The sequence below is a fragment of the Bacteroides sp. 1_1_14 genome, from assembly GCF_000162515.1.
GTDB classification, from domain to species: Bacteria; Bacteroidota; Bacteroidia; order Bacteroidales; family Bacteroidaceae; genus Bacteroides; species Bacteroides thetaiotaomicron.
Window position 1 is genome coordinate 66,033 of record NZ_GG774706.1, and the last position, 57,671, is coordinate 123,703.

General features: G+C 45.0%; 33 protein-coding genes and 2 pseudogenes (1 of these 35 only partly in view). 11 read left to right on the plus strand and 24 right to left on the minus strand.

Translation table 11 applies throughout. The features are described 5' to 3' along the window. A pseudogene (locus HMPREF9007_RS26840) lies at window positions 1-279 on the minus strand (transposase); the annotation flags it as partial. 350 nt (window positions 280-629) lie between these two features. Here HMPREF9007_RS26840 and HMPREF9007_RS12190 point away from each other — a divergent pair. After that, complete coding sequence (locus tag HMPREF9007_RS12190) at window positions 630-1,472, plus strand: helix-turn-helix domain-containing protein (RefSeq protein ID WP_008761729.1); 843 nt, start codon at window positions 630-632, stop codon at window positions 1,470-1,472. A 233-nt stretch (window positions 1,473-1,705) separates the two neighbouring features. Further along, the gene (locus HMPREF9007_RS12185; RefSeq protein ID WP_008761730.1) at window positions 1,706-3,232 is read left to right on the plus strand and encodes a sulfatase; all 1,527 of its coding nucleotides are present in this window, start codon (window positions 1,706-1,708) and stop codon (window positions 3,230-3,232) included. A gap of 126 nt (window positions 3,233-3,358) precedes the next feature. On the opposite strand, the gene HMPREF9007_RS12180 is transcribed toward HMPREF9007_RS12185, so the two are convergent. The 5 genes from HMPREF9007_RS12180 to HMPREF9007_RS12160 all read right to left on the minus strand — a co-directional run bounded on the left by HMPREF9007_RS12180 (window position 3,359) and on the right by HMPREF9007_RS12160 (window position 10,182). Beyond that, complete coding sequence (locus HMPREF9007_RS12180; RefSeq protein WP_008761731.1) at window positions 3,359-4,114, minus strand: succinate dehydrogenase/fumarate reductase iron-sulfur subunit; 756 nt, start codon at window positions 4,112-4,114, stop codon at window positions 3,359-3,361. 36 nt (window positions 4,115-4,150) lie between these two features. After that, on the minus strand, window positions 4,151-6,130 hold the full coding sequence (locus tag HMPREF9007_RS12175) for a fumarate reductase/succinate dehydrogenase flavoprotein subunit (RefSeq protein WP_008761732.1): 1,980 nt from the start codon (window positions 6,128-6,130) through the stop codon (window positions 4,151-4,153). Between the two features lie 37 nt (window positions 6,131-6,167). Continuing rightward, a complete protein-coding gene (locus tag HMPREF9007_RS12170) occupies window positions 6,168-6,872 on the minus strand; it encodes a succinate dehydrogenase/fumarate reductase cytochrome b subunit (RefSeq protein ID WP_008761733.1) in 705 nt (234 codons plus the stop codon). A 120-nt stretch (window positions 6,873-6,992) separates the two neighbouring features. Beyond that, entirely contained in the window at window positions 6,993-7,868 is an 876-nt protein-coding gene (locus tag HMPREF9007_RS12165) for a helix-turn-helix transcriptional regulator (protein ID WP_032814147.1), read from the minus strand. A 757-nt stretch (window positions 7,869-8,625) separates the two neighbouring features. After that, window positions 8,626-10,182, minus strand: coding sequence for a sulfatase-like hydrolase/transferase (locus tag HMPREF9007_RS12160; protein ID WP_032850407.1), 1,557 nt, complete (start codon window positions 10,180-10,182; stop codon window positions 8,626-8,628). 324 nt (window positions 10,183-10,506) lie between these two features. Here HMPREF9007_RS12160 and HMPREF9007_RS12155 point away from each other — a divergent pair, with 324 nt between their 5' ends. Continuing rightward, a complete protein-coding gene (locus tag HMPREF9007_RS12155) occupies window positions 10,507-11,472 on the plus strand; it encodes a glycoside hydrolase family 18 protein (protein ID WP_008761736.1) in 966 nt (321 codons plus the stop codon). On the opposite strand, the gene HMPREF9007_RS12150 is transcribed toward HMPREF9007_RS12155, so the two are convergent. Next, window positions 11,441-15,571 carry a hybrid sensor histidine kinase/response regulator transcription factor gene (locus tag HMPREF9007_RS12150; RefSeq protein WP_008761737.1) on the minus strand — a complete coding sequence of 1,377 codons (4,131 nt, stop codon included), beginning with the start codon at window positions 15,569-15,571 and terminating at the stop codon, window positions 11,441-11,443. The genes HMPREF9007_RS12155 and HMPREF9007_RS12150 overlap by 32 nt on opposite strands. 184 nt (window positions 15,572-15,755) lie before the next feature. On the opposite strand from HMPREF9007_RS12150, the gene HMPREF9007_RS12145 reads away from it, so the two are divergent. The 7 genes from HMPREF9007_RS12145 to rhuM all read left to right on the plus strand — a co-directional run bounded on the left by HMPREF9007_RS12145 (window position 15,756) and on the right by rhuM (window position 28,987). After that, window positions 15,756-18,443 carry a hypothetical protein gene (locus HMPREF9007_RS12145; RefSeq protein WP_008761738.1) on the plus strand — a complete coding sequence of 896 codons (2,688 nt, stop codon included), beginning with the start codon at window positions 15,756-15,758 and terminating at the stop codon, window positions 18,441-18,443. Between the two features lie 354 nt (window positions 18,444-18,797). Next, window positions 18,798-20,096, plus strand: coding sequence for an IPT/TIG domain-containing protein (locus tag HMPREF9007_RS12140; protein WP_008761739.1), 1,299 nt, complete (start codon window positions 18,798-18,800; stop codon window positions 20,094-20,096). Between the two features lie 22 nt (window positions 20,097-20,118). Then, on the plus strand, window positions 20,119-23,214 hold the full coding sequence (locus tag HMPREF9007_RS12135; protein WP_032850408.1) for a TonB-dependent receptor: 3,096 nt from the start codon (window positions 20,119-20,121) through the stop codon (window positions 23,212-23,214). 39 nt (window positions 23,215-23,253) lie between these two features. Next, the gene (locus HMPREF9007_RS12130) at window positions 23,254-25,236 is read left to right on the plus strand and encodes a RagB/SusD family nutrient uptake outer membrane protein (RefSeq protein WP_008761741.1); all 1,983 of its coding nucleotides are present in this window, start codon (window positions 23,254-23,256) and stop codon (window positions 25,234-25,236) included. Between the two features lie 48 nt (window positions 25,237-25,284). Further along, a complete protein-coding gene (locus HMPREF9007_RS12125) occupies window positions 25,285-26,172 on the plus strand; it encodes a DUF4361 domain-containing protein (RefSeq protein ID WP_008761742.1) in 888 nt (295 codons plus the stop codon). A gap of 251 nt (window positions 26,173-26,423) precedes the next feature. Next, window positions 26,424-28,010 (plus strand): glycoside hydrolase family 30 protein, encoded by a 1,587-nt coding sequence (locus tag HMPREF9007_RS12120; RefSeq protein WP_008761743.1) that lies wholly within the window; start codon window positions 26,424-26,426, stop codon window positions 28,008-28,010. 143 nt (window positions 28,011-28,153) lie between these two features. Then, window positions 28,154-28,987: a RhuM family protein gene (gene rhuM, locus HMPREF9007_RS12115; RefSeq protein ID WP_008761744.1), complete on the plus strand. Its 834-nt coding sequence runs from the start codon at window positions 28,154-28,156 to the stop codon at window positions 28,985-28,987. Here the strand turns inward: rhuM and HMPREF9007_RS12110 are convergent. Then, complete coding sequence (locus HMPREF9007_RS12110; protein ID WP_008761745.1) at window positions 28,908-29,546, minus strand: HU family DNA-binding protein; 639 nt, start codon at window positions 29,544-29,546, stop codon at window positions 28,908-28,910. The genes rhuM and HMPREF9007_RS12110 overlap by 80 nt on opposite strands. Window positions 29,547-30,452: 906 nt before the next feature. Here HMPREF9007_RS12110 and HMPREF9007_RS12105 point away from each other — a divergent pair. After that, a complete protein-coding gene (locus tag HMPREF9007_RS12105) occupies window positions 30,453-30,908 on the plus strand; it encodes a hypothetical protein (protein ID WP_008761746.1) in 456 nt (151 codons plus the stop codon). A gap of 97 nt (window positions 30,909-31,005) precedes the next feature. Here the strand turns inward: HMPREF9007_RS12105 and HMPREF9007_RS12100 are convergent, their stop codons facing one another. From HMPREF9007_RS12100 to HMPREF9007_RS12025, 16 genes and pseudogenes are all read right to left on the minus strand, one after another. Next, window positions 31,006-32,139, minus strand: a complete 1,134-nt coding sequence (locus tag HMPREF9007_RS12100; protein WP_008761747.1) for a FecR family protein — start codon at window positions 32,137-32,139, stop codon at window positions 31,006-31,008. Between the two features lie 16 nt (window positions 32,140-32,155). Continuing rightward, the gene (locus HMPREF9007_RS12095; RefSeq protein WP_008761748.1) at window positions 32,156-32,665 is read right to left on the minus strand and encodes an RNA polymerase sigma-70 factor; all 510 of its coding nucleotides are present in this window, start codon (window positions 32,663-32,665) and stop codon (window positions 32,156-32,158) included. Between the two features lie 242 nt (window positions 32,666-32,907). Continuing rightward, complete coding sequence (locus HMPREF9007_RS12090) at window positions 32,908-35,490, minus strand: outer membrane beta-barrel family protein (protein WP_008761749.1); 2,583 nt, start codon at window positions 35,488-35,490, stop codon at window positions 32,908-32,910. An 80-nt stretch (window positions 35,491-35,570) separates the two neighbouring features. Continuing rightward, the gene (locus tag HMPREF9007_RS12085) at window positions 35,571-37,154 is read right to left on the minus strand and encodes a S41 family peptidase (protein ID WP_032850459.1); all 1,584 of its coding nucleotides are present in this window, start codon (window positions 37,152-37,154) and stop codon (window positions 35,571-35,573) included. A gap of 111 nt (window positions 37,155-37,265) precedes the next feature. Continuing rightward, window positions 37,266-37,721 carry a pantetheine-phosphate adenylyltransferase gene (gene coaD / locus HMPREF9007_RS12080; RefSeq protein WP_008761751.1) on the minus strand — a complete coding sequence of 152 codons (456 nt, stop codon included), beginning with the start codon at window positions 37,719-37,721 and terminating at the stop codon, window positions 37,266-37,268. After that, the gene (locus HMPREF9007_RS12075; protein ID WP_008761752.1) at window positions 37,718-39,595 is read right to left on the minus strand and encodes a DNA topoisomerase IV subunit B; all 1,878 of its coding nucleotides are present in this window, start codon (window positions 39,593-39,595) and stop codon (window positions 37,718-37,720) included. The genes coaD and HMPREF9007_RS12075 overlap by 4 nt, the downstream gene beginning before the upstream one ends. Window positions 39,596-39,600: 5 nt before the next feature. Next, window positions 39,601-40,737: a GNAT family N-acetyltransferase gene (locus HMPREF9007_RS12070; RefSeq protein WP_008761753.1), complete on the minus strand. Its 1,137-nt coding sequence runs from the start codon at window positions 40,735-40,737 to the stop codon at window positions 39,601-39,603. A gap of 92 nt (window positions 40,738-40,829) precedes the next feature. Continuing rightward, window positions 40,830-43,316 carry a PQQ-binding-like beta-propeller repeat protein gene (locus HMPREF9007_RS12065; protein WP_032850409.1) on the minus strand — a complete coding sequence of 829 codons (2,487 nt, stop codon included), beginning with the start codon at window positions 43,314-43,316 and terminating at the stop codon, window positions 40,830-40,832. Between the two features lie 130 nt (window positions 43,317-43,446). Next, window positions 43,447-45,324, minus strand: coding sequence for a sodium:solute symporter family protein (locus HMPREF9007_RS12060; RefSeq protein WP_008761755.1), 1,878 nt, complete (start codon window positions 45,322-45,324; stop codon window positions 43,447-43,449). Window positions 45,325-45,574: 250 nt separating this feature from the next. Continuing rightward, window positions 45,575-46,764, minus strand: a pseudogene (locus HMPREF9007_RS12055) (glycoside hydrolase family 130 protein). 189 nt (window positions 46,765-46,953) lie between these two features. Next, window positions 46,954-48,132: a hypothetical protein gene (locus tag HMPREF9007_RS12050; RefSeq protein WP_016269078.1), complete on the minus strand. Its 1,179-nt coding sequence runs from the start codon at window positions 48,130-48,132 to the stop codon at window positions 46,954-46,956. Between the two features lie 25 nt (window positions 48,133-48,157). Continuing rightward, window positions 48,158-49,720, minus strand: a complete 1,563-nt coding sequence (locus tag HMPREF9007_RS12045) for a glycoside hydrolase (RefSeq protein WP_016269077.1) — start codon at window positions 49,718-49,720, stop codon at window positions 48,158-48,160. 35 nt (window positions 49,721-49,755) lie between these two features. Next, complete coding sequence (locus HMPREF9007_RS12040; RefSeq protein ID WP_008767302.1) at window positions 49,756-51,381, minus strand: RagB/SusD family nutrient uptake outer membrane protein; 1,626 nt, start codon at window positions 51,379-51,381, stop codon at window positions 49,756-49,758. 39 nt (window positions 51,382-51,420) lie between these two features. Then, entirely contained in the window at window positions 51,421-54,486 is a 3,066-nt protein-coding gene (locus tag HMPREF9007_RS12035) for a TonB-dependent receptor (protein ID WP_008761759.1), read from the minus strand. Between the two features lie 495 nt (window positions 54,487-54,981). Beyond that, complete coding sequence (locus HMPREF9007_RS12030; RefSeq protein WP_008761760.1) at window positions 54,982-56,169, minus strand: glycosidase; 1,188 nt, start codon at window positions 56,167-56,169, stop codon at window positions 54,982-54,984. A 95-nt stretch (window positions 56,170-56,264) separates the two neighbouring features. Next, window positions 56,265-57,671 carry the 3' portion of a glycoside hydrolase family 30 beta sandwich domain-containing protein gene (locus HMPREF9007_RS12025; protein ID WP_032850410.1) on the minus strand. Its footprint extends 144 nt past the window's final position, so 1,407 of the gene's 1,551 nt are visible here — the last part of the coding sequence; the start codon falls outside the window, past its right edge; it ends in the stop codon at window positions 56,265-56,267.

Below are 57,671 nucleotides of genomic sequence, written 5' to 3' on the forward strand. Positions count from 1 at the left end.
GCCAGATATAATGAATATCACGTAGGAGAAGCTTCTCTATTTGCGGCACGAATAGATATTGTTCATGTAGGCGTAGATAATCACCTTAAGCATCATTTTAGGATGATAAGGACAACGACCGGTTGCTTTATAAAGCTTCTTGAAATTGTCAAGATTGAGATTATCAACAACAGTATTAACTATGCGAACCGGATCGTTCGCTGCTATGTTTTCATCAATTCTTCCGGGAAAAAGAACTGTTTGGTTGGGAATGTAAGGACGAAAATGTAACTTTGCCATAACGAAAAACTTTATGCCTAAAGATACAAAAACTTTGGGTAATAACAAAGCCCGGGCTTGTGAAAGTCTGGGCTTTGTGCATAAAAAAAGGTTGTGCCAGCGTTTTGACACAACCTCTTCTCTATCTTAAGATATATGTATTATACGTAATTCAAGATTTATATTATTTCCTCAGTATTTATATCTTATTGTTTTATTAATTTTGAAAGTTTTTCATCTTGATAAATAAGCTTTAAATATTCTTTTCGAATCATCTCTTTTGCACTTTTCTCCTCCTTTTCTATTGCCATGTAAAAGATTTCATATATTTTTGTTGCCAACAGGAACAAATCAAACACCAACACAAATATATGTCATCTATCTGTCAAGGTACTTGGGATTGTCAGAACTGCCCGAAAGCCGTAGACAATGCTATTGCTCACATTATTCATCCAAGAGGCTATCACCAACCAGCCCGGAAATGTGAGGAAAACTTCATCCTTTTTTTGATAAGAGGTGAGGTATTGGTTAATAGTCAAGAATATGCAGGTACGATGCTGAGAGCAGGTGAATTTATTCTTCAGGCTATCGGTTCAAAATTTGAGATGCTTGCCATGACTGAGTGCGAATGTATTTATTATCGTTTCATTCAGCCGGAACTATTCTGTGACTTCCGTTTCAATCATATTATGAAGGAGGTGTCTTCACCATTAATCTATTCACCATTAAAGATAATCCCTGAATTGAAATATTTTTTGGATGGCTCTAAATCCTATTTGAGTGAAAGTAAAGTTTGTCGGGACTTGCTGTCGTTAAAGCGCAAGGAACTGGCATTTGTATTGGGGTACTATTATTCAGACTATGATTTGGCAAGCTTGGTACATCCACTCTCTAAATACACTTCCACTTTCCAGTACTTCATCCTTCAAAACTATAAGAAAGTAAAAACAGTGGAAGAACTTGCCCAACTTGGCGGCTATACTGTCAGTACCCTGCGGCGTATCTTCAATAATGTATTCCACGAACCGGTATACGAATGGATGCAGGCGCGACGTAAGGAAGGTATTTTGGACGAGTTGCTTAATACAAACAACAGTATCTCTGAAATATGCTATAAATATGGCTTTGAATCTCTGCCACACTTCTCCAATTTCTGTAAGAAATTCTTTGGTGCTTCTCCACGCATGCTAAGAACAAACAAAAAGGCCATCTGATAATTTTTCAGAGAGAACGTCAAATAATCTTTTTTTCTTTGTGAGCATAGTGCATTTGTTGTATATTGCTGCTGTTTCCCTTAAAATCAGTCTAATACATCTTTATTATAGAGTCGGATCACTTCAAATAAAGCCATGACAAGGCGGATACGGAAATTAAACTTTTTATTTCAGTAAATTTAAATCTATTATGGCACGTACAATACTAGGATATAAATCATAAATACTATGTAATGAGAACAAAACGAGCTTTTAAGGAATTTTGTGTATTGGGTGGTTTGGCATCTTCCGTTTGCGGGGTGGCTCAGGAACGCCCGAATATTATTGTCTTCCTTGTAGATGACATGGGACTTATGGATACGTCGGTTCCTTTTATCGCAGATGAGAGTGGTCAGCCGGTGCGTCATCCGCTGAATGACTGGTATCATACTCCGAATATGGAGAGACTAGCTAAACAGGGTATTTGTTTCTCTACTTTTTACGCACAGAGCGTGAGTTCCCCTTCCAGAGCTTCCATCATGACCGGACAGAATGCGACCAGGCATGGAGTCACTAACTGGATTAATGCTGAGAGCAACAACCGGAATCCTTTCGGACCGCCCCAATGGAACTGGAAAGGTCTCAGAAAAGATATGCCTACCATGCCGAGAGTCCTGCAACAAGCCGGATATAAAACTATTCATGTAGGAAAGGCACATTTCGGCTGTATGGGAAGCGAAGGAGAGAATCCGCTGAATATCGGCTTTGATGTAAATATCGCAGGTTCCGGCATTGGACATCCCGGCAGCTATTATGGCGAATGGGGATACGGGCATATCAAGGGACAGAAGATTAGAGCAGTTCCTGACCTGGAGAAATATCACGGTACAGATACCTTCCTGAGTGAAGCGCTGACTATAGAAGCGAATCGGGAGATCACCAAAGCCGTAGAAGAAAAACGACCTTTCTATCTGAATATGGCCCATTACGCAGTTCATTCACCTTTCCAGGCAGACAAACGTTTCTTGTCACGCTACACCGACCCGGATAAGAACGAGCAGGCAAGAGCTTTTGCTACATTGATAGAAGGCATGGATAAATCATTAGGCGACATCATGGACCAACTCGAAAAGCTGGGAATTGCTGAGAATACGCTGATTCTCTTTTTAGGAGATAACGGTGGTGATGCTCCATTGGGAGATGAACGTGGCTATGGTTCTTCCGCTCCGCTGAGAGGTAAAAAGGGGACGGAGTTTGAAGGTGGTATGCGTGTTCCTTTCATCGCAGCTTGGGCAAAGCCTGAGAAGAAGAGCAAAGTACAGAAGAACTTGCCTATTGAAGTAGGAAGTATGCAGACACAGTTGGGTACAATCATGGATATCTATCCGACGGTTCTGTCTGTGGCAGGATGTGAAGTTCCCCAAAACTACGTGATAGACGGGTTCGATCTGAAAAAGCAACTGAGCGGTAAGGTGGACAAGAAGCGTCCCGAGTCTTTCCTGATGCACTTCCCTCATGCACACCGCGGCAGCTACTTCACCACCTATCGCATGGGCGACTGGAAACTGATTTATTATTATCTTCCCGAGACTCCGAAGCAACCCAAAGCTTTGCTTTACAATCTGAAAGATGATCCGGAAGAAAGAAATGAACTTTCCTCCGCACATCCGGATAAATGCAGGGAGATGATTCAGGAAATGTCTGCTCAATTAGAGAAGGAAGGAGCTCTTTATCCGGTGGATAAACAAGGAAATGAGTTGAAACCTTTTGTTTACTTTTGATAAATGTCGATTTAGGTCGGAATGAATAATAACAGTTAATCCATTAGTAATTGGTCAGTAAAAAGAAATCCCCCGCCAGCTAACGCCGACGGGGGATTTATGCTATTAATCAAATCAAGCTCACGCTTAGTCTTTCAGTTTAGCGATGATGAAGTCGCGGTTCAGGCGGGCGATGTTGCTGATAGAGATGTTCTTCGGACATTCAGCCTCGCAAGCGCGGGTGTTGGTACAGTTACCGAATCCGAGTTCGTCCATCTTGGACAACATAGCTTTCGCACGGCGCAGAGCTTCCGGTTTACCTTGCGGAAGCAAGTTCAACTGGCTGACCTTTGCCGAAACGAACAACATGGCAGAACCATTCTTACAAGCAGCTACACAAGCACCGCAACCGATACAAGAAGCGGCATCCATAGCTTCGTCAGCAATGGGCTTCGGGATCAGGATAGCGTTGGCATCCTGCGGAGCACCTGTACGAACGCTTACGTAACCACCGGCCTGCATGATCTTGTCATAAGCAGTACGGTCTACCATCAAGTCCTTGATGACAGGGAAACCGGCCGAACGCCAAGGCTCAACAGTGATGGTGTCACCATCGTTGAAACGACGCATGTAAATCTGGCAAGTAGTAGCACCTGTTGCAGGACCGTGCGGATGTCCGTTGATGTAAAGAGAACACATACCGCAAATACCTTCGCGGCAGTCGTGGTCGAATACAACCGGTTCTTTTCTTTCGCTGATCAGCTGTTCGTTCAGAATATCCAGCATTTCGAGGAAGGAAGTATCACCGGGGATATCTTTCATTTGGTAGGTTTCAAAAGCGCCTTTAGCCTTCGGGCCTGCTTGACGCCATACCTTCAGTGTAAATGATATATTTTTATCCATTTTCGTCTAATTCTTTTAAATGTTTAACTTCACCGATTAGCTCTTGTAGTTACGGGTCTGAACCTTGATAGCTTCGTATACCAGCGGTTCTTTGATCAATACAGGAGCCTTTTCATCGTCACCCTGATATTCCCAGCAAGCTACGTAGAAGAAGTTTTCGTCATCACGTTTTGCTTCTCCTTCTTCAGTCTGGTATTCTTCACGGAAGTGACCACCACAACTTTCGTTACGGTTCAATGCGTCGTAAGCAACGAGCTCGCCCATAGTGATGAAGTCATACAGACGGATAGCCTTGTCGAGCTCAACGTTCATACCTTCCTTAGAACCGGGGATAAACAGATTGGTTTCGAATTCCTTGCGGACTGCTTTCAGTTCGGCGATACCTTTCTTCAGGCCTTCTGCCGTACGTCCCATACCTACGTATTCCCACATGATGTGACCCAGTTTCTTGTGGATAGAATCAACTGATTCTTTACCCTGGATGCTCATGAACTTGTCGATCTTAGCCTGAACTGCCTTTTCTGCTTCGGCAAATTCCGGAAGGTCGGTAGAGAAACGAGGAACAGTAATCTGATCTGCCAGATAGTTCTGGATAGTGTAAGGCAATACGAAGTAACCGTCGGCCAGACCTTGCATCAATGCGGAAGCACCGAGGCGGTTTGCACCGTGGTCGGAGAAGTTACATTCACCGATAGCGAATAGACCCTTGATGGTAGTCTGCAGTTCGTAGTCTACCCAGATACCACCCATTGTGTAGTGGATAGCCGGATAAATCATCATCGGATTATAATATTTCACACCACTGATTTCTTTTGCCAGTTCGCCCGGATTAACGTCAGTGATTTCTTCATACATATCGAAGAGGTTACCATAACGCTGAAGCACTACATCGATGCCCAGGCGGTTGATAGCTTCAGAGAAATCGAGGAATACGGCCAGACCTGTGTTGTTCACACCGAAACCTGCGTCGCAACGTTCTTTAGCTGCACGGCTGGCAACGTCACGCGGAACCAGGTTACCGAATGCCGGATAACGGCGTTCCAGGTAGTAGTCGCGGTCTTCTTCAGGAATATCGCTTCCCTTGATTTCGCCTTTCTGCAATTTGATAGCGTCTTCTTTCTTCTTCGGAACCCAGATACGACCGTCGTTACGCAGAGATTCGGACATCAGAGTCAGTTTGGACTGCTTGTCACCGTGTACCGGGATACAAGTCGGGTGAATCTGAACGTATGCGGGGTTAGCGAATACAGCACCCTTGCGGTAGCAAGAGATAGCAGCTGTACAGTTACAACCCATAGCGTTGGTAGACAGGAAGTAAGCGTTACCGTAACCACCGGTAGCGATTACTACGGCGTGAGCAGCGAAACGTTCCAGTTCGCCGGTGATTAAGTTCTTGGCGATGATACCGCGAGCACGTCCGTCGATGATCACAACGTCCTGCATTTCATAACGGGTGAACAGCTTCACCGTACCTACGTTTACCTGACGGCTTAGTGCGGAGTAAGCACCCAGCAACAGCTGCTGACCGGTCTGGCCTTTAGCGTAGAATGTACGTGATACCTGTGCACCACCGAAAGAACGGTTGTCCAGTGTACCGCCGTATTCGCGTGCAAAAGGAACACCCTGGGCTACGCATTGGTCGATGATAGCGTTGGATACTTCGGCCAGACGGTAAACGTTGGCTTCACGTGCACGATAGTCACCACCTTTTACTGTATCGTAAAACAGACGGTAAACGGAGTCACCATCATTCTGATAATTCTTTGCAGCATTGATACCACCCTGTGCAGCGATAGAGTGTGCACGGCGCGGAGAGTCCTGAATACAGAAGTTGAATACTCTGAAACCCATTTCACCGAGGGATGCAGCAGCAGAAGCACCTGCCAGACCCGTACCCACAACGATGATATCCAAACGGCGTTTATTAGCGGGGTTCACCAATTTCTGGTGAGCTTTATAGTTGGTCCATTTCTCAGCCACCGGGCCTTCTGGAATTTTTGAATCTATCTTGATCATAATATTATTTACAATTTAATCATTTACAATTTACTATTTAGCAAGCACCGCCACAAAGGAGTGATTTCACAAAGAATACCACTACTACGAGTGCGAAACCGAGTACTACAATCGTAGAATAGATGTTAGAAATACATTTCCAACGATTGATCCATACCTTGTTGTTCCATCCCAGTGATTGCATGGAGCTCCAGAAACCGTGAGTCAGGTGGAACCACAAAGCAAACAGCCAAATGAGGTAGAGCACTACATAAACCGGACAAGAGAATGTCTGCTGGATGTGATATGCACCGTTTGCCGCATAAGCCAGCGTCAGTGTATCAGCGTGCATGTCCAGGTTGTGCATCAGTTCCGGCAACTGCATTTTTGCCCAGAAGTTGAAGAGGTGCAAACCGAGGCCTACGATAACGATAATGCCTAACACCAACATGTTTTGAGAAGCCCACTCTACAGTTTTCGGTTTGTCGACTACTGCATAGCGTTCGCTACCGCGCGCTGTGCGATTCTGCATTGTCAGCCAGAACGCGTAGATGATGTGAATAATGAAAAGAGCAGCCAGTGCTGCGGTAGCTACCAGCGCATACCAGTTTGCTCCAAGGAATTCACAAATCATGTTGTAACCATCAGCCGAGATGATTGCAACTAAGTTCATCGCCATGTGAAATGTTAGAAACAGGACAAGGGCGATACCGGTAACGCTCATCACCACTTTCCTTCCTACAGATGAATTACTTAACCACATAAATGATTGAATTTAAATTATTTAATTGTTAGAACTAAAATTTCGACGTTTTACACCTCTTACAGACTGCAAAAATAGGGGAAATAGATTGATTGACCAAAGAATTAAAGAAATAATTCCTTAATCGGTGATCTTTCCGATTTTTTCGCCATTGGCCGCTTTCTTGCGCAAGGCGCGCGGGGTGTCTCCGAAGGAGTCTTTGCAGAAGTGTGCAAGGTGGGACAGCGAGTCGAAACCATACCGGTTGCAAATCTCTGTAATCCGCATATTAGAGTGCTGTAGGTCTTCGAGGATGCCTTCCCGTTTTTTCTCCAGCATCCATTCGTAGACGGGCACGCCGTATAAGTTTCGGAAGAGACGGCGGAAGGTGGTGGTGTTATAGCCTCCCAGATGTGCGAATTCTTCGACGTTCTTCGCTTTGCTGTAATTCTGCATGACAAAGTATTGGAAACTTTCCGTATAGGTGCTGATCGGGTAGAAGAAAGCCCTCAACTGGGGCAGGGGATAGTAATTGGTGATCATATACACCATCTCCTGACATTTCAGGTCGATATATTTGCCGCAGGCGGGTGTCGATTCGTCAAGGTATGCGGCTACGTCGTTGATGAGATAGAACAGGCGCGGGTTCATCACCATTGGGGTGTAGGTCAGCGGGCCTTCTGCCTGGTCGATGATTTCACGGTAGCGGTTTTCGCATAGCAACGGCAGTTCGTTGAACCAGAAAAGGATGTATGATACGTCCGTCAGTGCCAGTATCTCGTATTTTGAGCCGATGGCTTGCAGGATAAACTGTTTCTCGTGTAGTGTCGTTCCGGGATGTTCGTCACTGTTGATCAGCAATTCGCCCTCGATCATAAAGAGCATGCAGTTTTGCGTGCACTTATCCTTCGGAATATGCTGCCCTCTGAGCAGATTTCTGTGAATAAGAGTACTTTCCATCGCTTTGGGGCATCCTGAGCAATCTGTATGTTGAGCACAAAGTGAGTCTTTTGACATGGGTTTTATCCGTGAATCGTTGTCTACAGGGACAAAGATAGTCGTTTTTGTGAAAATAAAATTCTTTCTTCTATTATGTTTTAGTAGAAACGGGGATATGATTGTCTTTATTGGTTTTGTTTGCACAACTTTGAAGTTTCACGGACTCCTGAATGGCGTTCTTTAATACATTAATACATTTTTATCTGCCATCTGCAGCATTTTCTTCATCCCTTTACATGATATATTCAGAACAAGTAGTTTCATCATTAGTTCCACCTGTTGAAACCAAGTGTTTCAAGGCATGAAACAAACTGTTTCAAGTAATGAAACTTCTTGGAACAACTGTCGATTTCGTTCATATGACAGCTCGATTCAACTCACTTGACCGCATAAGTTGCTCTGATTGACCTGTCCGTTCGAAAGGTATTATTTCATTTTTCAGTCAATAATGGATGACTTCTCAGCTGTTAATACCTGATTTCTCAATTATTAATAGCTGACATGACAATCGTTAATAGCTGACGCGTCAGATGTTAATACCCAGTAAATCAAAGTATAATGTAGGATAAACGACCTATATGCCGTGGTGGCAGAGTGAGAGCAAACCCTTGCTCTCACTCTGCCACCATACTTGCTGTAATGCTTGAAATGCCGATGAATAAAGGGATACACGCGAATAATGAGAGCGTTAGGGCAAAACTGCTATCTTTTTCACTTGTAGCAGCTGCCTAAGTTCAAGTTATAAATGCGACAGTTCAGTTTCCGTACCAGTCACTTACTTATTATAGTATTTTTCAAGCAGTTTCTGCATTTCCGGATATTTCTCGTCCGTATCTCCGGTTTCTTTGCGAAGTCTCAATAAGTCTTTCTTCATCTGTTTGATGACAGGTGCATATTTCGGATCGTTGTATGCATTATGATTCTCGTGCGGATCATTCTGTAAGTCATAGAAGTCCCATGACGGAGTAAAGTCAAAGTTCTCCGTATCAGTCATGTCTAGATTTCGGGCATAATAGAAGATCAGCTTGTAACGGTCTGACCGGATGGCGAAGTGCGCGGGACGAATAGCATGATTGGTCCAGTAGCGATGGTAGATTTCTTTTCGCCAGTCGGTCGGCGTGTTGCCTTCCAGGTTGCTGACGAAGCTGTCTCCTTGCACATTCTCCATCTTTACTCCGGCAAATTCTGCCAGCGTCGGTGCGAAATCGACATTCAGTATCAGATCGTCCAGACGTTTTCCTGCGGGTACCTTCTTCGGATAACGGATAACGAAAGGCATACGAGCCGATTCTTCATAAAACATCCGTTTGTCGAAGAAGCCGTGTTCGCCTAGGAAATAGCCTTGGTCGGAGACGTAGATGACGATGGTATTGTCGGCGATATTCATTTCGTCCAGAGCGTTTAGGAGTTTGCCGATGTTGTCGTCGACGGTAGCGCCGCAACGGAGGTAGTCACGGATAAACTTTTGGTAGGAAGCACGTCTGGCGGCCGTCCGTTGCATCCCTTCGGTGCTGAACGGCAGTCCGGGGTAGCGACACCACCACTTGTCGGGGTCCTGTGATGCGATGCGCCAGCGACGTTCCAGCTCTTCCAGTGTCTGTCCTTTGAAAGAACGGCCGTTGGTTTCCGGTCCCCAGTCCAGCAGGTTTTCGGGTTCGGGGAAGGTGACGCCGTCGTAGAGATGCTCCATGCGTATCGGGTAGTCGTAGGGTTCGTGCGTTGCTTTGAAATGGCAGCACATCAGGAAGGGCTGGTTGCCGTCCTGCTCTTTCATCCATCGGATGGCTTTCTCGGTGACGAGGTCGGTGGAGAAGCCGAGCACCCGTTCGCCGAACCGGCGGTTGCCGGGCCACGGGTCGGTGCTCTCTATGAAAGTCGGGTCACGGTATTCGCCTTGATCGTAGAAGATGGAGTAGTAGTCGAATCCTTGCGGTTGCGACTGGATATGCCATTTGCCGACGAGTCCGGTGTGGTATCCGTTGGCTTGTAGCAGGGTGGCAAGGGTGGGGATGGAGGTGTCCAGTGAGTCCGCAAGGGTGTACAGTCTGTTCCGGTGACTGTATAGACCGGTGAGGATACTGGCACGGCTGGGTGCTGAGATAGAGTTGGTGCAGAAACAGTTGTCGAGCACTACCCCTTCTTTTGCCAGCCGGCGGATGTTGGCGTTGTGGGCATATTCTGCCAGTACTCCGCCATAGATGCCCCAGGCTTGGGAGGTGTGGTCGTCACTCAGGATAAAAAGGATGTTGGGGCGTTGTCCGGCAGGTTGAGCGCCTTGCAGGTGCGTCATGGTTCCGGCTGCCAGCAGACCGGTAAGTACGAGTTTATTCATATACGTATAGATGTTGCATTTCTTCAAAAGTCAGTCTAAGTTAGACGGTTGCTTTCATGTAGATAAATGATCATATGAACTGATTTTATGCCTAAAGATAGTGATTGTTATTCACTTTGTATTATAATCCGGAAAACTTTTGCGATTTAATGTAATTGATTCCGGTAAAACACTTAATTCCCTTTTTAAAAGGATGTTTTTGTTTTACATCTCTCAATAAGAAACTTTATGTTGATTTTTGGAAGTATTATAGTGATTTTTGAACATTTGTTTTCTTTGCCTGTACCTACTTTTGCGATCAAAACCCATTAATTATCAATTATTATGCTACTACCAAGAAAAATTGTATTTTTCCTTCTCTTGTTTGTCGGATTATCGTTGTATGCACAACAAAACTGCTTCATCAGCTCGTATGTACGGGGTAATTTCTACAATCGCGGACGTATTTCTGCCGAGAGTTTAAGGGCGAGTGATGATCTGATTTTTCTGAACGTCCGTCCCAATAAAGACGGGTCGCTTTCGTTTGAAAATCCCCGTATCTTTGAGAATGGGAAAGGAGTGACTAGCTGGGAGGAATTGATAAAGTCTGTCCGTGCGGATGTGAAAGGAACAAAGACAAAACTTCGTCTGGGCGCTGCCAGTGGCGAGTGGAAAGCGATGGTTGCAGATGAGGCGGCCCGTGTTGCATTTGCCAAAAACATAAAGAAGATACTGGAAAAGAATAAGCTCGATGGCATCGATCTGGATTTTGAATGGGCGGAGACTGAAAAAGAGTATGAAGATTACAGTCTGGCTATTCTGAAGATGAGAGAGGTATTGGGAGATAAATATGTGTTCAGCGTATCCCTGCATCCTGTGTGTTATAAGATTAGTAAAGAGGCGATTGCTGTGGTCGATTTCATTTCTTATCAGTGTTACGGTCCTTCGCCGGTTCGCTTCCCGATGGAGAAATACTGTTCGGATATACAGATGGCGTTGGCTTATGGCATTCCAAAGGAAAAGCTGGTGGCAGGCGTTCCTTTCTATGGCGTGACAAAAGATGGCTCAAAGAAGACTGAGGCTTACTTCAGTTTTGTGCAGGACGGGCTGATTACGGGGCCGGCACAAAACGAAGTAACCTATAAAGGAGACGTGTATGTCTTTGACGGGCAAAATAATATCCGTGCCAAGACACGTTATGCGATGGACCAGCAGCTCAAAGGAATGATGAGCTGGGACTTGGCTACGGATATGCCGCTGAATGACAGCAGATCGTTGTTTAAGACGATGGTGGAGGAGTTGGGGAGGTGAACTGCTTCAGATAATCTGAAGGAGAGACACCAAACTCATCCTTAAAACATTGACGGAAGTAGCCTGTACTGTTCATTCCTATTTTATAGGCTATTTCCGAGATATTATATTTTCCTTCGAGGAGTAACCGTTCCGCATTCTGCATTTTTACTTTCCGGATGTATTCGTTCGTAGAAAGTCCGGTCAGCGCTTTCATCTTCCGGTAGAGCGTAGAGCCGCTCATACACATCTTGTCGGACAGGTAAGTGATATCGATCTTTTCCGAAGAAAGGTTATCCTCAACCAGTTGTGTGATTTTCTCAATGAATTCGTTATCCAGTTTGCTGAGCGCCTCGGTGATTATGGAACGCTTTTCATCCAAATGAGAATTGGGGTTATGACTCGTTCCGGTCTGCTGGAATTGAGCAATCAGTTTCTTTCTCGAATCGAGCAGATTGTTGATGCGGCTTCGCAGCAGTGAAGCACTGAAAGGCTTGGTCAGATAAGAATCCGCTCCCACTTCGTATCCTTCTTCTTTATCCTGCAATGAATCTTTGGCCGTTAGCAGGATGACAGGGATGTGGCTGGTACGCACATCCTCTTTTAGTTGACGGCATAGCGTGATGCCATCCATTACCGGCATCATGATATCGCTTACTATAATATCGGGAATACGGTTGAGAGCCTGCTGTTTCCCTTCCTCGCCGTTGCTGCCTGTGATTACTTCGAAAGAGTCAGAGAAAGATTCGGCGATGTATTTCTGTATATCTTCATTGTCTTCTACAATCAGCAGGATAGGTTTGCTCGTTTCCGGTTCCGTATTTTGAGAATCTTCCGGAACAGCTTCTGATATCATTTCCTCCTCTGTTTGCTTCGTAGAGTCTCCATGCAAAGCGTTGGGGTAGATATTGTCTGTTAATAAGCTGATATAGAAAGTACTTCCTTCGTTCTGTATGCTTTCCACCCGGATTTCGCCTTCGTGCAGTTCTACAAGATTTCGGACTAAAGCCAGTCCGATACCTGTGCCGGATGCCTGATGCTTGCCGCTTTCCTGATAGTAACGGTCGAAAACATGAGGCAAGGCTTCCGCAGAGATTCCGTATCCCGTATCACTGACTTTAATCTCCGTATAAGTGACCCCGTTTCGTGTGGTGGGATACAAGCTCAAGGTTATTTTTCCCTGTTCCGTATATTTGATGGCATTGGAAATCAGATTATCGAGGATAATGGTGATGATTTCTTTGTCAAAGAACAGAAGCATCTCTTCTTTTTCTATTTGAATCTGAAAGTCGATCGCTTTCTTTTGATTGAGTTCTTTGTATTTGAGTCCGATTTCATGAACGAGGGGCGCGATGTTGCTTTTGCAAACACATAGCTTTTTGTTCTGCGTTTCCGTTTTCCGGAACTCAAGAATCTGATTGATCAGGTTGAGCAGCCGGAGGGCACTCTGGTGGATGACAGAAAGTTTCTGCGCCTGTCTGGTCGGCAGTGACGTGTCTTTCTGCATATCTTCCAGCGGACCGAGGATCAGGGTCAGTGGTGTGCGCAGCTCATGAGTGATGTTGGTATAGAATCGCAAACGCTCCTGATTCAATTCTTGCTCTTGTTCGTGGTTTTTCTTTTCCAGCGTATAGAGACTTTCGAGGTCTATTTTCTTCTTATAGGCATGGATAATAGTATAAATAATGCTGATAGTGATCAGAATATAAATAAGTTTTGCCCACCATGTCAGCCAGAGAGGAGGGTTAATATGTATCCTGAGAGATGTCGTGTCCTCCGACCAGTCCTGATTGTGCAGGCGGGCTTTTACCAGAAACTCATACTTGCCGGGAGGAATATTGCGGAAGGTGACGCTGTTTTGCTCGTTGATCGTATACCATGAGTTTTCAAGTCCTTTCAGCATATAGGCATATTCCACCTGGTTGGCCAGTGAATAGTCCTGTACGTTGAAAGTAAGATTAAAACTATTTTGTTCATGAGTCAATTCTATCTCTCCTTCGGAGATGGGAATAGCGGTTTCGTTCTTCTCCCGACTTGTGAGTCGTCCGGGAATTCTCACTTTAGTGATAACCACAGGAGGAATCTGCGGACTGTTTATGGCAATATCGGGGTTGAAGAAACACAATCCGTTGATAGAGCCGAAATAGATGAGCCCGTTATGATCTTTGGTAACGCATCCGCTGATGAAACTTCCTTGTGGGATGTTGTTGGAGTGATCGTAGGTATAGAAACATTTTTTAGAGGTGATATAGCAACTGATGCCGGTATTGGTACTTGCCCAGATGTTGCCGTTCTTATCTTCACTGATAGCTCTTATATGTGTATTGGGCAGTCCTTCTTTTCTTTGAAAAACCTGATAGTCAAAATTACGGACTGAAGGAAAACATACCAGTCCCTCACCGGTGGCAAGCCACATCTGGCCTTTACTGCTCCGGTATATCTGATTAATCGTATTGGAACAAAAACCTTCGTATTGGTTGAACTTCCTGACCAGTTGCATATCCGGCGTATATATCCCGACTCCTCCTCCGAAAGTTCCTATCCAGAAACGTCCTTCACTGTCTTGGGCAATGCTGCGTACAAAGTTTTCCAGCAACTGGCTGTTGGAAGTGTCATAATGATGAATCACCTTCTTGCTGGCAAGGTCTACAACGAACACCCCTGCGTGAGTTCCTATCCATATCTTTTTATTCTTGTCTTCATAGAAGACGCGTACGTCGAGAAGCTGATTCTTTTCCAGTTCGATGATCTGAAACTTCTTCAGTCTTGTATTGTAATAGCTGATGTTGCCCAGATAGGTGCCGAACCATAGGTTGCCTTCCGAGTCTTTCAGCGAACAAAGCACCGAGTTGGACAGGAGTTCTCTGTTTTCTTTATTGTAAATGGCCACCCGTTTTCCGTTTTCGAATACGTTAATACCTCCTCCGTCAGTTCCTATCCACAATTTTCCTTGTCCGTCATCGCAGACGCTGCTAACGACTTTGTTGCTCAGCGAACTTTCATTCATTTGGGTGGGTGAATAGCTCCATGTATGGAATGCGGGAGGAGCATTGCTGATAAAGTTGATTCCTCCTCCCCAAGTCCCTATCCAGATATTATTAAAAGAGTCTTGAAAGATATACCGTGCGCTGGCGTTGGACAAACTGTAGTTATTGTCTCCTTCGCGGATAAACTCAAAGCGTATTTGTTCGGGCAGCAGAAACTGATTTTGCTGTAAGTCCAGTATCATGATCCCGTTCAGTTCTGTTGCAATCCAGAGTTTGTTGTCTTTGAGCTGCTTGATGGAGAAGATATAGCTTGACAATGCTCCGTGATTATTCCCCGGATTGTTATGAAAGTTGGTAAATGTATCTGTATTGGCATTGAACAGAGCCAGACCTTTGCTGGTTCCGATCCATATATTTCCGTTGGTATCTTTATAGATACAACGCACATCGTTCCCCGGAAGGCTGTTCGGGTTTTGAGGATCATGGACGAAGTGCTTCACGGATTTGTCATTCAGGGAGAGGATGCTCAACCCGCCTTCTACGTGTCCGATGTATAGTTTGCCATCCTCAGCCTCCGTGGCTGTCCAGGTCTGCTCAGAGGGAAGGGCGGGTACTGTACTTTTGTTATAATGAGTGAATTTCCCGGTAGCGATGTCCAGATACTCTATACCTCTGTAATAAGTACATACCCATAACCCTTTGCCGGCTTGTACGGATGAGGTAATGTGAGTGACATCGTTCGTAATCAGACTTTGCGGGTCTTCCGGATTATATTGGTAGACGCTGAAACTTTGTGTCTCGTAATTATAAGCGTTGAGTCCTGCCCGCTGGGTGGCTATCCAGATAACAGGCTGCACGGGATCGGCGTACACTTCATTGAGTTCGTTGCCGGTAATGCTTTGAACAGAAGAAGATTGCTCCTCTTTATAGTAGGTGATAAAGCGGGTTCCGTCAAACTTATTCAGCCCTTCTTCGGTGGCGAACCACAGAAATCCCTGCTTGTCCTGCGTGATACTCAATACATAATTGTTGGATAAGCCTTGTTCTATTCCCAATCTTTGGATGAGGTAAGGGTGGGCTGCCACAAATGTGGCGGATAGCAGGAGGAAGAAAGCCGCAATGTATGTTTTCATCGTTTCAGATATTATGTATTCCTTGATATTCACTCTCAAAAGTACAAATAAATCTTGTATTTAGTATAGACAAATGATTCATTGCATGATTTTCTACCCTTTCTGCATGATTTTTACAGCGAATAAAATAAAACAACTGTAATTTTGCAATCAATCAAATAACCGAATCTAATACTTGCAGAAAATGGAATCTGATTCTTTACACGAACATGATAAAAGCTGGAAGGCATTTTTTATTACCACTCTGTTCATCTTGTGTACAGCGAACGTTTATGCGCAGTCATCCGATACAATCTTTTCCCGATATTTCCGTTATGCACAGAACTTCGCAGATTCGTACCCTCGCGAGAAAGTGAGTCTTCATTTGGATAATGCAAGTTATTACCTTGGTGATACGATTTGGTTCAAAGCGTATGTAGTGACAGCTGAACAAAACTTACCGACGACGATCAGCAAACCTTTGTATGTAGAATTACTGGACCAGTTGGGAAATGTCGTAGAGCGGCAAATTATTCAGCTTACGGATGGGGAGGGAACGGGACAAATCATTTTGAACAATACCTTCTTTACCGGTTATTATGAAATGCGTGCCTATACAAAGTGGATGCTTGCTTTTGATAACCCTTACTGTTTTTCCCGTGTATTACCCGTCTATCGGAAACGGCTGAGCGATAAAGAGACTCCTCGGAGTATAGCTACCTATCGTATGGACGCTTCGATGAAACAGAGGCCGAAGGATAAAGAGAAGAAGTTTACAGTCCGCTTTTTTCCGGAGGGTGGACAATTGGTGAAAGGCATATCTTCGATTGTAGCTTTTGAAGCCACCAGCCGCGACAAAGGAGCTGCTGATGTAGAGGGAACAGTGGTTTTGCCGAGTGGTGAAGAACTGGCGCATATCCGTTCATTGCATGACGGGATGGGTTACTTTGAGTATAAGCCCGAAGAAAAGGCGGGCGTGGCAAAAATTGATTATGAAGGCTCCACTTATCAGTTTGACCTTCCGGAAGCTCTTCCACAAGGATATGTACTCCGAATCGATAACCGGCGGGAAATGTTGGATATCACTGTAGCCCGCAGTTCACAGGCAATGAAAGACACACTGGCTGTTTTTGTATCTTCTCAGGGGCGACCTTACAAATGTATGACACTGGACTTTGAAGATGAATTGAACTGCCAATTCCGGATTTCGACTAAAGAACTACCGCCCGGAGTGCAACAGATATCTCTGGTCAATCTGAAAGGGGAAACGTTATGCGAGCGTTTTTGTTATGTGATGCCGCGTTCTTCCATGCTCCTTGCCTGTAAAACGGATCACGCCCTGTATCGTCCTTTTGAGCCGGTGACTTGCCGGATTAAAGTGAGAGATCATCTGAATCGTCCGGTACAGGCCAATCTTTCTGTATCTATCCGCAACGGTGTGGAGTCTGATTTTCGGGAATATGATCATTCCATTTATACGGATTTGTTGCTTGTCTCCGATCTGAAAGGCTATATTCATCAACCCGGTTTTTATTTTGAGAACCAGTCTGCCGAACGTTTCAAAATGTTGGATGTCCTCCTATTGGTACGTGGCTGGCGGAAGTATGACCTTTCCCGACTGATAGGTAAACGTCCTTTCTTGCCTCGGTATCTTCCGGAGACCTCGCTGACCCTGTATGGGCAGGTCGAATCTTATTTCGGTAAGGCGTTACGGAATGTCGGGGTGAGTATTCTTGCGCGCAGGGATTCGGTCTCTATTGCAGGTATGACAAAAACGGATTCATTGGGGTATTTTAGTGCGCCGGTAGATGGTTTTAGCGGTTCTATGGATGCTCTCATACAGACACGGAACGAGGGAAAGAAGTGGAACAAGCAGGCAGTCGTGAAGTTGTTCCGTAATTTTGAGCCTTCCTTACGGAAACTTGATTATTATGAGCTGAATCCGGAATGGAAAGAGACGGGTGATTTGAAACAGTTGTTGGACACCTTGGATATTGCTTATAAAGATTCTGTATTCGGACCGGATCATCATTTGCTGGATGAAGTGGTGGTGAACGCCAAGCGTCTGAACTTGTTATTGAAGCAAACTGAACGCTTTGAAAAAGAGATTCTGGGTTATTATAATATAACGCAGGTGGTAGATAAAATGCGTGATAAAGGAGAAGCGGTGTACAATCTGCCTATGCTGTTGAAGGAATTAAATCCTAATTTCAGATTGAGTGATTCATTGAGCCTGCACTATAATAACTCAAGAGTTTTATTTATAGTCAACGGTGGGGTTTTATCTTATGGTAAAACGGATTATGTGTTGGACAAAGATGTGGATGCTATTAAATCTATCATGCTTTATTATGATCAGGCAGGAGGGGAATCTGTTTTTGTGATGAACAAGCAGAGTAATAGAGTGACGAAATTTACAGCAAATAATTTTTGGAGTGGTCGCTGGCAGGATGGAGATTTGAGTGAGTTGCCTTTGCAGGATGCTATAGGTGCGGATTCCGGACCAGATGCACTTTGGGGTGAGAAAGATAGAAAGACTATGAAGAAAAGTCCGTTGCAGAAATCGTCAGTAGTAGTTTGCTCCATCACTACGATTGATGACTGGGACCCGAACAAAACTTATAAAGCCCGGCGGGGGATTCGTCATACCTATATACAAGGATATAATGAGCCCTTGGAATTTTATTCACCAGCTTATCCTGATGGCGCTCCTCTCTATACGGAAGATTCTCGCCGCACACTATACTGGAATCCGAATGTGAAAACGAATGAAAAGGGTGAAGCAGTCATTCGATGCTATAATTCCGATAATTCGGCGCCGTTAATAATAAATGTAGAGACATTGTATAAAGGTAGTCCGTCATCATTGAATATCTACTCTATAGATTATTAAACTCGATCTATATTATTCATATTCATATAAAGTCCTGCTAAAGAGGAAGAAAGGAGTTGTGTTTCTTGCAGCCAACGTGTGTAAATCGTTTATGAATGATTCTCTACGTTTTTTGAATGATTTTTATAATGTAAAATCTACACTCATTCGTATCTTTGCTGTAGATAACAACGAAATAAACTAATATTATGAAAATGAAAACTAATATAATCTTTAAAAAACTAAAGTCATTCGTCAATCGATGTCTTTTTCCTGATTATATGTGCTGTTTTATCTTCCTGCGTTTATAACGCTGATATGCCAATAAAGAATTTTTAGTGAACCAATAATTTAATATGTAAAAAGAAAAACGTTATGAAAAGACTATTTCTTCCCTTATTAGGGTTTTTGTCGTTGGTGCTGATGTGCTGTAATGACAACAAGGAATCAGGTACGGATTCCTATGACCCGAACAAACCTGTCACTATTGACTATTTTACGCCGGATACCGGTCGGGTAGCAGAGAAAGTGATTATTATAGGTAATAACTTTGGAAATGACAAATCTGTGGTAACCGTATTATTCACAGATAATATGGAAAAGGAGAACAAGGCTGCCGTAGTGGGAGTAGATAATACTACGATTTATTGTATGGCGCCACGTCAGGCAGAAGGTTTCAATAAGATTACGGTTAAGGTGAATGATCAGACTGTGGTGGCTGATGAGACTTTTAAATATTCTGTGTCTGAGAATGTATCTACTATTGCCGGTGATTTTGTACAAGCTGATGGTGCCGGTAAAGATGGAAGTCTGGCTGAGGCAACTTTTGGGCAGATGTTTGGTGTAGCTTGCATTGATGAACAGTCGGGTATCATAGGTCAGGCATGGAATAATAACAGTATACGTTATGTTTCTATAGACGAAGATGCTGTGATTACTATCCAAAACGGTCCTGTGGTTGGAAAAGTGGCGGTATCCAATGATAAAACATTGGCTTATGGTGCTACCATTAATGGAGCTAATACCGTTTATGTTTATAAGAAATCGCAGGCATGGGTTCCTTCTCGACTAAGTGATATCAGTTCAGGTACCGATGTTTGGGCTGTGGCTTTGAATGGTGATAACCAATGGTTGTATTATGTTACGAGAAATGGTCGTTTGGGACGTATTGAAGTCAATAATCCAACTCATAATGAGATTTTGTTTGAACATAATGATTTTAGTGGCGGTCCTTTCGCTTACATCGCTTATAGTGCTTTTGAAGATTGTTTCTATGTAACTACTGATAAAAATAAGATTCTGAAAGTTTGGGTAAAAGAAGATGGTACACATGCTTACGAGCAGATTAACCAGAATAATACAGGAACTACAGATGGTTTTCTGACTGATGAGGCAGAATTCCAGTTTTTGCGTGGCCTAACAATAGATGAAGATGGTAATATTTTCGTTTGTCAGGAGAATAATCATGTGATTCGTAAAATAGCTTATGATGAGAAAATGGAAAAAAGATATGTAACTACTATTTTGGGTACAGCTGGTGTAAAAGGTGATGACGATGGTTCTCCTGATATTGCTTTATTTGCAAATCCCCAAGATATCAGTTATGACGGGAATGGTGGATTTTGGATTGCTCAGCGTGAAAATCCGGCTTTAAGAAAGTACTCAGTAGAATAAACACATTAATCAGGAATTAATCATGAAAAAAATAATAAGCATCTTATTTATATTATGCGGCATCTTCTCTTCTATGGCCTATGCGCAGGGAGGATTGACATATTCCGGTACTGTCATTGGTGAAGATGGATTGGAACTTATAGGTGTGAGTGTTGCTGTGAAAGGGACATCTATCGGAGTAATCACCGACTTGGACGGAAAGTTCCGTTTGAATAATATTCCTCCCAAATCTACCGTTGTGTTTTCTTATGTAGGTTTTGAGAATAAAGAAGTGAAAGTAACCGAATCTAAAGAGCGTGAGACTATTGTATTGAAACAAAGTATCAGTAGTTTGGATGAAGTAGTGGTAGTAGGTCGTGGTTCACAGCGTAAAGTTTCTGTTGTGGGAGCTATTACTTCTGTTGATCCGGCACAGTTGCAGGTTCCTGCTACTTCCGTATCCAATATGCTTCAAGGTCGTGTGCCGGGCATCATTGGTGTGACTCGTAGTGGTGAGCCGGGCAATAACTTCTCTGAATTTTGGGTACGTGGTATCAGTACGTTTGGGGCAAATGCTTCGGCGCTGATCTTGATTGATGGTGTAGAAGGTGACTTGAATACACTCGACCCTGCAGATATTGAAAGTTTCTCAGTTTTGAAAGATGCTTCGGCAACTGCCCTATATGGTGTGCGTGGTGCCAATGGCGTAGTAATTGTAACTACCAAGAGAGGTAAAGCCGGTAAGTTAACTGTTAACTTCAAGACAAATGCCACATATTCCTATTCTCCCCGCATGCCGGAGTATGTAGATGCAGTGGGCTATGCAAACCTTGCTAATGAAGCACGTGTTGTCAGAGGTAAGAATCCGATTTATACTAATTCTGAAATCCAACTGTTCCGTTCCGGTCTCGATCCGGATCTTTATCCGAATGTGAATTGGAGAGATGTGATTCTGAATGACTATGTGATTGACAATCAACATCACCTGAGTCTTTCTGGTGGTGGTACCAATGCACGTTATTATGTAAGTATGGGTATCATGAACCAAGGAGCTGTTTTCAAACAAGATAAGTCGGTAAGTAAACATAATACTAATGTGGATTACCATCAATATAATTTCAGAGCGAACGTAGACGCCAATATGACTAAAACAACTCTACTCTCTTTGAATATGGAAACCATTATCACTAAACGTAATTCTCCGGGATATGGTGATAATAACAATGCATTATGGTCGGCGCAAGCTAATCTTCCGGCAACAATCGTTCCGGTGAAATACTCCAATGGTACTCTTCCATCATTTGGTAGAAACTCGGATGAGGTTTCTCCTTATGTACAGTTGAACTATACAGGGTATAAGATCAGTGAAACACAGGCCACCCGTATGAATGCCAGTCTGAATCAGAAGTTGGATTTCATCACAAAAGGATTGTCTGCAAGAGGCGTATTCTCATTTAACTATACCGGCTACTTTGACCAGTATCGTACCAAGACTCCGGACTTATATTATGCCACAGGAAGAAAGCAGAATGGAGCATTGATCTCTAAACGTACATCGAGTGCTACTGATATGACTTACAGCGATTATCGCCGCATTGCCCGTCAGTATTATTTTGAAGGAAATATCAATTACGAAAGAATCTTTGGCGAAGACCATCGTGTGACCGGATTACTTAATGCCTACCGTCAGGAAAATAAAGACTCTTATCTGAATAATGATGATGACGACACCACATTGGATGAAAGAATTCGTTCCATTCCTAAACGTTATCAGGCTATTTCTGCTCGTGCTACTTATTCTTATAAGGATACTTATATGTTTGAATTCAATGTAGGATATACCGGTTCCGAGCAATTCAAGAAAGGCAACCGCTACGGGTGGTTCCCGGCAGTAGCTTTGGGATGGGTGCCTACTCAGTATGAATGGACGCGTGAAAAACTTCCGTTCCTCGATTTCTTCAAACTCAGAGCTTCTTTGGGTAAAGTAGGTAATGACCGTATCAAGAAAATCCGCTTCCCGTACCTTTCTACTGTGTCTACCGATTATAGCTCAGTAACATGGCCTGGTAGCACCGTTGGCGAGAGCCGCGTAGGTGCCAATGACTTGAACTGGGAAGAGACAACCAAAATGGATATTGGTGTAGACCTGAAAATGTTTAATGACAAAGTGGAACTGACTGCCGACATCTTTAAGGATAAAAACAAAGGTATCTTCCAGCAACGTGCCAACATTCCTGAAGAAGCAGGTTTTGTAACCAATCCGTATACCAACATCGGTGGAATGGAATCATGGGGATTTGATGGAAACATAACGTTCAACCATAATTTCACCAAAGATTTTGGAATGACAGTTCGTGGCAACTGGACATTCGCCCGCAATAACGTAACCTATTGGGAGCAATCAGGCGTAGTATATCCTTATCAGTCTTTTGTAGACGTTCCTTATGGAGTGCAACGCGGTTTGATATCTTTAGGTTTGTTCAAAGATCAGGCAGATATTGAAAGTAGTCCTGTTCAAACCTACTCTTCTGATGTGCGTCCAGGTGACATTAAGTATAAAGATGTCAATGGTGATGGTGTTATCAATGATGATGATATTGTACCGTTATCCTATTCGAATACTCCGACTCTTCAGTATGGTTTTGCTGCTGAATTCAGATACAAACAGTTTACTGCCAGCATTTTCTTTGAAGGTGTAGGTAAAGTGCAATATTTCTATGGGGGGTCAGGATACTATCCGTTTGCTTGGGAAACGCGAGGCAATGTACTTAACATTGTAGCTGATCAAAAGAATCGCTGGACACCGAGAGAATATTCCGGTGACGCTAGTACGGAAAATCCGAACGCGCGTTTCCCGCGTCTGACTTATGGTGAGAATAAGAACAATAACCGCGCATCTACCTTTTGGTTGGCAGATGGCCGCTATTTCAGATTGAAAAATATCGAGTTGTCTTATAGATTCACCAGCGCATGGTTGCGAGATAAGATTAGTGTACAGAACGCTACCTTGAGCCTTGTAGGCGAAAACCTGCATGTGTGGGATAAGGTGAAACTTTGGGACCCGGAGCAGGCATCGTCAAACGGTGCCGTGTATCCTCTGCAACGGAAATTCACCCTTCAGCTTAATGTGACGTTTTAATCCCGTTTCAATTGTAACATTATCATAAATCGTATAATTATGAATTTCAGAAAAATATATTGCATAGCCGCTATGGCACTGATGTGTTGCACAGGAAGTATGTTTACCTCCTGTGACGACTACCTGGATGTAGACTCATACTTCGATGAGATTTTTGAGCTAGACTCTGTATTTAAACGTAAGGAATATCTGGAAGAATATATCAATGGTGCCGGAAAGTTATTACCTAATGAAGGAGACTTGTGGACCAATGCTTGGTCGCCTTATCAGGGAGCTTCGGACGAGAACTTTACATCATGGAATGACTCCCGTCATAAAGCTATCCAGCTGATGGTGGACGAAGTGACTCCACAGAGTGATTTCTATAATAACTATGGTACTTGGTATAAAGGTATTCGTAAAGCCAACCTCGTCTTGGAAAGAATCAATGAATGTGAGGATATTACTACGAGCGATTTGCGTGACTTTATGGGACGTTGTTATTTCTTGAGAGCTTATTTCTATTATAAACTGGTAGAGGCTTACGGACCTGTGCCCATTGTGCCTGAAACGGCTTATGATGTGGATGCCAGTGCGGAAAGCATGTCATTGGAAAGAGAGACATACGAGAATTGTATTAACTATATCTGCGAGAATTTTGAGAAAGCATACGAATATCTTCCTTCCAGCCGTACGTCTACCCTAGTCAATCTGCCTACCTCGGGAGCGGCATTGGCATTGATGGGAAGAGTAAGACTGATCGAAGCAAGTCCTTGGTACAACGGAAATGAGTTTTATGCTGATTGGAAGCGTACGGACGGTACCAACTTTATGCCTCAAGTCAAAGACGAATCCAAATGGGGAACAGCCGCTCTTCTTGCCAAACGTTTGATTAAGGGCTCGGAAACTGGTAGCTTTAAATATAAGCTGCACACTGTTGAGAGAAAACTAGACACAAAACCGCTACCGGAGAATGTGCCTGACGATAACTATCCTAATGGAGCGGGAGGTATAGATGCGCTTCGTTCTTATGCTTTTATGTTCAATGGTGAAACTCCGGCTTATAATAATGACGAGTTTATTTATATGTGCGGCTACTCTAGTACAGCTGGCGACTCTCCGGCATGGATTGCTACTCCTACGAGCCTGGGTGGTGGTAATGGGTTGAATATTACTTATGCGACTGTGAAAGCTTTCCGTATGGAAGACGGTAGCGACATCAATAACTCACCACTTTATCCCACAAATTACTGGGAAGCCATTGGTGGTAGTTCACAGTCTTTCTCTGACTATACACTTCCATCTGATGCTGCTAAGATGTTTGATAAGATGGAAATGCGTTTCTATGCCAGCGTAGGTTTTAACCATTGCTACTGGAGCGGACTTTCTTACATCGGAACCGAAGGTAATCAGACTAAGCAGACAGTTACTTACTATGCTAATGGTACTGCTGCACCGTCGTCCGATCATCCTGAAGATTATAACCACACTGGTTTTACCTGCAAGAAGTACATTCATTATGTAGAGGATCAGCTGAAAGGTATGATGAAGTCGAAAACTTTCCCGATCATGCGTTATGCAGAGGTGCTGCTCAACTATGTGGAAGCATTGAATGAGTTGGGAAGTAATACATATACCGACGAAGAGAATGGGATTACAGTGAGCCGTGATGTAGACGAGATGGTGAAATACTTTAATATGGTTCGCTATAGAGCCGGTTTGCCGGGCATTACAGCGGATGATGCAAGGGATGTGACTACGATGCGGGATTTGATTAAGCGTGAAAGACGGGTGGAGTTTTTCTGTGAAGGCAGACGTTATCACGATTTGCGTAGATGGGGAGATGCGATCGATGCATACAATGAGCCTGTAACAGGTATGAACATTGCTGCACGTAGCACAGACCGTAAAGCATTCCATACGGAAACAGTGATCAATAATACTCGTTCGCATCGTGTATTCTCTTATAAAGATTACTTCCTGCCTATCCCTCGTACAACGATGGATAAGAACCCGAAACTGGTTCAGAATCCGGGATGGTAATTTTGCACACGAAGTACAGAATTAATAATTAAGTAAAAAACGTTTGTTATGAATATCAATAAAATACTATATCCGATACTTTTGTTATTGGTCGTTTTAAGTAGCTGTGATTATGAAAGCCCGCTTGATAAGGAGCAATATAAGAAGACGCTCTATCTGATCGGCGCTTCCAGCAATCTTGTGACTAAAGAGCTTGCTTATAGCAGTGAAGTGCAGGAAGGATTCATTACAGTGGGTGTAAGTGGCTCTCTTTTGATTGACGGGAATGTGGATGTGACTCTGGAAAGCCATAACAGTGTAATTGACTGGTATAATAAAAAGTTCAAGTTCCTTGCCACCGATATCAAATATCAGGGACTTGCTGCCAGTGCTTTTGAGGTACCTTCCTATACTACTACATTGAAAGCCGGCGAAACTTATGCGAGAGTTCCCTTTAAAGTTAAAACAGAAGGTCTGGAGTGCGATTCGCTTTATGCGATAACTTTCAAGATTGCTTCTTCTTCTGCCGGTTATGAGATCAACCAGAAGGACTCGGCACTTATTGTATCCTTCAATCTGGTAAATAAATACTCAGGTAATTACATCTTCAAGGCTCTTCGGCACGAACTGGATAGTAATGATGAAATAGTTGCATCCACTTCTATTACTATAGTCAGAACATTGAAAGCTACAGAAGAAAATGCAGTACGTTTCTATAACGAGCAACAGGCGGAAACAACTGCCAATATCAAGAAACATGCTGTTGTACTGAAAGTTGATGCTGGTAACAATGTCAGTATCTCGGCATGGGAGGACTTTGACTTGATTGATGGTACATGTACTTATAATCAGAACTCGAAAGTCTTTAATGTAGATTATAAGTATACTGCGGATGGCAAGACTTATCAGATGGTGGGTACGTTTACCTATCAGGATGAAGATGCAGGTAGCAACTAAATGAGCTTATAAATCTAGTAACTGAATTAGGTTATCAGCAAGGTAGAAAAAGGTGTTGCTTTAAGTCGATGAAATAATAACTGGCAGGTTCAAGGAATTCTTAAACCTGTCAGTTTGTTTTTATTCAGCCTTATAATTTGTGACATTGCAAGATTTGTGGTAGTTTTTGGTCGTTTTGTATTCCCCAAAGTTAGCCGTAATCACGTATTTTTGTACTATCACTTTAAAAATTATAAAAAACAAATTTCACGATGAACTATAAATTACTGTCAGTCGCCTTAGCTTTCTTATATATAGGTATGGTAGGCGGATGTTCCCAACCCGCCCCCGACCTGCGTTATCAGATTGAAGTGGACAAACCTCTGCAGACAATGGAACACTTCGGCGCTTCCGATGCCTGGAGTATGCATATCCTTGGCTTGTGGCCGCAGGAGAAACAAAACCAGATAGCCGACTGGCTTTTCAGCACAGAGAACGATGCGAATGGAAAACCGAAGGGAATCGGCTTGTCTCTTTGGCGTTTCAACGTCGGTGCAGGTAGTACCGAGCAGGGGGAAGCCAGTCAGATCGGTTCTTCGTGGATGCGTACCGAATGTTTTCTGCAAGCCGACGGAACCTACGACTGGAACAAGCAACAGGGGCAACGCAACTTTCTGAAACTGGCAAAAGAACGGGGCGTCACTAAATTCCTCGCATTTCTGAATTCCCCTCCCGTATATTATACTCAGAACGGTCTGGCTACCAATACCGGTCGTGGAGGAACCGCCAATCTGAAGCCGGAATGTTACGAGAAATATGTCCGTTTCCTGGCCGATGTAGTAGAAGGAATAGAGAAGCACGACGGAATAAAGTTCAACTATATCTGTCCTTTCAACGAACCGGACGGGCATTGGAACTGGGTAGGGCCGAAGCAGGAAGGTTCTCCGGCAACCAATCGGGAAGTAGCCCGAACCGTCCGTCTGCTAAGCCGGGAGTTTGTGAACCGGAAAATGGATACGCAGATTATGGTGAACGAATCTTCGGACTATCGCTGTATGCTCCGTACCCATCAGACGGACTGGCAGCGTGGCTATCAGATTCAGGCTTTCTTTTGCCCGGACAGTGTGGATACGTATTTAGGTGATACGCCCAATGTGCCCCGACTGATGCTTGGTCATAGTTACTGGACAACGACTCCTCTGAGTGAACTGCGTGCCATGCGCTGCCAACTGCGTGAAGCTCTGGATAAATACAACGTCGGCTTCTGGCAGTCAGAAACCTGTATCATGGGGAATGACGAAGAGATAGGTGGCGGTCACGGCTTCGACCGTACGATGAAGACGGCACTTTACGTTGCCCGTATCATCCATCATGACATCGTGTATGCGGGAGCGAAGAGCTGGCAGTGGTGGCGTGCCGTCGGCGGTGATTATAAAGACGGGCTGATTCGGGAATACACGAATGATGACTTGAAGGATGGTCGGGTAGAAGACTCCAAACTCATGTGGGCTTTGGGTAATTATAGTCGTTTCATCCGTCCGGGAGCTGTCCGCCTGTCGGTTTCTGCTTTCGATCAAGCGGGGAATTTAATCCCCGGAGGCGATACGGACCAAAAAGGACTGATGTGTTCTGCTTATCAAAATGCGGACGGCTCATACGCTGTTGTTCTCATTAACTATGCGCAGGAAGACAAAGAGTTTTCAATCAATAAGATAAATGGCAAGAAAACTCGATGGCAGGTGTATCGCACTTCGGATGTAGAAGGAGAAGATCTGCTACCCGTTGAGAAAGTGAAGAGTGGAAGAACAGTTCGGATTCCGGCACGTTCGATTATAACTTTATTGAATCAATCGCTTTAATATAAGAGTCAATTATGGGTTTGTCCGGTCGAATAAAAGGCCGGTATGTCGCCTTTTTCTTTTTTAAAGTATTACATTTGTACGCCCGTCCATTGCTAACCAAGGCAATGGACGGGCGCAATGCATAAAAAAGGAGGCATTTTATGAACGATAGAGGAAATATTGTCATTTATCAGACAAAAGATGGGAAGACTTCAATTGATGTGAAGTTGGAGGATGAAACAGTGTGGCTGACTCAGGCTCAAATGGCAGAATTGTTTCAGAAGGATCGTACTGTTATAGGCAGGCATATTAATAATGTCTATAGGGAAGGTGAACTTGAACGTGATATCACATGTGCAAAATTTGCACATATGGGTAGTTATAGTGACCAACAATATGAGACGGCTGTTTATAATTTGGATGTGATTATCTCCGTCGGCTATCGTGTAAAGTCGCAACGCGGCACTCAATTCCGTGTTTGGGCAAACAAAGTTTTGAAAGAATACCTGATTAAAGGTTATGCCATCAACCAGCAAGTAAAGATAGAGCAATTGGAAGACTTGAAGAATACTGTTCGCCTCCTTTCCAACGTCATCGAGCACAAGCAACTAACATTGGATGAGGCTAACGGACTGTTGCGTGTCATCACCGACTACACTTATGGTCTGGACACACTTGATAAATACGATTTCCAGCAACTGGAAGTAGTCTCCACTACTCCCAGCCGGGAGTTTCGTGCCACCTACGAAGAAGCGATGGGCGCTATTCATTTATTACAGGAAAAGTTTGGAAGCAGTGACTTGTTTGGAAATGAAAAAGACCAATCGTTCAAAAGTTCTATCAATACTCATTGCTTTTCTTGTTCTGGTGCAGCATCTCTCACCCTTATTGAAGCCATATTTTTCTGTCTTTCCCTTATTTTACGGTGTCTTCTACTTCCGGCTTACCATAATATCCCGGCATCGGAACATAAACCGGACTCTGACGAGTATTGATATTCTGCAACTTCTTTTCTTCTTTCAGCCGTTTGATATGTCGGGCGGCAGTGGTAAGCGTAAGTTTGCAAAGTCCTTGAAAGTCCGAGCGGGTCAGTATTTGGTTATTACTGAAATACGCGGTCAGCAGTCTGTCTATCTCTTCGTTGGAGCGTGGCACTGAGTGTAACTTCAGTTTACTGCGTTCCACCTTGACGACACTCACCGAACTTCTTAGTTTTTTATCTGCCTTGAAGCCGATGTTTGCTTTGAGTTTCATTTGGTTTGCTTTCAGCTTGGGCGAGGTGATCGGTTCCAGACTGTTCAGCTTTACTTGAAAGTAGCCGATGCCGTCGAGGTGAACACGTTCCCCTTCCCGGAGGCGTGATCCCATAAAGTGGCTCAGCGACTCGAGGACGGCTTTTACATCCCCTTCGGTCAGCGAAGTCGCTTGTTGTATTTCTTTAGCGAGATAGTCGGTGTCGATATGCTGAAAGTTGACTACCCGTGCGTGGTAGAGTTCCTTGTCTTCTTCGTCCTTCCGGGCAGGAGACTTGTAGAGTTCAAATTGTATTGCCATGATACTGTTTATTGTATTTTATTTCTTTTTCTTCTTCTTTGTTTCGGTTGTCAGTTTTTTGATACTGTCAAAATATGCTTCTTCTACAGGCGACAGGGTTTTGACATGATATTTTTGGTATTCGTCCATGGCGAAACCTTTGATCTGCAAAACTAATCATTAGTTTCCGGACTTGGACAGAACTCAGGTTATATAGTGATTGTCTGCTTGCTGTCAAGCGTTCATACATAAGTTATCCTGCCTTTATCTTTGGTTTATGATGCCTGCATTGTTGGATGAAGGTGCTTGCATCATTAGTTGTTCACGGCCGTGGTAAATGTTGCTCACGGCCGTGAAGAGCGTTGATTACGGCCGTGGTAAGAGCTGATCACGGTCGTGAACAACTAGCTATATCAGTAGCAAAGATAAACTATAATAGGGAGATAAACAAAGTATCCCTGCTTCTTTTGGGTATTCGTGCAGCTTGTTCTTTGTGCAGAGGCAATAAGAAGGGGAAATCATTCTTGTATCTCGTGCGATGAAGGAACATAGTCTGTTGGCTGTAGACGATTTTGTTCATCTCCCTTCTATTTACTCATTTTACTTCCTTAATGGTATTCTTATTAGGAAAATATGCCTATATTTGTGGCGTATCTTCTGAATGAAGATATGTTTTATTGATTTGGAGATAACGTTTTTATTATCTGTGATGAGAAATCTGGCACATTTAGCACTAGCAGGTAATAGGCGGTCAGTCTCCACGTCCACATTGTATATATATTTGTTATATATCTCAATGGGCGTGGAGCTATTGCTTATTATTCTAGTGCGGGCTTGCCAGAGCCTCTCATGAGATAGTATAGTAATAGTTTCTGCGCCTTCTTTTTGGAGATACGCAAATACACAAACAAATAAAAAATAGTAGTGATGAATGATTCTACTTGTCCCCGTCCCTGCCTGATGAAGCTTGATTTACAAAGCTCCACCAATAAACTTGCCTTTTTGAAAGACAACTGGCCCAGTTTTGGACAGATTGAGAGTATCGACCGATTATCGGAAACAGAATTACGATGTACCCTTTGCCTGCTGGATGTGGTGCTGGCTGCTTTGGCTAAAGATGAATGCTTCTGTCCGAATCGGGAAATCATTCGTTTGGTATTGACACGTACCTATGTGCAGAATAGGTGTGAGCTATGCGAGACAGAAGAAATACGTTCGAAGTTGGTGAAGGGCTTTTGTACAAGGGAGAAGAAGAACGGATTGAGCAGGAAGAACAATATCCGGAGAAGAGGGATTTCTGTTTTTTATGGTGCCATATTGCGTATGCTATCTCTATTCTCCTCCTTCCTGAAGGAGGAGAATAGAGATACTACCGACTTTTAGTCAGCCTCATCGGAAGCTCCGATGAATAAGGAGTTTGACGACCAATGGTGAAAGATGACAGATGAAAGCTCGTTTTTTCGCCAGGAAGTGATTGTGTTTATTCTACTACTATTTGTTTATCTTTATACTGGAAGTGTGCGATGCCTAAATCATTCAGTACATTCAGTAGAGTCTTTATCGGAACATTCCGGCTGAAACGGAAATGGACTCGTTTGTGTAAAAGGTCTGCAGAATGGCAGATGACGCTGATATTATACCAGGTCCCTATATTTTGCAGTACGGTTATCATTTCGGTGTTGTCATAATAAAACTCATCTTTGGTCCATCCTTCTTTTTCTGTCCGTGTGGCTTTCGCCAGACGAATGTCGCCGCTTGTGGTCAGTGTGGCACATTGTCCGGGTACTATTTCTTTCTCAATGGGAGAGGCTGCTTTGCCGACCTTTACTCGTCCTTGATACAGGGTGACGGCGGGGGCATTGCCGGGATAAGCATTTACGTCGAATACGGTGCCCAGCACTTGTGTCTGCATTTTGTCGGCAGAGACGATGAAGGGGCGGTGGGCGTCTTTGGTTACTTCGAAGCGTGCTTCTCCGGTGAGGTTTACGGTGCGGCTTCCCTGAGAGGAAAACTCTTTGGGGTATTCCAGACGGCTGTTTGCACTTAAAAGGACGTGACTTCCGTCCTCCAATGTGAGGCGGGTGGTCGTGGCGGGCGGGGTAGATACGATGATTCTGCCGTTCTCTTCGATAGTGGTAATTTGTTCCGGTGCATGGAGGGCGGTGAAGATTTCGATGTTCTGCAGGATGCTGTCCTTGTCCGTGATGTGCCAAGGGGACCAAAGTAACAATAACAGGGCGATGGCTGCTGCCACACCACCGGATAGACAGATGCGGAGATAAAGTTTGCGTTTCTGCTGTGCCTGCCGTTGCAGGAATGTGCTCCATTCTTCCCGGACTTCGTCCGGCAGAGGCAGATCACCCAACGCTTCACCAAAGGCATTTTGCAGACGGCGTGTTTCTGCGTTTTCAGAGAATGGGGTACGGTCGTCTGTTGCCACTTCACAATTGTCGCTGTCTGCCGGTTCGCAGCTGTCGCTGTCTGCCGGTTCGCAACTGTTGCTGTCTGTCGGTTCAGAACTGTCGCCGTCTGCCAGCCTGCAACTGTCGTTGTCTGCTGTCAGTCCGTAGCCGGAATCTTCTTCTTTGCTGATACGTTTTTCTTTTTCTTCCATAGCGTGTCCTCCTTCTTTATTCTTTCATGGCTTCGCGTAGTGTACGCAATGCTTTGGATATATGTTTTTTTACCGTGTCGGGACTGATGCCGAGTTGTTGGGCGACTTCCCGATAGGTGAGATGTTCGTAATAGCATAGCCGCAGGATGGTGCAAGTCGGTTCCGGCAGGCTTCGGGCTATCGTTTCCGCTTTCTGCAACAGTGCTTCGTGTTCCCGATAGTTACTTTTTACATCGGCCAGCGTCGCTTCGTAGAGTGCTTTCGCATTGTCCCGTTCCACTTGCAGATGCTTCATCCGGTTGAGGCAGGTGTTGCGGACTGCTGTATAAATCCAGCCTCCGCGGTCGGCCTCGTCCAATTGGTCGAAGTGTTTCCAGGCCTGTTCCATTACTTCGCTTACGATGTCCCGTGCTTCCTCTCCGTCGCCCATCAGTTGTGAGGCGTAACGGACCATTCGCGGGTACATTTCCGTAAACATTTGCCCGAAGGCCTCTCGTTTTGTCTGGTTTTTATGGAACAGGAACATTCTTTATCTGGATTCTGAAGCTGCAAAAATAGTACTTTTCCCTGAGTTCGACTAAAAAATCAGTAGTAACCTAAGTAGGGGGCTGATTAAAAAGTCGGTAGTAACTTTAATGTGTTCACCTACCACCTCCCCCTACGGGTACTCCTCCTTCCCGAAGGAGGAGATTGGGAATACTATTGACTTTTTAGTCAGCCTCTCTTGTGATGGAACCGACTTGTTGGTCATCTTTGTGAAACCGGGAATTACAAACGTGACTTTTCGCTTGCTCCGGCTCCGGTTCCTTTATATTTGCTCTTTGTGGCGTTGAACTGATAGCTCAGCCGGATACCGAAGCGCTGCTGATCTAAGTAATCACGGTTGGAACTGAAAGTCCGGTCTCCATAGATGGTGAAGTATCTGTGGGCGGTGTGAAAGAGGTCTTTCGCGGTTACCGATACTTTCAGCGCCTGGTCTTTCAGGAACGATTTGGTCAGTTGGGCATCTACTCTTCCTTCGGTTTTCCAGATGGCGTAACTTTGTTTGGCGCCGGGCGAAAGTACTCCTTTGATGTTGAAGAACCAACCTTTGGGGAAGCTGAAGTTGTTGTCGAAACTGAAATGGAATCGTGGTTCATTCCAGCTTTGGAGAATGCCTATGCAGGCAGCGTGCGAGTCATACCAGTTGACACTGGTGGTGAACTGAGGCTGCCAGATGCCGATTTTCGGTGAGAGGGTGATGTTGGCTCCGTATATGTTGGTATGCGGAATGCTTGCCATACCGAACAGCAGTACGCCGGGATGGTTGACGTCGTCATACGGTCGGGTATAGTTGGTGTACATATTCCAGCAATGGTCATAGTTGATGCTGAAGTTGATCCATTTCCATCCGACATCGAAAGCGGTTGAACGGCGTATCTGAGGAACGAGAAACGGTTCCCCGCTCTGGTAGGAGTATTTGTTCTGATAGGTGATGGCGCTGGTGAGCATGTCATAGCTGGGACTGTACTTCAGCGTACGGTGAGAAAGGGCGAAGAACCAGTTGCCGGAGGTATATCTGATACTGATTACCGGTATCCAGTCGCGGTAGATGGGGCTTTGGTCGTCTTGGTGAATCCCTTTCTCGTAGTAATCTGTTTGTTGGAATTCATAGCGCAGTCCGGCAAGGATGTTGAACTTTCCCAATGACAGGCTGTAGTCGATGAATCCGGAGAGCATCGTTTGTTTGATGCGGTCGTCGGCATCGGCGGAGAAGCCGCTTTGGAGAAATACATCGTGGCGGTTGGTGAATGTCTCTTCTGTGCCGAAACTGAGTTTGCCTTTCCAGAGTGGGGCGGTGAGCAGCAGTTTGGCGGCATAGAGGTGGTTGCGTACGCGGTTGCTCGAAGTGGCGTCTTCGGTTCCGTTGTTTTCGGCATATTGACGGATGCGGTCCCGGCCGTACAGGTAGTCGGCGTTGAAGTCGATATTCCATTTGCCGAAAGTGCCGTTGTAGTATCCGTTGGCTGCCTGCCACCAGCCGGTGTGGGCATCTGTTTGGCGGAGGGCGTGCAGGTGGTCTGCTTCTTTGCCGTCTTGCAGGATGAGGGTTGTCCCTTCATTGGTAGTATGTGCATTGCCTATGTTCGTGCCGGGCATGTAGCGCATGCCGAATGACTGGTCTTCGTCTATTTCGTAGTTGAATCCCAGTTCGCCGTTGAAGGTGCGATAGGTTTGTTTGCTTTTGTCCTCTGTCGATTGGTTCCAGTTGGATGAAGCATAAATGTCCTGGCTGGAGGTGCCCGTTCTGTAATTGTTGATTTCTGCAAAGTCGCCTTTTACGAAAATATCCAGTCCGCCGGTACGGTAGTTCAGGGATATGCCTTCGTTGCCGATCGGTTCGCGTCCTTGCGAGTAGTCGGTGTAGAAACTGCCGCTCATTCCCTGTCCGCGTTTGCGGATGGTGCGCAGACGGATGACAGCGCCTACCGAAGAGCCATATTGTACGCCCGGTGTGGTGATGATTTCTGCCGATAGTATTTCGTTTGCTTGCAGACGGTCCAGTTCGGTCTTGTCTCTAACCTTGCGACCGTTGATATAGATTTCGGGGGTGCCTCTGCCCAGTACGGTAAATTCTCCGTCCGAGCCGGTGACAAAAGGGAGGTGGGAGATCATTTCTTTGGCTGATCCCATCAGTGAAAGGGGCGTTCCGGCTATATTGGCCTTCAACGTTCCGTCTTTCCGTTCTATCAGCGGGCGGGAGGCGGTGATGACTACTTCTTTCAGTAGCTCTGTGTCGGGTTGCAGGCGGATGGTGTTTTGTTGCCGGCAGGGGATGATTTGCGGGCGATATCCTATGTAGGTCGCTTTCAGCAGACAGTCTTCTCCCGCTACCGGGGGCAGATGGAAGGAGCCGTCTTCTTCGGTCACGCTTCCGGCAAGGAAACTGGAATCGGCGGCAAGGGCGAGAATGTTGACAAAGGGCAGGGGGATTCCTTTTTCGTCATATACTTTGCCTTCTATGGCGATGGCTTTGTCCGACTTCTTCCGCTGCACGACGAAATACTCTTCCCGTTCGATGCAAAGGAAGGGTTTGCCGGCCAGTACAAGGTCGATGGCTTCGCGTTCCGTCTTTTCGCGGATGCTGACGGTCACCCGATAACTTTCTGTTCCGTTGTAGGTGAAGAGGATGTTTTTTCCTCCTGCCTTTTCCAACTGCTTCAGTGCTTCGGGCAGGCTTTCGTTCTTTAGCTCTAGTGAGAATTTCTTGATGGCGGTCTGCGCCTGCAAAGGGGAAAGGGCAAAAAATAAACCGTATCCCATCAGTAACCAGCTGATTGCTGTCCAAGTAAAACCAAACTGTCGTATCATACTTCTGTTTTAATGATTTTACTTATACTACAATCAAGGTGTCTGATCGGGTACGGTTTATCCGTTTTATTTTTCGATGTTTATTTCAACTTCTTCTGATACTCTCCCGAACGGAGGATTTCCAATGCTTTCTGCACGCTTTCGTTCGTTGTATTCATGACGCGGAAATATTCGTTCATATCCCAGAGGTCACGGGCTATCAGTGCTTTGAGCTGTGTCTTGATCAGCGGAAGTGCCTTCTGATACTGCTCTTCGTTAAATTTCACCCCTTCTTTCTCGCCCATTTCGCGGAGGGTGGCGAGCATATCGTCGTCGATAACAAACTTTTCGTTGAAGCTGTCGAACTTCTTATATTTATCGGCCAGTTCCTTGCGGTGATCTTCGATGAATTTCATTGTGAATTTGATGATGACTCCTTTGCCGACCAGTTTCCGGTGATAGTCCGTGTAGAGTGTCGTATCAATCGGAACGAAGTAGTCCGGCATGATGCCACCTCCGCCGTAGACGGTACGTTTCAGTTTCTTGGTCTGCACTTTCAATGAGTCGGGGAAGTGGATGCTGTCGGCATTCATCAGTTCTCCGTGGTTGAAGCGGTCTATCAGGTCTTTATTGTAATCGGTCGAGCTGTCATAAGGCTTTTGGATGCAACGACCGGCAGGGGTGTAGTACCGTGCAATGGTCAGTCGGATCATGGAGCCGTCCGGCAGGTCGATAGGACGTTGCACCAGTCCTTTGCCGAAAGAACGTCGGCCTACGATGATACCTCTGTCCCAGTCCTGCACTGCGCCGCTCACGATTTCGCTGGCGGAAGCGGTGTATTCGTCTACCAGTACGATGAGGCGGCCGTCACGGAACTCTCCGTTTCCTTTGGCGAAGAACTCGCTGCGCTGTGCGGTCCGGCCTTCGGTGTAAACAATCAGTTCCTTCTGTCCGAGGAATTCGTTGGCAAGGTCGATGGCGGCGTTCAGATATCCTCCGCCGTTGCCTTGCAGGTCGAGGATGAGGTCTTTCATGCCTTGCTTTTGCAGGTCTTTCATTGCTTTCTTAAATTCTTCGGCGGTGGTTGCGCCAAAGCGGTTGATGCGGATGTATCCGATCTTTGGCTGAATCATGTAGGAAGCGTCGAGACTCAGGATAGGTATCTTATCTCTTTTCACGGTGAACACGAGCGGGTCTTGTACTCCACGGCGGACGATGGTCAGGTTGACTTTCGAACCTTTCGGGCCACGCAGGCGCTTCATGATATCTTCCGTGCTCATTTTTACTCCTGCGATGGCGGAGTCGTTGACGGCAATGATGCGGTCGCCGGCAAGGATGCCCACTTTCTCGGAGGGGCCGTTGCTGACGGGTTGTACGACGAGTAGGGTGTCCTCGATCATCTGGAACTGTACGCCGATGCCTTCGAAGTTGCCTTGAAGCGGTTCGTTCATCTTCTTCACTTCTTCGGCATCCGAGTAAGTGGAGTGCGGGTCGAGCTGTGCCAGCATCTTGATGATAGCTTCTTCTACCAGTTTGTCTTCATCTACTTTGTCTACGTAGAAGTTGGAAATCGCGAATTCCGCCATTTGGAGTTTGCGCATGGCGGCAGAGCCGAAACTTTGGGCCTGTGCAGTAGACGTTGCCAACAGACAAACCAGGAGGGCGTATACTTTAATCTTCATCATCATCATTAATTATTATTTCAAGTTTCGCAAGTTACCTTTGCGTTATCCAAACTATCTTCATTCCCCTGAGGCTGACTTTAAAGTCAGCCTCAATAGAGATACTACCGACTTTCAATTTATCTCCATTCCTTCGGGGATAAACTGGCTGATATCTTTGTTGTAAGTCAGCAGCTCGCGTACAATCGTTGAGCTGACGCAGGTCAGTTCCGGTTCTGTGAAGAGCAGGATGGTTTCGATGCCCGCCAGTTTGCGGTTAATGTCGGCAATCGTTTCCTCGTACTCGAAATCCTTGACCGTGCGGATGCCGCGAACGATGAATTGTGCTTCTACCTGTTGGGCAAAGTCTATCGTCAGACAGTCGTAAGACATCACTTTGATGCGGGGATTGTCCTTGTAGAGATTCCGGATCATTTCTTCTCTTTTCTCGATGGGGAAATAGGTATTCTTGTTTTCGTTGATACCGATCCCGATGATTATCTCGTCCATAAAGGTGAGTGCACGTTCCACTACCGAATAATGACCGATGGTGAAGGGGTCGAATGTACCCGGAAATATTGCTTTTCTCATGATGCCAAGTCTTCTTCTATAACCAGATTGTCTATAATAAAGTTCTGTCGTTCCATTGTATTCTTGCCCATGTAGAACTCCAGCAGTTCTTTTACGGCATCTGTCTTACGCAATGTCACTTGTTCCAGGCGCATATCCTTGCCGATAAAGTGCTTGAATTCGTCCGGTGATATTTCTCCCAGTCCCTTGAATCGGGTGATTTCCGGGTTGGGGCTTAGTTCGTTGATGGCGTTCACCCGTTCGTCCTCGCTGTAGCAATACACCGTTTTCTTCTTGTTGCGCACGCGGAATAACGGCGTTTGCAGAATATATACGTGACCTTTCTTGATGAGGTCGGGGAAGAATTGCAGGAAGAACGTGATGAGCAGCAGACGGATGTGCATACCGTCCACATCGGCATCGGTGGCAACGATCACTTTGTTGTAACGGAGTCCTTCTATGCCGTCTTCTATATTTAACGCAGCTTGCAGCAGGTTGAACTCTTCGTTTTCGTAGACTACCTTTTTCGTCAGTCCGAACGAGTTCAGCGGTTTACCGCGAAGGCTGAATACTGCCTGAGTGTTTACGTCACGGCTTTTGGTGATGGAACCGCTCGCCGAGTCTCCCTCGGTGATGAAGATGCAGGAGTCTTCTTCCATTCCTTTCCCTTTCGGGTCGTTGAGGTGGATGCGGCAGTCGCGCAACTTGCGGTTGTGCAGGTTGGCCTTCTTGGCACGTTCGCGTGCCAGCTTCGTGACGCCTGCGATGGCTTTCCGTTCCTTTTCCGATTCCTGTATCTTTTGCTGCATTACTTCCGCTACGTCCGCGTTTTTGTGCAGGAAGTTGTCCACTTCCAGTTTGATGAAGTCGCCTACGTATTTGTTGACTGTCACGCCGCCGGGAGTCATGTTGGTAGATCCCAGTTTCGTTTTGGTCTGGCTTTCGAAGATCGGCTCTTCCACATTGACGGCGATGGCGGCAACCAGTCCGTTACGGATGTCGGTATAGTCCATGTTCTTGTTGAAGAACTCTTTGATGGTACGGGCGATATGTTCTTTGAAAGCACTCTGATGGGTACCCCCCTGTGTGGTGTGCTGACCGTTGACGAAGGAGTAATACTCTTCTCCGTACTGTCCGGTGTGAGTGAAGGCGATTTCGATGTCTTCTCCTTTCAGGTGGACGATGGGATAGAGGCCGGTTGCCGTCATGTTGTCGTTCAGCAGGTCTACCAGACCGTTGCGCGACAGGATGCGGTGACCGTTGTAAATGATGGCGAGTCCCGTGTTGAGGTACGTATAGTTACGCAACATGGTCTCGATAAATTCGGGCTTGAAGCAGTAGTTGACGAACAGCGTATTGTCCGGTTCGAAGAAGATAAAGGTTCCGTTGTCCTCTTCAGTGTCCTGCGTCACGTCGGTCTGCAGGTTGCCTTTGGAGAATGTGGCGATACGCACTTTACCGTCACGGTAGCTGCGTACTTCAAAACGAGAGCTCAATGCGTTGACGGCTTTCACACCGACACCGTTCAGTCCGACGCTTTTCTTAAATGCCTTGCTGTCGTATTTACCACCCGTGTTCAGTACGCTTACGGCTTCTACCAGCTTTCCCTGCGGGATGCCTCGTCCGTAGTCGCGTACGCTGACGCGGAGGTTCTCTTCAACGGTAATTTCGATTTTCTTACCGGCTTGCATCTTGAACTCGTCGATACTGTTGTCAATGACTTCTTTGAGGAGGACATAGATTCCGTCTTCGGCGTGCGCGCCATCGCCCAGCCTACCGATGTACATACCGGGGCGTGTGCGCACATGTTCCATGTCGCTCAGGTGGCGGATGTTGTCGTCAGTGTACTCTACTGCATTGTTGTTGTCTACAGATATCAATTCGTTCTCTTCCATAGCTGTTATTTAATCTCTTTGGTGAACGCACGGCGGCGCTTATGTTGCTTAGTCTCAAAGTAATCCCATTGTGCCTGAACTTTTCCGTTCAGTTCCAGTTCGGGGTTGCTTTCCGCAAAGATAAAACCTAATTTTTGATAAACCGGAATTAAATCGGAAAATAACAAAGCGTTAACACCTTTATTCTGGTACTCCGGTTTGACTGCTACAAGCAGCAGGTCAAGCATTTTGGCACGGCGTTTCATGAACAGTGCTTTCAGCAGATAGAACCATCCTAGAGGGAGCAGACGGCCGTGTGACTTTTGCAGGGCCTCGGCAAGAGACGGCATGGAGATGCCTACGCATACCAGCTTGTCGTCGGCGTCGGTAATGAGGGTAACCATCCGTAAGTCGAGAATCGGGAGATACATCTTTACGTACTGGTTGATTTGCCGTTGCGTCAGCGGGGAGTAGCCGTAGAGCGGGCTGTATGCTTCGTTCATCAGTTCGAAGATTTCCTGTCCGTAGTCTTTGGCTATTTTTCTTCCGGAGGTGTATTTCTTTATCTTCAGGTTGTATTTTCGTTGAATCAGTTCGGAGATACGCTTGTGCTTGTCGGGGATGGCATCGGGGATGTAGATTTTGTATTCCACCCAGTCGGCGTCTTTCTCGAAACCGAGTCTCTCCATGTGTACGGGGTAATACGGGTGGTTGTAGATAGTAGCCATTGTGCTGAGCTGGTCGAATCCTTCGATCAGCATTCCTTCCGCATCGAAATCGGTGAATCCCAGAGGACCTGTGATGTGGGTCATGCCGCGCTCTTTTCCCCAGTCTTCGACGGTCTTGATGAGTGCGGATGATACTTCGGGGTCATCAATGAAATCTATCCATCCGAAACGGACGTTCTTGCATTCCCACTTTTCGTTGGCACGGTTATTGATGATAGCGGCCACACGACCTACGATTTTGTCGTCCCGGTATGCCAGGAAGTAATCTGCTTCACAGAACTCGAATGCCGCATTCTTCTTTTTGTTGAATGTGTTGAGCATATCGTCGTAAAGGTCGGGCACGGAATATGGATTGCCCTTATACATCCTGTAATTAAAGCGAATAAACTTCTTAAGTTCTCTCTTTGTAGAGACTTTCTTGATTGTAATAGCCATATCTCGTATTTATGATTGAGGGGCAAAGATACGTGATAATCTTTAAATTACAACGCTGCGGGTGGAGAAAACTGCGTGAGGCGGGATGTACTTTATTCTTCTGCCGCTTTTGACGACAGGCAATAAACATTACCCGCAAAGTCGCAAACAATCATCCTGTTTCCCGATACTGCTACTGTGGAGAAAACCGGTGCTCCGAAGTACAACTTGTCTTTGATAATCCCTGTTGACTGGTCGATAGCGTATAAATACCCGTCGGAAGCTCCGATATAGACCATTCCTTGTGAAGATACAGGGCTTGTTTCTACTGCTGCCTGTGGCGTAGAAGAATAAGGAGCAGTGCATACAAGAGAAGGTAAAGTCTCGGCTCTCCATTTGATGAAAAGAGTCGGTTTGTCGAGAGCGAAGATTCCACGGTCTGCGCTGCCGAAGATAATCTCATGTTCGGTGACAAGCGGGGTAGATGTCACGTCCAGGTTGGCGGACAGTTCCTTTTGCTGGAGTACTTTACCGGTTTGAGGTTCTATCAGGAAAAAGCTTTTGGAGGAGATGATCCATAATTTTCCGTCTTTGTAGACCGGAGAGGCACCTCGGTTGCCGAGTCCGTTGTCCGAGAGTTTCCAGAGTTGTTTGCCAGTGCGGATGTCGTTGCCATACAGTCCTCCCCATTGGGTGCCACTGATTAGTACGTCTCCGGCGATGGTTAACGTGGTGGTCGAGCCTTCCCGTTGTTTCCAGTCCGTGTTGGTCCATATCACTTTTCCTGTTTTCAGGTCGTAGGCTGAAAGTCCGGCGCCGATTCCGGCATAAACGATTCCTTTGTCAACTGTCAGTCCTTCGCTCAGATAGGGATAGTTCTTTAAGTTGATGTATTGTTGCCACAGTGGTTTTCCGGATGCTGCGTCGAGGGCGTACAGATTGCAGGAGGCATCCTGGGCTACAACGATTTCATTTTCGCAGGCAATCGTATTCTTTACCGAGTTTTCCGTGCGGAACTTCCATAGCTGTTTGCCGGAATAGAAGTCGAATGCACAAATATAGGTGTTGAGCGATGTGTTATCATCGGTAGTGGCAATGAATACTTTTTGTCCGACGATGAGGGGGGAGGCCATGAAGATGTTGCTTCCTGTGTTCGCTGTCCATTGTAGTTGCAGGGGGAGTTTGATTTGGGAATCATTTATTCCGCCGGAGTGACTTGCGTTCTGAAGTAGGGTATTCCAGTCCTTCCCTGTGATAGCAGTCGATTTGAAATCTTTCTGATAAAGGAACTGGCTGGTGGCAGTCGCTTCCTTTCCGTCGTTGAAGGATGAAGTCACTGTCAGGTTCAGTTTCTTTCCGTTTTCGTTAGCAGGTATTTGAATATTTCCGCTCCAGTTCCAGTCGGTGAGGGGCGACAGGTTACCTTTGGCTATTTCCCGGTTGTCTTCCGGATTGCTCAACACATAAGAAACAGACGATGTTTTTGCCTGTGAGTTATAGGTGTTGACCGAGACCGGAAGCTGATAGCCGGTTTCCGGATGTATGGGGGCTGCTTGATTCTTCATCGGAGAAACAATAGCGATTTGCGGTTCGATGAAAGTATAACGCAGTTGCGTTGTGAGGTGATCGTTGGCATCTATCTTTATGTCTCTGAATGAAGAAGGGGAGTGATCGATGCCTCCTTTGTCCAGTGTGCCGGTGCAGATGGTATAAATGTCTTTCTGATTGCGGACGTAGTTGTAGTGCATATGTCCGTAGATTTGTGCTTTCGTGTTGAACGTACGGAGGTCGAGGATATCCTTTTCGTCTGCCTTGAATACGAAGTTATCGTCGGGAGTAAACAGGTCGTGGTTAAAAAGAACAAGCGCCTGATCTTTCTTCATCAGGGCGAGGTCATTCTTCAGCCAGTTGTATACATCCCTTTGCGTGTAATCGGTCGGGTTGTCTCCGCGGTCGATGGGAGTAACGACATAATGCACGTTGCCGACATCGAACGAATACCATGTCGGGCCATAAATCGATTCATAAAGTTCTTCGCCGTAGTTGCCTTTCACCAGGTCGTGGTTGCCTATGCAGTAATAGACAGGGCAGTCCATTGTTTGTGCATTCACAATTTGATTGTGCACTGTGAGTCCCGGTTCGTAGCAGATGTCTCCGGTATGAATCAGAAAAGCCGGTTGTTCGTTCTTTATGTATTGTTGTAAGTCGGTGATCCAACGCCCCACTCCTCCGGTCACTTCCGTGTCGGTGATATGGATAAAGGAGTGTTCTCTGGTCTTGGTCCGTTCGCTTTCGGTCACTATAAAATCATAGCTTTTTCTGTCCTCCTTGACAGGGAGGTAGAATTGTTGTGTCTCGAATCCGGCAGGTGTAGTAATGCTGATAAATCGGGTTTTCTTGAATCCCGATAGTGAGAACCGGCCTTTTTTATCTGTTTTTACTACGTTCATTCCGTCTGTTACCATCACTCCTGCCAGCGGTTTGTCTCCTTTGTCGAATGTGCCCGATTGATTGGTGTCGACATAGACGGTTCCTTTAAATTGTGCGCACAGCGGAAGATATAGTAAAAATGACAAGAGTATTACGGATAGTCTTTTCATGATCGGTTCTCTGTTTTATTAGGCACGGATGACACGGATTTCACGGATTTAAAAGATCGGTCAATTAAAAACCGCGTTAATCCGTGTCATCCGTGCCTAAATTTATGATATAAATTAATTATGCTGATACTTATCGTATTTGTTTCATCTCTTCGTTGTATCTCGCTTCCTCCTTACACAAAGGCTTGTACCAGGTCTTTCTTAATATCAGCGTGGTAATCAGAAGCAAGGCGATAGAACTCCAGAGTCCTAATTGTTCGCGGACAACGAGGTACATCGGGATGATGGTAAGCGTACATTGCCAGATGATTCCTATCGCCACATTGAAGGCATCCCTTTTGAAGTTTTTATTCGCCTGAATATGCGGGTAGCGGGCGATTGCTTTCTCCTGAATCGGTTTCCACCATCCCCACGGGCGTACATTGACATAGAAGTTGATCAGAGTCTCTTCATCTGTAGCCGGAGCGCTGTAAGTCCCGATGATACATCCGATCAGAGAGACGCCGAACAGTACGGGGAAGAAATAAAGTACCCATGCATCCGGAACGGTAAATTTCATCACAATAGCTGCCACTACTCCGGCAGTCATTCCCCAGAAGTAACCTTCACCGTTGAAACGCCACCAATGCCATTTCAGTACGTTGGCTGCGATGTATCCTCCGAACAGTGCACCTACAATCCACTGGAAGATTTCATTGATATCTTTCAGGAAGAATCCGATGACAGTGCTCACCACCACTACTGCCACAGAGATGACATAGCTGCTGCGTATCTGTGTTTTCACACTCGCTTTCGGGTTGATGTATTTCAGATAAATATCATTCACGATATATGCGGGGGCTGCATTGACGGTAGAGGCAAAGGTCGACATAAAAGCTGCCAGTAGTCCTGCCAATAATAATCCTGCAAGTCCTGCCGGAACATATCGTGTGATCAGATGGGGAAGAATCGTCTCAAAGTCTGTGCGGGTCACTTCCATCTGTGTCAGTCCGCCGTCTTCCTTGAAGAAATAGATGGCAAGTAATGCAAATCCCATAATCATCAGATAGCGTGGAATCAACAGCACTACGGATACGGAACCACTCATCATCGCCGCTTCTTTGGGAGACTTGCAGGATAGAATTTTCTGCATATCATAGTTGGGCGCAGGCCCTGCCATACTCATGAAGATGCCTTTGAGCAACGCCATCATGACAAAGATGCCTATCAGACTGTAAGGTTCGTTCGCCATTCGTTCGGTCAGCAAACTCATTCGGCTGCTCCAGTCAATATCGAGCGTCCATCCGAAGAAAGGGGAATCCCATCCGGCAGGTACAAAGGAGTGTATCATATCCGGCGCCACCATCTGCATACCGATCACTACGATAACGATGCCTGCCACCGTCATGATAAGGAACTGTACGACATCCGTCCATACGATGCTCAGCATTCCTCCCAACATGACGTAGAAGGTAGCGATAGCTGTGAAGAAGATACCGTATACATGCGGAACATACTCCGGTGAAACAGTGAAAGGAATGTAGGGTGAAATGACTTCCCAGGGAATAAAGATTTCCATGAACTTGCCTATTCCTATGAATCCGTAACTTAGAAATCCGAGTACGCTTAATAACGCAAATACGACAACGATGGTATGAGAGAGTGTCGCTCCCTTGCCTTTACCGAAGCGGGTTTTGATCCATTCGGCTCCGGTGAGCACATTGGAACGCCGCAACCACACCGACAGATAAACCATGAGGAATATCTGATTGAATACCGGCCACAGCCAGGGAATCCAGAGACTTTTGAATCCGTAGGCAAATGCCCAGTAAACCATTAGCATCGTACCAGTGATGTCGAACATTCCGGATGCATTGGACAGACCAAGCATATAGAAAGGGAGTGATTTGCCTCCCAGGAAATAGGAGTCCATATTTTGTGCGGCCCGTTTTTTCAGTATGAGTCCGATGACAATCATGGCAATGAGGTAGGCGCAGATGATCAGAAGATCGGATGTGTGTAATTTCATGTTGCTATTTTGATTAGGTTTTGTACATTAATAATCTATCAGGTACAAAAGTAGGTCGAATGTGGGGAAGAAACAAATATTATTTTAACTCATACTGATACTATTTATCTGACTTCTCAGGCTTTAATAGCTGACACGTCAGGTGTTAAGACTTGACGTGTCAGATGTTAATACCCTGCAACTCAGTTGTTAATATCCATCATGCAGAATGGAACATCTTGAAAGACAGATGATAATACTGCTTCCGGAACTATAATATAACGGCATTTTCCGACATCACGAGCTTATTGGCTTCTATGATATCGTATATGCTTTTCACGGAAGTCGTGGAACGGAGTCTGTCTTCCGGTGTATGCCGGCAGTAATCGATTAGCCGTTCGATCGTAGAAGTCGCTACGTGCATCCGTGTGTCGGAGGAAGCATAGTAGATGTATACCGTTCCGTCTTCATCCGCGATCCATCCGTTGGAAAACAAGACGTTGGATACATCTCCGGTTCTTTCTTCTCCCACGGGTGCCATGAAGTAACCTCCCGGCTGGGCTATCACTTTACTGGGGTCATCTAAAGACGTCATATACAGATATAGGACATATCTGAGTCCGGCAGCACAGGCACGGACTCCGTGTGCCAGATGTAGCCATCCTTCGGGAGTCTTGATGGGATGAGGCCCTTCACCGTTTTTCACTTCTTTGATCGTGTGATAATGGCGCTGTTCTATAACGATTTCCTTCTTGACCACTGCATGAGTGATATCGTCTATCAATGCCCATGAAATACCGCCTCCGCTGCCTGCATCGATGAATCCGTCCTGCGGACGGGTGTACAATGCATATTTGCCGTCTACGAATTCGGGGTGCAGCACCACATTCCGTTGCTGGCTTTGGGAGACGAGGTTGGGCAGGCGTTCCCAGTTTTTAAGGTCCCTGCTGCGTATGATTCCTGCTGCTGCAATGGCCGATGTGAGGTCTCCTGCGGGTGCGTCCGGATCTTTGCTTTCCGAGCAGAAGATACCGTATATCCATCCGTCCTCGTGTTTTGTCAGACGCATATCGTAGACGTTCGTTTCTTCCGGATATAGGTCCGGCAGTTGTACCGGATATTCCCAGAAGCGGAAGTTGTCGATACCATTGGGACTTTCTGCGATGGCAAAGAATGATTTGCGGTCATGCCCTTCTACTCGTGCCATAATAAGATATTTCCCGTTGAATTTGATAGCGCCTGCATTGAATACGGCGTTAATGCCGAAACGTTCCATCAGATAGGGATTTGTTTCCGGATTGAAGTCGTATCTCCACTCCAGCGGGGGGTGGTCTGCTGTCAGAATGGGGTATTTGTATCGTTCAAAAACCCATTGCCGGGCAGTATCTTTTCATTTTCACGTGAGATGAGCTCATCATATTCTTTAGTGAGAATATGTAGTCTGTTATCATATCTATTCATATCAATTCATAAAATTAGAGTAAAGCATCGGCTTGCGATCCTTTTTGTATTACTTGACAGGACAAAAGAGACTGTTTACAAGCCAGACATACCTGAGATATACGGTGTTGTAGGGACAGTCTCTTTGTACTTTTGTCATTTTGAAAGTATGGGGGTACTTTCAAAAAATACATGTGTCAAGTCTATAAACTATTGTTTGGTAATCATATAAGAGCGGATGGTGCAATTGGGTTCTAAGAAGCTGACCCAGTACCAACCATCTTCCACTTTATCGATCCGGCAATCTTCTATCGGATATTTCACTTTTTTGTCCACTGCATTTCTTGTTACTTTATACAGTACCGCATCACCTTTGTTGCCTTTCGTCAAATCACCTGTAAACTGAACTGCAAAACCGCTGGCATAAGTTCCTGTTCCTTTTATAACAATTTCGGACATATTGAACTCTTCCGAATGAGTAATGGAACCCACTGCCGAGGTAGAGACAGACTGATAAGAAGATGAACCTGCTATTAAGTAACGATATGATGGATTCTCCAGATATAGGTCGTCGATATAGACTATATTGATGCTGATTGACTCTCCTTCCTGGTCTTTGATTGTTACCGTCTTGTTGAAACGATATCTTTTAAGACCTTCGATGATAACATCTGTTCCATTTTCCGCTATCGTGCATTTCAGATAAGTGGCAGAACCATTATTTGTGCAGGTATAGCCTCCGTTACCGTCCAGAATCTTGATTGTCAAAGGTTCACCGACTGTCAAATAAGCAATTTCTTCACTATTGTCAACTACAAGTTTCTTTATTACTTTTACTGAAAATTCTGCACTCTTGTTCAGTCTGTCGGTCACTGTAACTGTTGCATTGCCTGGTGCCAGAGATTCTATCTGTATATGTCCTTCTTCATCTACTGTAGCTTTCACGACAGATTCTTTGTCAACTGTTACTTTGTAGCCTCTGTTTCCTGTATAAACATTGACTGTCTTGTTTTCACCCGGATACATTGTTGTAGCCGAATTGGACAAAACCAGTTCACTTAACTGATCGACGATGACTTTGACATTGGTACTCATTTTAGCCCAGTCGGTAATAGATAAGTCGGTACTACCGGCCTTCAGAGCTGTTACTTTAATTTTGTTACCTTCGGCAATGGCGGTTGCTACATCTTCATTGGAACTTGTAATTTTATAATTGCCGTTGCCTTGAACTATTTGAATGATTCCTTCCGGGGTCTCATCCAGATTAATGATCAACTCCTGCGTATTCGGCACTAAGTCGTGATAGGATGGATCATCGTCATTACAGCCGGAGAAAACAGTAGCAGCTGCAAGCAGGAATCCTGCCAAATATAATAGATTTCTTTTCATGATATTCATTGTTTATTTAGACTATTTATTCAGCTTCAATATCTTTCATTTTACCAGTGATGGTTACTACACTAAACTTAGGGACTGTAATGGAGCGCAATCCGCTGAGAGATGGATTTACTTTTTTGCGTTGCCACTTAACTCCTTCATCTGATGTATACGAGATCATGGTCTGAAACTCTTTTCCTTCAATTTCCAGTTTGGTTTCGAAGGCCTTGCTTGTAGAATTGTTTACCAATACGATCGTATAATTGTCGTCCTTGATGTAAGCTGTCATCAACAGTTCTTTCGGGAATGCTTCTTCGTCACCTTCGGGAGCAACAGTCTTGATATCCACACGTCGGCTTCCTTCCGGGATAAACTTAGTAAATTGTCCGTAACTGTAGTAGCGGGACGCTCTTTCATAATTGGTTCCGGGAAGTGCTTCTTCCAGTCTGATCAACGCTTCATTATTCGTACAAGGACGTGCACCTGCCCACCAGATAAATGCGTTCAGGTTGGAAACTGCCAGATAATTATGGAAAGTAGTAGCCCATTGCATCGCGTTTTTCCAGGATGGATCGTATGTGTCTGTAGAACTGGTTTCCGTATTCCATAAATGAATATTATTTTCAGCGCAGAGTGGTGATTGTACAAACTCAGTGTTGCCAATTAATGTGTATCCGTGAGCTGCTGCAATAATGTTGGAGTTAACCAGATCGGGACAGGCTTTCAAGCCATTTTCAAGAAAAGTGACTCCTGCTTTCCACCACGAGTGCTCTCCAAAGATAATCTTCATGTCTTGATAACCTGCTTTATCTAAAGCCGGGCGAAGATTCTTCTGGCAGAAGTTAGCCAGATTGGTATAACTCCAGCTACAACCGTTCCATCCCGTTCCACTGCTGTTAGGCTCATTAGATGGTGATATTGCATATATCTCAATGCCGAACTTTTCAGTGTATGCTTTGATGAAGTCAATCAGATAGTTAGCATATGCGTCTTCCGAGCCGGATGCCAGACTACCGCCTGAGGGCTTTCCGTTAGATTTCATAGTTCCGGGAGGACTCCAGGTAGAGAATATAAATTTCACATCTTTATATTTTTTCTGCAGGATATCTACCAGCCACATTTGACCTAATTGTACTTGTTCGCCACATCCGGAACCGTTAAAGTCTCTCCAGTAATCATTGATCATAGAGGGATCGTTGGCTGCAAGATTGAAGGTACGGTTCATTCCGAAGTCAATGACGTTTGTGGTAGGGTTCTGATAGTGTGGAAATACCTCACCTCTGAAAATATTCAGCTTCAAGCCATTTTCTCCGAAAAGATCATTGACTACATCTTCGCGCATCATGTTGTTCCATATACGATGTGACCACTCTGCAAAGGCACATCCGAAGCCATCGATTATCTGATGTTCGTGCCCTTCTCCGAACTGTACTTTGATGACAGCTTCTGTGGTGGGTTCGGCTGAGAATCCGTCATCCTCGTCTGTTTCTTCTACCGGGTCCGGAATGTAGACGTCACTGTGACTCAGACTTCCATCGTCACAAGAGTATCCAATGAATAGAAAGAGGGATACGAATAATAATGAATATATTTTTTTCATGTTGTTTCTTTATTAAGTTAATCTTGCTAGGTTTTTTATTTCCATAAACTGGTTTGTTCCATGGCAGTATTATTGTTTAGTTCACTTGTCGGTATAGGATAATAAAGGTGTTTTTCCTGGAAGTTTTCCGCACCTTGTTTTCCATTCGCCTTGAAGATCAACTGAATTTCGCTGGGCGAATACCAACGTTTCAAATCGTCAAAACGATGTCCTTCCGCAAAGAACTCCAATAAGCATTGGTGTTCTATTTCATTCATTAATTCAGCTTGTGCAAAAGTCTTTTCCGTAAGTCCTGCTCTTTGGCGGATTTGCTTTAAAGCATAGTTGGCACCATCCGGATCATTGGTTTTGGCGCATGCTTCAGCATAAAGCAACAGTACCTCGGCAAAGCGCATTACGCGCAAATTGCTGGACCTTCCTTCTTTGTTGCCCATGTTGTCCGGTGCCTTGTCATCCACATAATATGCGGTATTTTTCTTTATCAGGAATTTACCTGCTGTTCCATTGACGTTGAAACTTGGTGCTCCGCCTGCCATTTTTCCTTCATTGCCTTCCCAAAGATCATCCATGGAGTAATTATTGCCATACCATTTCTCGTTGGGAACTTTATCTCCATAGTTGGCAGCATCAAAAAAGAGGCTGGCATACATACGTTTGTCAAACTTGGTATCTGCATCACTCGGACGTGTTTCTTTTGTAAACTCTCCTACGATCAGGGAGTTCGGCATTAATTTAGCCCACCCGCCGGATTTTACCGGACCGATAAACTGAGGAATATAGCAACCTAAACAGATACCGCTTTCATTGCTCCAGGAGTAGTCTCCGTCCGGACTGTATGCCAGTTCAAATACGGATTCTTTATTGAACTCTTCTTCATTTGTGAAATTCTTTTCGAAGTTGTCCATCAATTCGTAAGAATAAGGAGCTTTCAGTAATGTACCTAATAGCTGTTTGGCTTCCGGATATTTGTGTTGGGTGGCATATACCTTGCCCAGCATTGCAATAGCTGCACCTTTAGTTATGCGTTCTTTGGCAGTAGAGCGTTCTACTGGCAGGTTGCATTTGATGGCGTTATCCAGATCTTCTTCTACTTGTGCCCATAATGCAGCTTCTGTAGCAGCGGCTTTATTGGTTTCATCTTCGTTGGATGGAATCAGTCTCAAAGGCACTTCTTTGTAATTGTTGACTAACAGGAAGTATTGATAGCCACGCAGAAAGAGTGCTTCGCCTTTGATCATCGAGCGGTCTTCTTCAGTAATACCTGATGCAGGTATCTGATCAATATACCGCAGTACGATGTTGGCACGCTGGATGCCTGAATAAAGCGCTCCGTAAGGATCATTTCCGGTAGAGGGCGAGTTCAGGAAGTTTGCAATATTCCACATCGGAACTTCTTCTCCTTTGATTGTGTAGATATCGTCACCACGACCGTTTAAGTTTAACCAGCCGTCAAATGCGCCGAAGTATCCGTACATGGCTCCTTTTATCGGAGAATAGGCGGCTGCCAAAGCACTTTCTGCATCTGCTTTATCTTTCCAGAAGTTGCTTTCCGTGAAGTAATTGGGGTCCGACAGATTCAAAAAGCTGGATTCGTTGCACGATGTCAGCGCTCCGGAAAAAAGAGCTGCCATGCACATATATGATAACCAATTTCTTTTCATGTTCATAAACTGTTTAATGTTTAATATTAATTTAAGGTATTACAGGTTGACTTGTATTCCGAAAGAAATAGTACGGGGCAATGGATAGCGTCCCTGGTCGATACCTCTTGAGAATACATTGTAAGCAACACCTGCGACAGAACTTTCACCCAGGTCGGGGGTATAGCCGGAATATTTGGTCAATGTGAACAGGTTCTCCATTGAAGTGTATATTCTTACGTTTTCAAGTCTGATTTTCTTTGTCAGGACTTTGGGTAATGTATAGCCAATGTCCAATGTTTTCAAACGTATGTACGAGCCGTCTTCCAGCCATCTGTCGGTGTATGCCCATTTGTTGTCTGCACCGTCAGTCTTAGAGAAACGAGGAATATCAGTGTTCTGATTGTCCGGTCTCCATGAATTGGCCAATACGGTACTCATGTTTCCGTTGAAGTTTCCTGATTCCAGGCGATAACGGGGATAATTATATATCTTGTTGCCTACCATTCCGTCAAAGAAAAGGTTAAAGTCGAAGTTGTTCCATTCGCCGCCGAGTCTTATGCCAAAAGTGAAATCGGGGAACGGACTTCCTACGTCATGCTGGTCATCTGTGTTTATTTTGCCGTCACCGTTCCAGTCTTTGTAGCGGACATCACCAACTTGTGCAGCGGGCTGGATGAGTTCACCGTCTTTGTTTTTATAATTAGCGATCTCTTCTGCCGAGCGGAATAATCCGTCTGTTTCGATCAGGTTGAAATATGACATCGGATGCCCTTCTGCAAACATATTGATACCGCGACCACCGGCACCGTGTGCGCTGTATCCGGAGATCATCAGGTTTTGTCCGCCTAATGTTATTTTGGTCACTTCATTCTTGTCGGCTGCGATATTGGCACCGATGTAATAGTTGAACTTTTCCTTGATGGCACCGCGATAGTTGACCGCAAGTTCGAATCCTTTGTTCCGTACTTGTCCCGCATTCTGAATAGAGTTTCCGCTGATACCGGTAGATGCGGTAGAAGGAATAGGTAATAGCACATCATTTGTATTCTTAACGTAAGCATCAGCAGTAAGCGTCAATCGTCCGTTTAGCAGACTGACATCTAAACCGATGTTATAGGTCTCCGTATTTTCCCATGTTAAATTGGCGGGTGAGATTGCCTGCACATATGGCATAGAACCAAACCAAGGCGAATTATTCATCACATAGTTCATGCCGTCCGATACTACACTTTGTGTCGGATAGTAGCTGGTCATCTCCTGATTACCGAGTTTACCATAACTAAAACGCAGCTTCAACTGATCGAATACATTCTCTAAAGGTTTAAAGAATTTTTCGCGGTTGATGTTCCATCCAATAGAAGCAGAAGGGAATGCACCATATTGATGTCCACTTCTGAAACGTGAAGAACCGTCACGGCGAATAGATGCCGAGAATAAATAACGGTCGTCAAAGGAATACATGACACGTCCGAACAGAGATACCAATGCAAGTTCATTCAGCGAACTGGATGCTTTCAGGTTGGAAGGATCTACATTGCCCGGCATTGTTTCAATGAACTGGGGCATATCTCCATTTTTACCATAAAGGCTGTAACTTTTGTCTTTCTGGGCAGAGTATCCGGCAAGGAGTGACAAATTGTGTTTGCCGAATGTATGGTCATAATTCAGGGTGTTTTCTAATACCCATGATTCCCATGTTGACGATTTTTCTTCAAGGTCGGGCTTGTCGTTTTTACCGAATGTTCCTAAATCGTATACATCCTTGTAATAACGCCACTTAGTATGCTCTTTTCTGATACCTACATTGAGTTTGTACTTTAGTCCTTTGATGATTTCAGCCTGTAAATAGGCATTGAGGAAAATCTTGGTTGTTTCTGTCCGTTCGTCGTTGACTGTCATTTCAGCCAATGGATTCGGTAAATTGATGTCATTGGAAGTACCCCAGCCCCCTGCGTTTGTAGGATCGTATACCGGTACTACTGACGGGAACTGAAAGATATCGAACATGGTATCCTGATGAATGTATCCACTACCTTTTGTCAGATTTACAATCATAGATTCACCTATTGTCAAGCGATTGTCGAAGAAAGAATAATCGCTTTTCAAACGGATATTGTAAGATTCATGATCAGTGTTGCGCAGTATACCTTCTTTATTAAGGTAGCTGACAGATGAACTGTAAGAACCGCTTTTGGAACCGCCGCTGATGGTAGCATTGGCTTTATAAGTCATGGCTGTGCGCAACATTACGTCTTGCCAGTCTGTTCCTTCACCAATGAAAGGGGTAGCTCCGTTTTCTGCACCATAACCGTCGCCTGCTAATTTGTAGTAGCGTGCGAAGCGGCTGTATTCTTCTCCATTAAAAACTTTCAGTGTTTTGGGAGTCTGGCTGATTCCTGTGAAGAAATTGACATCTAATTTAGTCGGCATGTCTTTACGACCGCTTTTAGTGGTAATCAGTACAACACCACCTGCTGCACGTGAACCGTAGATTGCTGCCGCAGCAGCATCTTTTAAAACTTCGATAGAGGAAATATCGTTAGGATCGACCATACTGATATCTCCAAATGCTCCGTCTACTACATAAAGTGGATTGTTGTTGGATAAAGAGCTGATACCACGAACATTGATCGTCATACTTCCATTGGGATCACCACTGGAACTGGCTACTGATACTCCGGGTATTTTCCCTTGTAGGGCTGTGGCTGCGTTAGAAGCAACCTGACCGTTAAGTTCTTTTGCACTAACCGAACCTACAGCCCCCGAAAGATGACTCTTCTTCACTGTACCATAACCAATCACTACTACTTGTTCCAGAGCGATATTATCTTCTTCCATAGATACATTGATTGGAGTTCCGGACGTGATCGCTCTTTCTATCTGTTTCATACCTATTGTAGAGAATACCAGTATATTCCCTTTATTCGCTTTGATGGAGTATTTACCATCCATGTCTGTTACTGTGCCGGTGTCTTTACCTTTCACTCTGACTGTGACTCCGGGTAAAGGTTCATTTGTTGTAGCTTCTGTTACTACTCCTTTTATCTCAATGTCCTGAGCTGCCAGTGGAATACCGGCCATGCAGAGAAATAAGAATAGTAAGAAATAAGTTTTTCTTCTCATAATTTATTGCATTAGATTTATAACTCTGTTCAATTGTTGATTGATCCATGGAAACTTCAACCAACAACTGATGATGCAAAAGTAGGCGATAATGCTACGGGAAACAAGTATTATTTTATCTCATTCTGATACTTTATTAATACATATTTTGGATGGGTGAATGTTTTGATAGAATTCTAGTTGTTCTTTAGTATGTGAATTATTTGCTGTGTATCAATGTTGTATATACTATATAGGATCGTTTCTATTAATGAAATAGAAAATAGTATATTGTTTTATTAAATGAAAAATCATACCATATTTCTTTTCTATGATACCATATTACCAGTACGGTGTTATAGAAAACTGCAGGAAGATTCCATTGCTATTTAATATGTATGGGGAGGTACGGGAGTTTCAGATATAAAGAAACAAGGTTCCCATACAGATAAAGTATGGAAACCTTGTTTTATTTGAAGAAATTTCTCTTGTTGGTCAATAACGCCGGGGCTTATACTACACCAGCGCTTCTGCCATCACGAGTTTATTAGCTTCTATTAATTGATAAATACTATTCACGGAGGTGGTGGAGCGGAGTTTGTCTTCCGGTGTATGCCGACAATAATCTATTAATCGTTCGATAGTAGAAGTCGCTACGTGCATCCGTGTGTCGGAGGAAGCATAGTAAATATATACCGTTCCGTCTTCATCTGCAATCCATCCATTAGAGAATAGCACATTGGAGACATCCCCGATTCTTTCTTCTCCTTCCGGAGCCAGCAGATATCCGCCCGGCTCTGCAATGATCCTTGTCGGATCTTCCAGAGACGTCATATAAAGGTATAGTACATAGCGAAGACCGGCGGCACAGGCGCGTACGCCATGTGCCAGGTGCAGCCATCCTTTGGGGGTTTTGATAGGATGAGGCCCTTCGCCATTTTTCACTTCTTTTATTGTATGGTAATGACGGTGATTGATGATTGTTTCTTCTTTTATTTCCGCATGGGTGATGTCATCTATAAGTGCCCATCCGATACCTTCTCCGTTTCCGGCATCGATAAAGTTGTCTTGCGGGCGTGTGTACAAGGCATATTTGCCGTTCACAAATTCCGGATGCAGAACTACATTACGCTGCTGGCTCGGAGAAATAAGATTCGGCAGCCGTTCCCAGTGGTGGAAGTCTTTTGTGCGTATGATGCCTGCTTTGGCTACGGCAGAAGATAAGTCGCCCGGAGCTGCATCCGGTGCAAGACTTTCGCTGCAGAAGATTCCGTAAATCCAGCCGTCTTCGTGGGCAGTCAGGCGTATGTCATAGACATTCGTTTCTGACGGGTCAATGTCCGGTAGTTGTATGGGGTACTCCCAGAAACGGAAATGATCTGTACCATTCGGACTTTCGGCGATGGCGAAGAATGATTTGCGGTCACTTCCTTCCACCCGGACCATCATCAGGTACTTTCCATTCCATTTGATGGCTCCCGCATTCATGGTGGCATTGATGCCAATCCGTTCCATCAGCCAGGGGTTGGTCATGGGGTTCAGGTCGTAGCGCCATTCCAGAGGAGTATGTTCATTAGTCAGGACCGGATATTCATATCTTTCAAATATTCCATTGCCCGGAAGTATCTTCTTGTTCGGACGGGTTATAAGAGATTCATGCGCTTCTTTTAAGAGACGCAATCTGTTATCGTAAATTCTACTCATAATGCTATTCTTTATAAAGTGATTCCGGAACCGGGATCAGGAACCGGAATCATTTTATTTGCCATACATAACTTAATTGTTCTTGTACCGGATAATCAATTAGCAGATTTTATTTTTCCGGTAATAGTCACTACACTGTATTTGGGTACAGTCACTGATCGTTTGCCAGTTGAAGAAGGATTCAGTTTCTTGCGCAGCCATTTCACACTGGAACTGGATGTGTATGAAACCATGCTCTCGAAATCTTTGCCTTCTATTTCCAGCAAAGCGTCAAAGGCTTTGGATTTTGATTTGTTCACCAATACAATGGTATACGTGTTGTCTTTGATGTATGCGGATGCACTCAGGTCTCTGGGGATTCTGTTTGCCGTTGTTGATACTGTTTCTACATCTACACGTGTCGATCCCCGCTGGATATATCTGGAGAATTGTCCGATAGAGTAGTAGCGGTCTATGCGATAATAGGAATTACTGAAGTCCCATGCATCGGTCTGCAGAAGGTTCTCTCCGGTCGATGTACATTGACGTGCTCCTGCCCACCATACAACGGCGTTGGTCTGGGCTTTTGTCAGGTAGTCGTGATAGTTCTTTGCCCATTTCATGGCATCATTCCATGTTTCGTCACGGGTCTTGTCATCACAGGTTTCTGTCTGCCATACATGGATTCCCTTTTCCTGGGCTGCTGTCATTGGGAGGATGTTGGCGTCCACTGTAGAGTAACCGTGTCCTGCTGCAACGATGTTTGCATCCGCTAAATCCGGATTGTTTTTCAAGGAAGTGTCTACCCATGTTACGGCATTTGCCCACCAAGGTAGCTCACCGTAAATGATTTTTGTGTCCTGCAGGCCTTGTTTATTCAGTTCCGGGCGCAGGTAGTCCATGGTGAAATCCGCCATTTGCTGATTTCCCCACATACATCCGTCCCATCCGCCCATGGCTTGATCGGGTTCGTTCCAGCCGGAGATACCATAGACATTGATTCCAAACTTGTCTTTGAAAGCTTTTGCAAAACCGGTCAGGAACTCGGCATAAACCTGGCTATGTTCACTATTGAAAGAACCGCTTCCACCACTGGCTACTTCGCCTTCACCGAAAGATTTCCATACGATCGGGGGAGTCCATACGGAGAAGAAGTAATAGATGTCCATCAGCTTTCTCTTACACAGGTAGTCGATAATCCACAACTGGGAATATTCCTTGTATTTTCCGCTATCCGAATTAAAGAGTGCTTTCTGTTCAGCTGAATGTGCTCCCAAATGGTAGTTCTCACCTGTTTTGAAGTTGAAAGTCTTACCGTCTTCAGAGGCGGATGAAGCGCATACTTCTCCGCGGTAGATATTAAATTTCAGTCCGTTTTCGCCATATAGGTCATCCATGATTTGTTCGCGTTTCATACATCCGTATACCGCTTCCGCCCATCCGAAATTACATCCGAACCCGTCAATTTCCTGATGCTTGTTTTCCGGTTGGATTCTGATCACTGATTCCGTAGTCGGTTCTGG

Bases quoted from the DNA above. Each gene is read 5' to 3' on its own strand.
- HMPREF9007_RS12190 (WP_008761729.1), top strand. From the start codon at position 630: ATGTCATCTATCTGTCAAGGTACTTGGGATTGTCAGAACTGCCCGAAA.
- HMPREF9007_RS12185 (WP_008761730.1), top strand. From the start codon at position 1,706: ATGAGAACAAAACGAGCTTTTAAGGAATTTTGTGTATTGGGTGGTTTG.
- HMPREF9007_RS12180 (WP_008761731.1), bottom strand. From the start codon at position 4,114: ATGGATAAAAATATATCATTTACACTGAAGGTATGGCGTCAAGCAGGC.
- HMPREF9007_RS12175 (WP_008761732.1), bottom strand. From the start codon at position 6,130: ATGATCAAGATAGATTCAAAAATTCCAGAAGGCCCGGTGGCTGAGAAA.
- HMPREF9007_RS12170 (WP_008761733.1), bottom strand. From the start codon at position 6,872: ATGTGGTTAAGTAATTCATCTGTAGGAAGGAAAGTGGTGATGAGCGTT.
- HMPREF9007_RS12165 (WP_032814147.1), bottom strand. From the start codon at position 7,868: ATGTCAAAAGACTCACTTTGTGCTCAACATACAGATTGCTCAGGATGC.
- HMPREF9007_RS12160 (WP_032850407.1), bottom strand. From the start codon at position 10,182: ATGAATAAACTCGTACTTACCGGTCTGCTGGCAGCCGGAACCATGACG.
- HMPREF9007_RS12155 (WP_008761736.1), top strand. From the start codon at position 10,507: ATGCTACTACCAAGAAAAATTGTATTTTTCCTTCTCTTGTTTGTCGGA.
- HMPREF9007_RS12150 (WP_008761737.1), bottom strand. From the start codon at position 15,571: ATGAAAACATACATTGCGGCTTTCTTCCTCCTGCTATCCGCCACATTT.
- HMPREF9007_RS12145 (WP_008761738.1), top strand. From the start codon at position 15,756: ATGGAATCTGATTCTTTACACGAACATGATAAAAGCTGGAAGGCATTT.
- HMPREF9007_RS12140 (WP_008761739.1), top strand. From the start codon at position 18,798: ATGAAAAGACTATTTCTTCCCTTATTAGGGTTTTTGTCGTTGGTGCTG.
- HMPREF9007_RS12135 (WP_032850408.1), top strand. From the start codon at position 20,119: ATGAAAAAAATAATAAGCATCTTATTTATATTATGCGGCATCTTCTCT.
- HMPREF9007_RS12130 (WP_008761741.1), top strand. From the start codon at position 23,254: ATGAATTTCAGAAAAATATATTGCATAGCCGCTATGGCACTGATGTGT.
- HMPREF9007_RS12125 (WP_008761742.1), top strand. From the start codon at position 25,285: ATGAATATCAATAAAATACTATATCCGATACTTTTGTTATTGGTCGTT.
- HMPREF9007_RS12120 (WP_008761743.1), top strand. From the start codon at position 26,424: ATGAACTATAAATTACTGTCAGTCGCCTTAGCTTTCTTATATATAGGT.
- rhuM (WP_008761744.1), top strand. From the start codon at position 28,154: ATGAACGATAGAGGAAATATTGTCATTTATCAGACAAAAGATGGGAAG.
- HMPREF9007_RS12110 (WP_008761745.1), bottom strand. From the start codon at position 29,546: ATGGCAATACAATTTGAACTCTACAAGTCTCCTGCCCGGAAGGACGAA.
- HMPREF9007_RS12105 (WP_008761746.1), top strand. From the start codon at position 30,453: ATGAATGATTCTACTTGTCCCCGTCCCTGCCTGATGAAGCTTGATTTA.
- HMPREF9007_RS12100 (WP_008761747.1), bottom strand. From the start codon at position 32,139: ATGGAAGAAAAAGAAAAACGTATCAGCAAAGAAGAAGATTCCGGCTAC.
- HMPREF9007_RS12095 (WP_008761748.1), bottom strand. From the start codon at position 32,665: ATGTTCCTGTTCCATAAAAACCAGACAAAACGAGAGGCCTTCGGGCAA.
- HMPREF9007_RS12090 (WP_008761749.1), bottom strand. From the start codon at position 35,490: ATGATACGACAGTTTGGTTTTACTTGGACAGCAATCAGCTGGTTACTG.
- HMPREF9007_RS12085 (WP_032850459.1), bottom strand. From the start codon at position 37,154: ATGATGAAGATTAAAGTATACGCCCTCCTGGTTTGTCTGTTGGCAACG.
- coaD (WP_008761751.1), bottom strand. From the start codon at position 37,721: ATGAGAAAAGCAATATTTCCGGGTACATTCGACCCCTTCACCATCGGT.
- HMPREF9007_RS12075 (WP_008761752.1), bottom strand. From the start codon at position 39,595: ATGGAAGAGAACGAATTGATATCTGTAGACAACAACAATGCAGTAGAG.
- HMPREF9007_RS12070 (WP_008761753.1), bottom strand. From the start codon at position 40,737: ATGGCTATTACAATCAAGAAAGTCTCTACAAAGAGAGAACTTAAGAAG.
- HMPREF9007_RS12065 (WP_032850409.1), bottom strand. From the start codon at position 43,316: ATGAAAAGACTATCCGTAATACTCTTGTCATTTTTACTATATCTTCCG.
- HMPREF9007_RS12060 (WP_008761755.1), bottom strand. From the start codon at position 45,324: ATGAAATTACACACATCCGATCTTCTGATCATCTGCGCCTACCTCATT.
- HMPREF9007_RS12050 (WP_016269078.1), bottom strand. From the start codon at position 48,132: ATGAAAAGAAATCTATTATATTTGGCAGGATTCCTGCTTGCAGCTGCT.
- HMPREF9007_RS12045 (WP_016269077.1), bottom strand. From the start codon at position 49,720: ATGAAAAAAATATATTCATTATTATTCGTATCCCTCTTTCTATTCATT.
- HMPREF9007_RS12040 (WP_008767302.1), bottom strand. From the start codon at position 51,381: ATGAAAAGAAATTGGTTATCATATATGTGCATGGCAGCTCTTTTTTCC.
- HMPREF9007_RS12035 (WP_008761759.1), bottom strand. From the start codon at position 54,486: ATGAGAAGAAAAACTTATTTCTTACTATTCTTATTTCTCTGCATGGCC.
- HMPREF9007_RS12030 (WP_008761760.1), bottom strand. From the start codon at position 56,169: ATGAGTAGAATTTACGATAACAGATTGCGTCTCTTAAAAGAAGCGCAT.